We start from the raw sequence: 56,927 nt of genomic DNA on the forward strand, positions 1-56,927 counted from the left end.
GAAGTCTGTCGCTGATATTGTGCTCAGCATCCTGGTTGGTGCGGCGCTCGGCGCCGCCCTCGCCCTCACCGATCCCTACCGGCCGGAACTGCACTACATGCGCGGCCCCGGCCCGCGCTGGCACGCGCGGCATGCGGCGCGATAGCCGGTCGTCGGCCGAAGCCCCCTCGCGATCCGGGCGAGACCGGAGCCGTCGCGGCAGGGGCGGGCCGGACGGGAGCGGGGCGGTTCCGCTGATCGGGTAGCGCCCCCGTCGCCGGGTTTGCGGATTCACACTTCAGGTGGTGTGCATGCCCTCTCCCCGCGTGCGGCCACCGTGTGCGCACAGCATAGGAAGACATGTTCCCTATCAAAAGGATGATCGTTCCGGTCGATCAGACATCGAGCTGATCCTTCATCGCTCAGCCACACCCGCTGCGCGATCGCCAGCAGGGCATCGCAAGGCTCGATCGACGCCGATAGAGCCGAAGACGGGTCGATTTCATCCCGTCAGGTGATGGTGAGCCACAGCTTCGAACCCGGCTCATGGCAACAAACCCACCTCCTCATGCTGAGGTGCGACCGAAGGGAGCCTCTGGCGGGCCGCAGGCCCGCACGCACCCCAGAACGGCGGATCCAAGGCACGTTTCTCTTGGATAGACGGCCAGGGGTGCTTCGAGGCTCCCTTCGGTCGCACCTCAGCACGAGGCGTGTTGTGTTTTCCAGAAGCGCTCATCTGATGAGCCGGCTGCAAAGATGTGTGCACACGGTCCCCGCACGCGGGGAGAGGGCCTGCGCACGAACCGAAGCGGGAATCCGCAAGCCCGCGGGGCGGCCGGACGCGGTCAGCCCAGGGACCGGGCCGCCGCCGCGACCTTGTGGACGGCCCCGTCGACGTCGATCGCGGCCGCCGCGATCTCCTCCAGGCTCAGGCCCGTGTGCCGCACCCGGTCGGCCGCGTGCTGCATGTTCAGCGCCATGTCCTGGGTCACGGCGGCCTGCTCCGTCACCGCCGAGGAGACGCTGAGGGAGATCGCGCTGAGCTGCGTGATGGTGTCGGCGATCGCGCCGATCGCGCCCACGGCCCGCGAGGTCGCCCCCTGCACCGCCGCGATCTGCCGGCCGATCTCCTCGGTGGCGCGCGTGGAATGCCCCGCCAGCGCCTTCACCTCGGCGGCGACCACCGCGAAGCCGCGGCCCGCCTCGCCGGCCCGGGCCGCCTCGATCGTGGCGTTGAGGGCCAGCAGGTTGGTCTGGTCCGCGATGGAGCGGATCAGCGCCACCGCCTCGCCGATCGTGTCCGCCGCCGCGGTCAGGCCGGACACGATCTCCCCCGCCTCGCGGGCGCGCTGCACGGCGCCGTCGGAGGTCGCGCGCGCCTCGGTGGCGTGGCGGCTGAGCTCGTCGATGGAGGCGGCGAACTCCTCCGCACCGGCCGCGACCGCCTGCACGTTGCCCGACGCCCGGCCCGTCGCGTCGCTCACCGTTCGGACCTGCTCGCTCACCGCCGACATCGCCCGGCTGATGGTCTGGAGGTCGGTCGCGATCGCCTCCTGCCCCTCGGCGCGGCGCCTGCGCTCCTCCACCTGCCGGGTGATGTCGGTGGCGAACTTCACCACCGCGCAGGGACGGCCGTCCGCGTCGAGCACCGGGTTGTAGCTGCCGAAGATCCAGATCGGGCGGCCGCCCTTGCCGACGCGGCGGAACTCGCCCGCGCGGAACTCGCCCGAAGCCAGCGCCCGCCAGAACGCGGCGTATTCCGCCGATGCGGCCTCCGCCTCGGGCACGAACAGGCGGTGATGCCGCCCGACGATCTCCTCGCGGGCGTAGCCCATGGCGGCGAGGAAGTTCTCGTTGGCCTCCGTGACGGTGCCGTCGAGGGCGAAGTGGATGACCGCCTGCGCCCGGTGGAGCGCGCCGATCTGGCCGGCCTGGGCGGCGTCCTGCATCTTCCGGGCGGTGACGTCGGTGGCGAACTTCACCACCTTGGCGAGGCGGCCGCCCCGTCCCGCCACCGGGTTGTAGGAGGCCTGGATCCAGACCGGCCGGCCACCCTTGCCGACGCGGCGGAACTCGCGGGCCTGGAACTGCCCCTCGCGCAGGGCCTGCCAGAACTGCCGGTACGCGGGCGTGTCGCGCTCGGCCTCGGGCACGAACAGGCTGTGGTGCTGGCCGCGGACCTCCTCCAGGGTGTAGCCCAGCCACCCCAGGAACACCGCATTGGCCGAGAGGACGCGGCCCTCCATGTCGAATTCGATCCGGCCCTGCGACCGATCGAGGGCGTCGAGCACAGAGGCGGTCTTGCTGAACAGGAGCGACATGCCGAAGCCGGATCGGTGGGAGGATTATGTTCCCAATTTGGATGAAAATCATGAACCGCGTCTTAATTGCTTCTCGTCTCAAATGTTAAAGGAACAATTCGGAAGGCGGACCGTCCGAGATTTGTATCGGATTTGCTTCCCGGCCGGGGCGACCGAGACGCGGCGGCGATCGCGTCCCTTCCGCGGCCCTGCGGCGCGCGGCATGGTCGGGACCGGCCAATTCGAGCGCAAGGCCCGGGATGCGGGCGGGACCGCGCCCGGACATTGTGCCGGCATCGGCGGTCGCGGACCGCCCCAGGATCCAACGTCATGACCCAGCCCGAGCCCGACCCGATCCTCGCGCCGCGGGAGCCCCGCTACGCGGCCCTGGTCCGGCGCGACCCGGAGGCCGACGGCACCTTCGTGTACGCGGTGCGCACCACCGGCGTGTATTGCCGGCCGAGCTGCCCGGCCCGCACGCCGCTCGCCCGCAACGTCGCCTTTTACGCCACGCCGGCCGAGGCCGAGGCGGCGGGCTTCCGGGCGTGCCGGCGCTGCCGCCCGGACGGGCCCGCGCCGGCCGCCCGGCAGGCCGAGGCCGTCGCCCGCGCCTGCCGGATGATCGAGGAGGCCGAGACGCCGCCCGCCCTCGACGACCTCGCCCGCGGGGCCGGCTTGAGCCCCTGGCACTTCCACCGCGTGTTCAAGCGGGTCACCGGCGTGACCCCGAAAGCCTACGCGGCGGCGCGGCGCGGCGCCCGCCTGGCGGAGGGCCTGCGGGGCGAGGCCGGCACTGTCACGGCGGCGATCTACGAGGCCGGCTACGCCACCGCGAGCCGCGCCTACGCGGCGGCGCCGGGTCGGCTCGGCATGACCCCGACCGCCTACCGGGCGGGGGGCACGGGGGCGGCCATCCGCTTCGCGGTCGGGGAATGCTCGCTCGGCACCGTCCTGGTGGCGGCGACCGAGAAGGGGCTCTGCGCCATCCTGCTCGGCGACGACCCGGAGGCGCTGGTGCGCGACCTCCAGGACCGCTTCCCGAAGGCCGCGCTGATCGGCGGCGATCCGGATTTCGAGGCCACGGTGGCGCGCGTGGTCGGCCTCGTCGAGGCCCCGGGGACGGGGCGGTTCGACCTGCCCCTCGACATCACCGGCACCGCCTTCCAGCAGCGGGTCTGGCAGGCTCTGCGGGCGATCCCGCCCGGCCGCACGGCCACCTACACGGAGGTCGCCCGCGCGATCGGGGATCCGCGGGCGGTGCGCGCCGTGGCCCGGGCCTGCGGGGCGAACCCGATCGCCGTCGCGATCCCCTGCCACCGGGTGGTGCGCCACGACGGCGCGCTGTCGGGCTACCGCTGGGGCGTGGAGCGCAAGCGCACCCTCTTGGCCCGCGAAGCGGGCGCCGCGCCGGAGGGCGAGCGATGACCGGCGATCCCGTCGCCACCCTCGACTGGGAGCGGATCACGGCCGACCTCGACGCGCAGGGCTGCGCGGCCGCGGGCCGGCTCCTCGACCCCGAGACCTGCGCGGCGCTGCGGGCGCTCTACGACCGGGAGGCGCCGTTCCGCAGCCGGATCGTCATGGCCCGGCACGGCTTCGGGCGGGGCGAGTACAAGTACTTCGCCTACCCGCTGCCGGAGCCCCTCGGGCCCCTGCGGGCCGCGCTCTACGCGAGGCTCGCCCCGCTCGCCGACCGCTGGAACGAGGCCCTCGGCGCGCCGGTGCGCTACCCGCCGGACCACGCGTCCTTCCTGGCGCGCTGCCACGCGGCCGGGCAGGCGCGCCCGACGCCGCTCCTGCTGCGCTACGGCCCGGGCGACTACAATTGCCTCCACCAGGACCTCTACGGCGCCCACGTCTTCCCGCTGCAGGTGGCGATCCTGCTGTCGCAGCCCGGCCGCGACTTCGCGGGTGGCGAGTTCGTGCTCACCGAGCAGCGCCCGCGGATGCAGTCGCGGGCCGAGGTGGTGCCCCTCGCCGAGGGCGAGGCGGTGATCTTCGCGGTCCACCACCGGCCCGTGCGGGGCACGCGCGGCGCCTACCGGGTCGCGATGCGCCACGGCGTCAGCCGGGTGCGCGCGGGTGAGCGCTTCACCACCGGCCTCATCTTCCACGACGCTGCGTGAGGCTCAGCGCTTCTTCGGCGGGGGCGGCGGCGGCGCCTGATCGTCGCCGCCGCCGCCGAGCGACGACTTGATGGCGAAGGCGACGAGCGGGGGCGCCACGTCGACGATCTCCGCCTTGGTGAGCCCGGCCTTGGGATCGTAGGTGCCCACCACCATCACGACCTTCCCGGCGGTCTTCGCGAGGTCCGGGGCGTTGGGGCCGTCGCCCGCGACCGCCACGGGCCTGCCGGAGATCTCCTCGCCCTTGGGATCGTTGGTGAACAGGACCGTGAGCTTGCCGTCCTTCGGCACGCCGATGTAGCAGATCTCGGTCTCGGTCCGGCACGGATAGAGCAGTCCGGCCGTGGCGTCCGGCGGCGGGGGAGGAGGCGCCTCCTTCGGCGCGGGCGGCGGTGCCTTCGGCTTCGGTTGGGCCGCGGCGGGCGCCGCGAGGGCGATGAGGATCGTCACGGCGAAGAACGGGCGGTGGCTCACGGTCGGTCTCCTCCCAGGCCGAAGAAGACTGTCGCGAAACCGCGTGCCGTCAAGGTGAGGGGCCGCGAAGACTGCTGAGACACCGGCGAGAGACCACCCAGAGACCCTCACGGGGCCGCGCGTTGCCGGGGAACGACGGGGCGAGCTTGGCGTTGTGGACGCAACCTTGGTCCCGCGACCCGGAGATCTGCGTGCGCGTCCGTTCCCTGATGCTGGCCTTCGGCTTCCTGGTGGCGCTCTGCGGCTGGACGAGCGCCTCGCCGCTCATCCCGAGCGCCGCCGTGACCGTGGCCCTCGATCAGCCCTCGGGCGTGGAGATCGTGCGCTGGCGGCGCCACCACCGGCACTGGCATCGGCATCGGCACCACCGCCGGCACTGGCATCACCACCGTCACCGGCACCACTGGCATCACCGGCGGGGACACGGACACCATCCGGCCCCGCATCGCCGCGGCGGCGGGCTCCATTTCAGCCGGCCCGCCGGCCATTCCTGGATCGAACCCCGCCAGGCGGGCCGCTGAGCCGCCATGCCGCCCGGCCCGCCTCGGGAGCCCGGTCGGGGGCGCGACTGGCTCGACCTGAGCGGCGCGTCTCCCGGCGCCGCGCCGCCTTCGCCGGCCGCCGCGCCGTGGCGCGAGCGCGCCTTCGCGAGGGCCGTCCGCGCCCGTGAGCGGATGCGCGCGGCCCTGGCGGGGGCCCGGGCCGGCGGCGGCCGTACCGCCGCCCGGATCGCCGCGCACCCGGCCGCCGCGCGCGTCGCGTCCGGCCTCTCCCTCGTGCGGACCCGGGTCGCCGGCCCGCTCGGCCGGGTCGCGTCCCGCCTGCCCTGGCGGCGGCTGATCGCGGGCGGCCTCGCCCTCGTCCTGGCGGCTGTCCTGGGCACGGTCGCGTACGCGCTCGCCACCCTCCCGGTGAATGGCGGCCTGGTGATCGAGCCGACCGCCTCCGCCCTGGTGATGCGGGCCGAGAACGGGGACGCCTTCGCGACCCGCGGCGTGATCAAGGGCGCCAAGCTCGCGCCCCGCGAGGTGCCGCCGGTCCTGGCGAAGGCCATCGTGGCGATCGAGGACCGGCGCTTCTCCACCCATCACGGGGTCGATCTGCGCGGGCTCCTGCGCGCGGCCCTGCGCAACACCGCGGCCGGCGGCACCCGGGAGGGCGGCAGCACGCTCACCCAGCAGCTCGTGCGGATGAACTACCTCTCCCAGGACCGCACCCTGAAGCGGAAGGTGCAGGAGGCGATCCTCGCCCTCTGGCTCGAATCGCAGCTGCCCAAGGAGGAGATCCTCACCCGCTACCTCAACACCGCCTATTTCGGGGCCGGCGTCTACGGGGCGGACGCGGCGGCGCAGCGCTACTTCGGGAAGTCGGCCCGCGACCTCACCCTGCCGGAGGCCGCCATGCTGGCGGGGCTGGTGCGGGCGCCCTCGCAGCTCGCCCCGCACCGCAACCTCGACGGCGCCCGCGGCCGCGCCGCGCAGGTGCTGGAGGCGATGGTCGAGACCGGGGCGATCACCCCGGCCGAGGCCGAGGACGCCCGCAAGCATCCGGCGAGCGTGCAGGTCCCCACCGACACGCCGGTCGGCAGCAACTACTTCGTCGACTGGGCGGCCGATCAGGCGAAGGGGCTGATCGGGCTCGGGCCGGCGGACGCGACCCTGCGCACCACCCTCGACCTGAGCCTCCAGAACATCGCCGAGAGCGTGCTCGCCCGCCACCTCGACAAGGACGGCGAGCGCCGCAAGGTCTCGCAGGGGGCGATCGTCGCGATGGCGCCGGACGGGGCGGTGCTGGCGATGGTCGGCGGGCGCGACTACGCCGACAGCCAGTTCAACCGGGTCACGCAGGCGCGGCGCCAGCCCGGCTCGCTGTTCAAGCTCTTCGTCTACCTGACGGCGCTCAAGCAGGGCTACCGGCCGGATTCGGTGATGGTCGACCGCCCGACCCAGGTCGGCGAGTGGGAGCCGGAGAATTACGGCGGGCGCTACCGGGGCGCCGTCACCCTGCGCACCGCCTTCGCGCATTCCATCAACACGGTCGCGGTGCAGCTCGCCGAGGCGGTCGGGATCCCGGCGGTGATCGAGACCGCCAAGGGCCTCGGCATTCAGTCCGACCTGCCGAACCTGCCGAGCCTCGCGCTCGGCTCGGCGGAGACCACCCTCCTCGAACTCACCCGGGCCTACGCGGCGGTGGCGGCGGGCGCCGAGAGCGTCGAGCCCTACGCGATCCGGCAGATCGGAATCCGCGACCGCGTGCTCTACACCCGGCCCGGCACCGGCCCGGTCCCGGCCCGCGACCCGGCCGCCCGGGCCGGGATGGTCGACCTCCTCGCCGCGGTGGTGCGGGAGGGCTCGGGCAAGGGCGCGCGCGTCTCCGTGCCCTCCGGCGGCAAGACCGGCACCACGCAGGACAGCCGCGACGCGTGGTTCATCGGCTTCACGCAGGACCTCGTGGTCGGGGTCTGGCTCGGCAACGACGACAACAGCCCCATGGCGGGCGTGACCGGCGGCGAGATGCCGGCGGCGATCTGGAAGGACTTCGTCACCCAGGCGATCGCGGTGCGGGGGCGCGCCGCCAAGGCGGAGAAGGCGCAGGCGGAGAAGGCGGAGAAGGTTCAGGCCGAGAAGCCCGCACCGCGCCCCGACCAGCCCCGCCCCGAGATGGCGGCGGCGGATCCCGACGCGGACCCCGCGCCCGCCGGGAGCGCCCTGCGCGGGACGCCCGCGGTGATCGACACCGGCACCCTGGAGCTCGAGGGGCGGACGGTGCGTCTCCTCGGCGTCGAGGGCCTGTCGGGCCGCAACGCCCGCGAGCTCGGCCGCTACCTGCGGCGGCGCGACGTCGCCTGCACGCCCGCGGAAGCGGGCGCCTACCGGTGCAACCTCGACGGCCAGGACCTGTCGGAACTGGTCCTGTTCAACGGCGGCGGCCGCGCGGCCAACGACGCCACCCCCGACCTGCTCGCCGCCGAGGAGCAGGCCCGCGCGAACCGGATCGGGATCTGGCGGCGGTAGGCGGGCGTGGCGAGCGCCCTGAACCCTCCCCCCTCTGCGGGCTACCATGTGCACACATCTCGGTCGCTGGTTCATCGACTGAACGGGTCTGGAGGGCACACCACTCCTCATGCTGAGGTGCTGCGTCGCAGCCTCGAAGCACTCCTGACCATAGATCCAACACGAGACCGACTTGGACAGACTGTTCCGGGGTGCTTCGAGGCTGCTACGCAGCACCTCAGCATGAGGAGTTGGCTTGTTTGCCATCGGCCGGATCCGATGCTGCGGCTCGCCATCGCCTGGCTGGATGACATCTGCCGATTTTCAGCCTGATCGGGGTCGGTCGAGCCGTCCGAGGCGATGCAGGCACTCATGCCGCGCGTGCGGACGAGCGATGACGGGTCGGCCTGATGTCTGACCGATGTGATCGATCATCGTGTTCGGAGGGTCGCGGCCGCCATCGATCCGGCGGAGCCGCGCCGCCCCGCCACGTACACCCCCGCCGCCGCGACCTGCAGCACGGCCGCCGCGACGCAGATCCCCGCGTCCGGGCCGAGCCCCCGGATCAGCCCGAAGACCGCCGGCGCGAAGGCGTAGGCTGCCTGCGATCCCGCCACGATCAGCGCCACGATCCGGCCCACCGCCTCGCGGCGGAACTCGGCCTGGGCGATGAGCGGCGGCAGCGAGGTGGCGTTGCCGATGCCGAGCCCGATCAGGATCACGCCGCCGACGAGCAGGCCGGCCGTGCCGCCCGCCAGGGCCAGGACGACGCTGCCCGCGGCCTGCACCAGGAGGCTCAGCGCCGCGACGGCGCGCCGGTCCGCGCGGGCGGGCATGCACCAGCCGACCAGCAGCCGCCCGAGGATCGCCGCGGCGGTGGCGAGCCCGGCCGCGAGCCCCGCCCCCTGGACGCCGAGCGCCGGGGCGAGCAGCGAGACCAGCTGCGCCAGGAGGCCGATCTGGGCGAAGAGCGCGAGCGCCATGCCGAGGGCGAGGGTGACGAAGCGCCGGTCCCGCCACGGGGCCGGCGCCGGACCGGCCGGGGGCGCCGCGACCGCGGGCGGCGTCAGCGCGCCGTCGGGATGCTGCCCCACCGCCTCCGGGGTGCGGCGGAGGAGCGTCCCGGCCAGCGCGCCGACGCAGAGCACCATCGCGGTGCCGATCAGGAGGGCCGCCACGGGAAAGCCGACCGCGCCGATCAGCCAGACCCAGAGCGGCGAGAAGATCACCCCGCCGACGCTGGCGCCGTTATACGCCGTGGCGAGGGCGGCGGGCCGCCGCGCCACGAACCAGGGCGAGACGATCGCGTTCACCGCCGCCGCGCCGAGGGCGGGCCAGCCCGCCCCGGAGAGGAGCGTCGCCCCGTAGAGCTGCCAGGGCGTCCGGGCGAGGGACCAGCCGAGGATCCCGAGCGCCAGGACCACGGCCCCCGCGAGCGTCACCGCGGGCAGGCCGAAGCGCCGGTGGAGCCGCGGCAGGCCGGCGACGACCGCGACGCCCGCCAGGAAGTGCAGGGTCACGGCGCCCGAGACGAGGTCGACCGGCCAGCCCCGCAACCGGCGCACGGTCTCCAGATAGACCGGCGGGCCGTAGAAGCCGGTGCCCCAGCCGAACACCGCGACGGCGAAGGCGGCCGCCACGATCCTCCAGCCGTCGAATCGCGGGGTCGGGGACATGCGGGGATCTCCATCGGGGCGACACGGCGCGGGGACCGTTCTGCCGCTACGGGAGCCCGCGATGCTTCGGACGCGGCCGAAACGTCCGGGGAAGAGCGCGGAACACTCCCCCGGCTCCGGGCGATGGTCGAGGACCACGTTTCCGCTCCGCGAGGGTCCGGCATGGCGCAGCAGATCCCGATATCCCCCGAGGCCCGGGCGGACGGCCCGGCCGGTCCGGACGGCACCCACGCGATCGCGCCGGACGTCGCCTATCAGCGCCACACCCTCGTCAACGTGGTCTTCCTCGGGCCGCCCGGGGCGGGCGACCGGGGCTGGGTGCTGGTCGATGCCGGCATCCCGGGGTCGCGCCCGGGGATCGTGGCGGCGGCCGAGGCCCGGTTCGGGGCGGGCGCCCGGCCCGCCGCGATCCTGATGACCCACGGCCATTTCGACCATACCGGGGTGCTGGAGGATCTGGCGCAGGACTGGGACGTCCCGGTCTGGGCGCACCCGCTGGAGAGGCCCTATCTCGACGGCAGCGCCGCCTATCCGCCGCCGGATCCCAGCGTGGGCGGCGGCGTGTTCGCGCTGATCTCGCCGCTCTTCCCGACGAAGCCGGTCGATGTGAGCCGATCCCTGCGCCTGCTCCCCGAGGATGGCAGCGTGCCGCCCCTGCCGGGCTGGCGCTGGCTGCACACGCCCGGCCATGCGCCCGGCCACGTCTCCTTCTGGCGCCCGCAGGACCGGATGCTGGTGGCGGGCGACGCCTTCGTGACCACGGCGCAGGAATCGGTCTACGCGGTGGCCGTGCAGGAGATCGAGATCCACGGGCCCCCCCGGTACCTGACGGTGGATTGGGCGGCGGCGCGCGCCTCCGTGGAGGCGCTGGCGCGGCTGCGCCCGGAGACGGCGATCACCGGCCACGGCCGGCCGCTGCGGGGCGAGCCGCTGCGCCGGGGCCTCGACGACCTCGCCCGGGCCTTCGACGCGGTGGCGGTGCCGGCCGGGGGCCGCTACGTGGACCACCCGGCGCGGGCGCAGGACGGCTCGGCCTACCGGCCGGTGTGAGGGCAGGCATCGACCAACACGGCAGTGGCATCCCGCCCCCGCATCCCCTATCCGCACGGGGAGCGGCAGGGTGTGGGTGGTTCGGTGACGGAACTGGTGAGCGCGTGGTTCGGGCTGTTGAGCGCGATCCGGGTGGAGGGTCTGGCGACCCTCGGCTTGGTGCTGGCGCTCGCCGTCACCCTGCACGCCCTGCTGAACAAGCGGGAGGTCGCCGCCGCGATCGGCTGGATCGGCCTCGCCTGGCTGTCGCCCCTCGCCGGCAGCGCCCTCTATGCGCTGTTCGGCATCAACCGGGTGAACCGCCGGGCGCGGCGCCTCCCCGTCCTGCCGGTCCGCAAGCCCGGCGTGAAGCAGGCCGACCCCGTCACCGTGCCGCCGCCGTTCCGCGCCCTCGAGCGGGCCGGCGACCGGCTCACCCACCTGCCGCTCACCGGCGGCAACCGGATCGTTCTCCTGCGCCACGGCGACGAGGCCTATCCGGCGATGCTGGCGGCGATCGAGGCCGCGCGGGAGAGCGTCGGCCTCTCCAGCTACATCATGCGGGACGACGCGAGCGGCGAGGCCTTCGTGGCCGCGCTGGCGCGGGCCAAGGCCCGGGGCGTCGCGGTCTGCGTCCTGATCGACGGTATCGGCAGCGGCTACTTCTTCCCGGCGATCTACCGGCGCCTGCGCCAAGAGGGCATCCCGGCCGGCCTGTTCATGCACTCGGCGGTGCCCTGGCGGATGCCGTTCCTGAACCTGCGCACCCACAAGAAGGTGCTGGTGGTCGATGGCCGGGTCGGCTTCGCGGGCGGGGTCAATATCGGCGACGAGAACCGCGTCTCCCAGAACCCGCCCGAGCCGGTGCGCGACACCCATTTCCGCCTCGACGGGCCGGTGGTGGGCCAGCTCGCCCAGGCCTTCGCCCGCGACTGGTCCTTCGTGATGGGCGAGGACCTGGAGGGACCCGCCTGGTTCCCGGCGATCCCGCCGGCGGGCGACGTCCCGGCCCGGGTCGTCACCTCGGGACCCGACGCCGACATCGAGAAGATCGAGTACGTGGTGCTGGCCGCGCTCGCCGTCGCGCAGCACTCCGTGCGCCTCGTGACGCCCTACTTCCTGCCGAGCGAGATCCTGCTCACCGCGCTGGCGCTCGCCGCCATGCGGGGCATCGCGGTCGATGTCGTCATCCCGAACAAGAGCAACCACCGGTTGGTGGATTGGGCGACCCGCGCCCATGTCGGGCCGCTCCTGAAGTCGGGTGCCCGGATCTGGCTCGACCGGCCGCCCTTCGACCACTCGAAGCTGATGGTCGTCGACGACGCGTGGTGCTTCGTCGGCAGCGCCAACTGGGACACGCGCAGCTTCCGGCTGAACTTCGAGCTCAACGTCGAGGTCTACGACACGGCCTTCGCGGCGGAGCTGAACCGGCTGATCGAGGGCAAGATGCGGGTGCAGCTCACCCGCGAGGATCTGCGGGCGCGGGCGCTGCCGGCGCGCCTGCGCGACGCCGCCGTCCGATTGCTGCTGCCATACCTCTGAGGTCGATCCGGGCGCGCAGCGGCGCGATCCGGGTGCGCGCGGCGGGCTGGTTGGCCGGTTCCAGCTGGACCAGGATCGGCCGGTGGTCGGAGGCGCCCCGCGGCAGCACCGCCCGGTGGCGGCAGATGAGGCCGCGCACGAGGCAGCGGTCGAGGCGCAGCGGCACGAGCTCCACCATCGCGTGGGTGGGGACCCGCGGGCCGACGTCCCGGAAGCCCGGCAGCAGGGCGGGCCCCACGAGGTTGTAGTCGCCGAGCACCGCGGCGCGGGCCGGAAGATGCAGCTCGATGCGGCGCAGCTGGCGCCGGTTCAGCACCTGGCCGTGCGAGAGATGCACGTTGGCGATCCCGAAGGCGCCGCAATCGAGCACCTGGGCGACGCGGTCGATGAGCGCGCCGGACGGGATCGGGATGCTGCGCGGGGGCGTCGGAAAGGGCACCGGGCTCCACATCGCCAGCCCGTGGATGCGCCGCGGCAGCGGCGCCCAGGCGTAGTGGCCGCCGACGCGCTCGGTCAGCGCCGCGATCTCGGCGGTGGCCTCCTGCATCAGCAGCAGGTCGGGCCGCTCCTGCTCGATCAGGGCGGCGATCGCCTCGACCGTCGCGCCGGTCCGCCGCAGCAGGTTCCAGCTGATGATCTTGCGCGGCGTGACGGGCATCGGGACCTGGATCGGAGCGCCGCCCGCGGGCAGGAGGGGGGAGGGAATCGGCATGGCGCCATGCACGCCCGGAATGTGCCGGGAGGATGGCGGCGTGGCCGCTGCTCAGGCGCCCGTCGGCCGCAGCCCCGGCAGCGCCCGCACCAGGGCGCGGAACCGGTCGCCCCGGTCCTCGAAGCTGCGGAACTGGTCGTAGGAGGCGCAGGCCGGCGAGAGCAGCACCACCGCCTCGCCCCCTTGCGCCTCGCCCTCTCGCGCCGCGTCCTCGGCCGCCTGCGCCACCGCCCGGTCGAGGGTGCCGCAGAGGGCGTAGGGCGCGTGCCCGTCGAGCGTCGCCGCGAAGGCGTCGCTCGCCGCGCCGATCAGGTAGGCGCGGGCGATCCGCGGGAAATAGCCCCGCAGGCTCTCGATCCCGCCCTCCTTCGGCTTGCCGCCGAGGATCCAGTGCACCCGCGGGAAGGCCGCGAGGGCCTTCTCGGTCGAATCCGCGTTGGTGGCCTTGGAATCGTTGATGAACAGCACGCCGTCGCGGCGTCCGACCTCCTCCATCCGGTGCGGCAGGCCCGGGAAGCTGCGCAGCGCCTCCGCGAAGGCCCCCGCCCCGACACCGAGCGCCCGCGCCACCGCGTAGGCGATCCCGGCATTCTGCCAGTTGTGCGCGCCGCGCAGGGACGCGATCCCGGTGAGGTCCGCCACCGGCGCGGCGGGCTCCGCGAGCCCGTCGATCAGCACCCCGTGCCGGGCGAGGATGCCGGGCCCCTCCCCGCCCTCGCCGACATGGACCCGGGTGAGCGGACCGGCGCGCCGGCCCGCGATGGCCCTCGTGTAATCGTCGTCGACCCCGATCACCGCGTGGTCCGCCCGGGCGACCAGCCGCTCCTTGATGGCGGCGTAATGCGCCATGGTGCCGTGCCGGTCGAGGTGGTCGGGCGTGACGTTGAGGAGCACGCCGATGCTGGGCGCCAGGGTCGGCGTCAGGTCGATCTGGAAGGAGGACATCTCGACCACGTGCACCCGCTCCCGCGAGGGCGGCGCGAGGGACAGGAGGGCGGTGCCGATATTGCCGCCCATCTGCACGTCGTGGCCGGTCGCCCGCAGCACGTGGGCGATCAGCGCCGTGGTGGTCGACTTGCCGTTGGTGCCCGTGATGGCCACGAAGGGCGCGTCGGGCGCCGTGGCGGCGCGCTCGCGGCAGAACAGCTCGATGTCGCCGATCACCGGCACGCCCGCCCCGGCCGCGCGCTTCACGGTCCAGTGCGGCTCGGGATGCGTGAAGGGCACGCCCGGGGAGAGGAGCAGCGCCGAAAAGCCCGACCAGTCGGCCTCCCGCAGGTCGGCGGTGGCGATCCCCTCCGCGGCGGCGGCGGCCATCCGCTCCGGGTTGTCGTCGCAGGCGACCACCCGCGCCCCCCCGGCCGTCAGGCTGAGCGCGGTGGCGAGCCCCGAGCCGCCCAGGCCGAACAGGGCGAGGGTGCGGCCGGCGAAGGTGGTGCTGGGCGTCATCGGGCAACTCAATGGGACGGCGCGACCCTAGCCTATCCGTCCGGGCGGGGGAAACGGCGCAGGCCGCTCCCAACGCAGGGTGCAGCTTCGACGGACAAGCCCCCTTTTCCGGACGACTGAAGCGCCAGCGGAAGGAGATCCGGAAACCCGATGATGAAGTGACGCGAAGCGGCTCCGGATGCCAGCAACGGTGCTGCAAAGCGGACGCTTCGCGACGTCGTGTGCTGGTTCCCGGATCTCCTTCCGCTGACGCTTCAGTCGTCCGGGAAAGGGGGCGTTGAGCAAGCGTGACTCGCCCCCCTCACGCGGGGTCGAGGACCAGCCCCAGCCGGTCGCCCTGGCGCACCATCGCGCCGTCCGGCGGCTCGACCACGTCGAGGATGCTGCGGTGGACGCCGTTCACCGTGACCGGGCCGCCGATGAGTTCGTCGAGCCCGTTCGGGAAGTCCCGCGGCGCCCGCACCCAGATCAGGCCCTCGGCCGTCTCCGGTCCCTCGATCACCTCGGCTTCCCACACGGCGCGCTCCTCCTGGTCGGTCTCCCGCCTGTCGGGCAAAACCCGCCGGGACGCAACCGTCGCGCTCGGCCAGGAACTCACCCGGAGTACATGGGTTGGGCTGGCGGCCGGGACGGGATCCCGGCGCCGGGGCGGAGCCTGATGCGGATCGTCGTGTTCGGACTGACCGTCTCGTCCTCCTGGGGCAACGGCCACGCGACGCTCTGGCGCGGGTTGTGCCGGGCGCTGGCGGCGCAGGGCCACGCGGTCACCTTCTTCGAGCGCGACGTGCCCTACTACGCCGAGACCCGCGACCTGCACGAACTTCCGGGCGGCCGCCTCGTGCTCTACCCCGACTGGAGCCCCGACCTCGGGGCGGACGCGGCCCGCGCCGTGCGGGAGAGCGACGCGGCGATCGTCACCTCCTACTGCCCCGACGCGGGCCCGGCGACGGACCTTGCCCTCGAGGCGCCGGTGAGCGTCTTCTACGACCTCGACACGCCGGTGACGCTGGCGCGGCTCGACGCGGGCGAGGCGGTGCCGTATCTCGGGCCGCGGGGCCTGCGGGACTTCGATCTCGTCCTGAGCTACACGGGCGGCGGCGCGCTCACCGCCCTCAGCGAGCGGCTCGGCGCCCGGCGGGTCGCCCCCCTGTACGGCCACGTGGATCCCGACGCGCACCGGCCCTGCCGGCCCGCGCCCCACTACGCGAGCGACCTGTCCTATCTCGGCACCTACGCGGCGGACCGGCAGGCCGGGGTGGAGCGTCTCCTCGTCGCCCCCGCCCGGGAGCGGCCGGAGCAGCGCTTCCTGATCGGCGGGGCGCAGTACCCGGCGGATTTCCCCTGGGCGCCCAACATCTACTTCGTGCGCCACCTGCCCCCAGCCGAGCACCCGGCCTTCTTCTCCTCCTCGCGCTTCACGCTCAACGTCACCCGGCAGGCGATGGCCGCGATGGGCTGGTGCCCCTCCGGCCGGCTGTTCGAGGCGGCAGCCTGCGGCACGCCCCTGATCACCGACGCCTGGGAGGGGCTCGACGCCTTCTTCGCGCCCGGCCGCGAGATCGTGGTGGCGCGCACCACGCGGGACGTCGTCGACGCCCTCGCCATGGACGAGGCGGAGCGCGCGGCGCTGGCGGCGGCCGCCCGCGCCCGCACCCTCGACGAGCATTCCTCGGCCCGCCGGGCCGCGGACCTCGTCGCCCTTCTGGACCGGGCGGCCTCGCGCGAGGCCGCCGCCGCGGAGGCGTGAGCGCATGTGGGGCATCGTACCGGCGGCGGGACTCGGCAGCCGCATCCAGCCGCTCGCCTTCTCGAAGGAATTGCTGCCCGTGGGCAGCCGTCTCGACCAGGGTGCCGAGCGCCCCTGCGCGGTGAGCGAGTACCTCGTCGAGCGGATGATCCGCGGCGGGGCCGACAAGCTCCTGTTCGTGATCGCGCCGGGCAAGTCCGACATCCTCGACTATTACGGCGCGTCCTATGCCGGGGTGCCGATCGCCTACGTGGTCCAGCCCGGGGCGGCGGGCCTGTGCGACGCGATCTTCCGCGCCCTGCCCCTGGTCGGCGCGGACGAGCCGGTGATCGTCGGCCTGCCCGACACGGTCTGGTTCCCCGCCGACGGGCTCGCCGCCCTGCCCGACGACGTGCTCTCCTTCCTGCTCTTCCCGGTGGAGCGGCCGGACCTGTTCGACGCGGTGGTGCTCGACGGCGACGCGGTGCGCGAGATCCAGGTGAAGCGGGCCGACGCCGCCTCGCGCTGGATCTGGGGCGCCTTCAAGATGCCGGGTGCGACGCTGCGCGACCTGCACCGGCTCTGGCTGCAGCGGGGGCGCCGGGACGAGTATATCGGCACCCTCGTCAATGCGCATCTGGCGGAAGGCGGCCGGGCGCGGGGCCTGCGCGCGGGCACCGCCTACGTGGATGTCGGCACGCTCCACGGCTACCGGGCGGCGATCGCCCTCCTGGCCGAGGCGGCGAACCGGGAGGCGGATGCGGCGGGCGGCGCCCGCGTCGGCCTCGGCTGGCCGGGGGGCCGCGCCCCGCTCCACACCGCGTCGCGCGACTGAGGCGATGCCCCTCACCATCCTCCACGTCGCCTATCCGCTCGCCCCCGTCGGACCCGACGCGGCGGGGGGCGCCGAGCAGGTGCTGAGCGCCCTCGACGCGGCGCTCGTCGCGGCGGGCCACCGCTCCCTGGTGATCGCCTGCGCGGGCTCGCGGGTCGCGGGCCGACTCCTGGCGGTGCCCCGGACCGAGGGTGGGCTCGACGAGGCGGCGATCGCCGGCGCGCGGCTTGCCCACGCGGCGGCCGTCGCGGAGGCGGTCCGGGCGCATCCGGAGATCGACGTCGTGCACATGCACGGCATCGACTTCCACACCTGCCTGCCGCCGGCCGGCCCCCCGGTGCTGGCGACCCTGCACGCGCCCTTCTCCTGGTACGCGCCCGAGGCCCTCGCCCCGGCGCGCCCCCGGACCCACCTCCACTGCGTCTCGGCCGAGCAGCAGGCGACCGCGCCGTCCGGCCTGCGGCTCCTCCGGCCCATCCCGAACGGCGTCCCGGTGGAGGCGCTGCGCGGCGACGGTCCGCGCGGCCGCTTCGCCCTCTTCCTCGGGCGGATCGCCCCCGAGAAGGGCGTCGACCTCGCCCTCGACGCCGCGCACCGCGCCGGCTGCGCGCTCCTCGTCGCCGGCGAGGTCTTCCCCTACCCGGCGCACCGCGCCTACTTCCAGCGGGAGGTCGCCCCGCGCCTCGACAGCCGCCGCCGCTTCATCGGCCCGGTCGGCTTCCGGCAGAAGCGGCGCCTCCTCAACGCCGCGCACTGCCTCCTCCTCCCCGCCCGCGTGCCGGAGACGAGTTCGCTCGTGGCGCGCGAGGCGATGGCCTGCGGCACCCCGGTCGTCGCCGCTCCCGCCGGCGCCCTCGCCACTCTCGTCGCGCCCGCACGGACCGGCTTCCTCGCGGAGACACCCGAGGCGATGGCCGCGGCGATCCACGCCGTCGACACCATCGACCGGGAGGCCTGCCGCCGGATCGCTGCCGAGCGCTACGGGCTCGCCCCGATGATCGCGGGATACTTTGCCGCCTATGAGTGCCTCCGCCGCGATGACGCGCCGTCCTTCCGCCTCGCCGGCGCCGCCTGAGGCGTCGCCGGGCCTCGCCCTGTCGGTCCTTCGCGCGGAGGCGGATCTCGACCGGCTGGAGCCGGCCTGGTGGGCGCTGTTCAGGCGCTGCCCCTCGGCCACGCCCTTCCAGTCTCCCGCCTGGCTCATCCCGTGGTGGCGGCATTTCCGGCCGGGCGGCCTCCTGACCCTCGCGGTGCATGCGGGCCGGGATCTCGTCGCCCTCCTGCCGGCCTACCTGGAGGACGGGCCCCACGGCCGGCGCCTGCTGCCGCTCGGGATCGGGCCGAGCGACCACCTCGACATCCTCCTCGATCCGAACCGGGAGGGCGCCGCCGAGGCGTTGATGGCGGGCGTCGCCGCGCAGCGGGCGGACTTCGCGGTGCTGGACCTCGATGATCTCGCGCCGGACGCGGCGGCCTGGCGGCTGCCGCTGCCGCCGGGTGCCCGCGAGACGGTGGCCGACCAGGTCGCCTGCCCGGTCTTGCCGCTGCCGCGGCAGGTGGCGGGGCCGCAGGACCTGATCGCGTCGCGCCAGCGCCGCAAGTTGGCGCTGGCCCGCAACCGCGCCGAGCGCCGGGGCGGGGCGGCCGTGGCGACCGCGACCGATCCGGCCGCCTGCGCGGCCCTGTTCGAGCGCCTGCGCGTCCTCCACGCCGCCCGCTGGGAAGGGCGCGGCGAGGCCGGAATGCTCGCGGACCCGGCCGTTCTCGGCTTCCACCGCGAGGCGGTGCCGCGCCTCGCCCGCGCCGGCCTCGCCCGGTTCCACGCCGTGGCGATCGGCGGCGAGGGGGCCGCGGTGATCTACGCCCTGCACGACGGACGCCGGAGCTACGCCTATCTGAGCGGCTTCCACCCGGACTTCGCCTTCGAGAGCCCGGGCGTCATCGCGATGGCGGCGGCCCTGGAGAAGGCGCATGCCGACGGGGCGCGCTCCTTCCACTTCCTGCGCGGGCAGGAGCCCTACAAGTACGCCTGGGGGGCCGTCGACGTCTGGAACCGCCGCCGGAGCCTGCGATGGGATTGAGCCCGGAGGCCGAGGGCTGGCTCGCCGGGCTCGCCGCCGGCACGGTGCCGCCGCCGGTGGCCCTGATGCACCTCGCGGCGGAAGCGGCGCGGCCGGAGGCGGTCGAGGCGGCGCTGGCGGAGGCGGCCGGCCGGGCCGGCGAGCCCGCCCGCGGGCGGGTCGCGGCGGCCCTCGCCCTGTGGCGCGCCACCCCGGGGGCCTGGGAGACCGTGCGAGACGTGCTCGGCGGCATCGATCACGGCGCCTCGGCGGAGGGCGCGGACGGAGTGGCGCGGCTCGCCGCGGCCTTCGACCGCGCCGCCCGCCGCTCGCCCGAGGGGAGCGTCGCCCTCTACGCCCTCGGCAGCGCCGATCTCCTGCGCGCGGCGACGGACGAGGTCGTGGCGCAACTCGCGGCCTGGGACCTGCTCCCGCCCGACGCCCGAATCGTCGATCTCGGCTGCGGCATCGGCCGGTTCGCCGCTTCCCTGGCCCCCCACGTCGCCGCGGTGACCGGGCTCGACATCGCCCCGGCCATGATCGCGGCCTCCCGCGCGCGCTGCGCCGGCCACCCCAACGCGGTCTTCCACCTCGGCAGCGGGCGCGACCTCGCGCCGGTGCCGACCGGCGGGGCGGACCTCGTCCTCGCCGTCGATTCCTTCCCCTACCTCGTGCAGACGGGGCTCGCGGCGGACCACGTCCGCGAGGCGGCCCGGGTGCTTAGGCCCGGCGGCGACCTCGTGATCCTGAACTACTCCTATCGCGGCGACGCCGCCCGCGACCGGCGCGAGGTCGGCGGCCTCGCCCGGGCGCACGGTTTCCGGGTGCTGCGCGACGGCGTCGCGCCCTTCCGGACCTGGGACGGCGCCGCCTTCCACCTGCAGCGCATGGCCTGAGCGCCCCGGGGCCGTTCCCCTGTCCGAGTGGACAGAGTGCCCGGTTTCGGCCGATGGAGGCAGCTTGGCGGCGCCCGGCCGGGAGAGCCGCGTCCCACATCGAATCGAGGACGGATGATGCTCGCGACGCTGGTGGTGTTCCTCGGCGCCGGCCTTGGAGGGGCCCTCCGCCACGGCGTCAACCTGGCGGCCGCCCGGCTCGGGGGCAGCTTCCCGTCCGGAACCATGATCATCAACGTCGCCGGTTCGCTGGCCATGGGAGTGCTCACCGGCTGGTTCGCAGCGCGGGGCGGCGTGCCGCAGGCGGTGCGGCTCTTCCTCACCACCGGCATCCTGGGCGGGTTCACCACCTTCTCGACCTTCTCGCTCGAAGCCTTCCTGCTGATCGAGCGCGGCGCGCTCGCGGCGGCGGCCGTCTACATCGTCGGATCGGTGGCGGCCGGCATCGCGGGCGTGGCGCTCAGCCTGGCGGTGATCCGCCATTTCGGCTGAAAGGTTGACAAGCGGGCGCGAAGGGGCCGGAGTCGGCACGCCATGACCGACGCCATGACCGACGCCCCGCGCAAGCCCCGCGTCGCCATCACCTACTGCACGCAGTGCGGCTGGCTGCTCCGGGCGGCCTGGATGGCGCAGGAACTCCTCTCGACCTTCCGGGACGGGCTCTGCGAGGTCGCGCTGGTTCCCGGCACCGGGGGCGCCTTCGCGATCACCTGCGGCGAGGCGCTGATCTGGGAGCGGGTGCGCGACGGCGGCTTCCCGGACATGAAGACGTTGAAGCAGCGGGTCCGCGACGTGGTCGAGCCGGGCCGCGACCTCGGCCACGCGGACCGGGGCTGAGGCGGCGTGGGCGGGGTGCGGGAGCGGATCGCGGGCTGGCGCGAGCGCGGCCTGTCCACGCAGGTCTACCTCGTCGCCCTCGCCGTGGCGCTGATCGGGCCGGGGCTCCTGTTCACCGCCCTCCTGCTCGGCCGCTACGCCAACCTGGAGCGGGCGCGCTTCGAGCAGGACGCCCGCGAGACCGTGCGCGGCATCGCCCTCTCGGTCGACCGCGACACCGCCGGCCTGATCTCCGTGCTGCAGACGCTCGCCACCTCGCCGCGGCTGCGGGGCGAGGAGGTCGCGAGTTTCGAGGACCAGGCCCGGGCGGTGACCGGGGCGACGCAGCTCCTCCTGGCCCTGCGCCGGCCGGACGGCAGCCAGGTGGTCAACACCGCCCTGCCGCGGGGCGCCCCCCTGCCCCAGGGCGCCGAGCCCTACGACGCGGAGGTGCTGGCCAACCAGCGCCCCCTCGTGACCGGCGTCCGACCGGGTCCGCCCGGCCGCGCGCCGACCTACGCGGTGGCGGTGCCGGTGATGATCGACGGCGCCGCCGCCTTCGTGCTCAGCGCCACCGTCTCGGTCGAGCGCCTGCACCAGATCCTGCTGCGCGACCTCGCTCCGGGCTGGACCACCGGCCTCGTCGACCGCCGGGGGATGCTGCTTGCCCGCTCGCAGGACCACGAGGCCCTGGCCGGGCAGCCGATGCTCGCGGCCCTGCGCGGACGCGAGACCGACATGCCGGGCCTGTGGGAGGGCCTCGACCGGCAGCGCCGCCCCGTCCTGTTCGTGGAGACGCCGACCCGGGTCACCGGGTGGAGTGCCGCCGCCACCATCCCCAAGGCGGTGGTGGAGGCGTCCCTGCGGCGCTGGATGCTGGCCTTCGCGGGGTTCGGGCTCCTCGCCCTGGCGGTGTCGTCGGTTCTCGCCGTGCGCCTGTGGGCGCGGGTGGCCGAGCCGCTGCGGCAGCTCGCGGCGGCGGGCGGCGCGCTGGGCCGCGGCCAGCCGGTGCCTCGGGTCTCGACGCCGATCCGCGAGATCCGCCAGCTCGGCGACGCCCTCGCGGAGGCTTCGCAGACCCTGCGCCAGCGCATCGCCGAGCGCGACGCGGCCCTGGAGGAGCAGAGCCGCGGCCTCACCGCCCTGCGCGAGAGCGAGGCACGGTTCCGCCACATGGCGGATTCGGCCCCGGCGCTGATCTGGATGACCGACGAGGCCGGCGAGACGACCTTCGTCAACATGCATTTCGAGTACCTGTTCGGGCGCAAGGCCGCGACGCTGGTCGGGGGGCGCTTGCGGGAGATCGTGCATCCCGACGACGTCGCGCCGTTCGACGTGGCGTTCCAGGCCGCCTTCGCGGCCCGCCGCCCCTTCCGCGCCGAGACCCGGGTGATCGACAGGGAGGGCGCGGTGCGCTGGCTCCTCTGCGAGGGCGTGCCGCGCCTCGACGACCGGCAGCGCTTCCTCGGCTACACCGGCTGCAACGTCGACATCACGGAGGCGAAGCTCGCCGAGGCGGCCCTGCGCGAGAGCGAGGAGCGCCTGCGCCTCGCGCTGGCGGCGGGCCAGCTCGGCACCTGGGAGATCGACCTCGCCACTGGCCAGAACCGCCTCTCGGCCCGCTCGGCGGAGATCGTCGGGCTGCCGCCCTCCCGGGAGGGCTGGGTCGGCGTGGTGCATCCCGCCGACCGGCCGGCCCTGGAGGCGGCGCTGGCGGCGGTCGTCGCCGGCGAGGGGGAGTACAGCAGCGAGTTCCGGGTGCAGCCGGCCGAGGGGGAGATGCGCTGGGTCAGCGCCGCGGCGGTGGCGCAGCGGGACGCGGGCGGGCAGCCGCGGCGGGTGATCGGCATCCACCAGGACGTGACCGCGCGCAAGCGCGCGGAGGACCACCTGCGGCTCCTGCTCCACGAGCTGAACCACCGGGTGAAGAACACCCTCGCCACCGTGCAGTCGATCGCCATGCAGAGCCTGCGCCGGCTGCGCGGCCACGAGGCCGAGGCCGCCCGGGACGCCTTCGCGGCGCGGCTGATCGCGCTCGCCCGCGCCCACGACGTGCTCACCCGCGAGAGCTGGGAGGGGGCCGACCTCGCCGAGGTGGTGGCGGGCGCGGTGGCGCCCCTCGACGGGCCGCAGGGCCGGCACGCCCGCTTCGCCGTGGCCGGACCGCCCCTGCGGCTGCCGCCCCGCATGGCGCTCTCGGTCGCCATGGCCCTGCACGAACTCGGGACCAACGCGGTGAAGTACGGCGCCCTCTCGACCGCGGAGGGCCGGGTCTCGATCCGCTGGAGCGTCGCCGACGACGCGCTCACCCTGGTCTGGCGGGAGAGCGACGGCCCGCCGGTGACGCCGCCGGAGCGGAAGGGCTTCGGCTCGCGGTTGATCGGCCAGAGCCTCGCGCGGGAACTGGCCGGCGCCGTGACCCTCGATTACGCGCCGACCGGGGTCGTCTGCACGATCGAGGCGCCCCTCGGCGAGCCGGGGGCGCAGCGGGAGGCCCACCCTCCGGCCGCCCGCGCGGCGGCGCCCGCCGCCTCAGGGCCGGAGCGTCTGGAGGACCGCGCGCAGCGCGTCGGGTAGTGGCGCGGGCCGATTCGTCGCCCGGTCGACGTAGACGTGCACGAAGTGGCCCTGCGCGGCGGCCTCCTCCTCGTCCTCCCGGAAGAGGCCGACCTCGTAGCGCACGCTCGACCGGCCCTGATGCGCCACCCGGATCCCGGCCGTGAGCCGGTCCGGGAAGGCGACTGGACGGAAGTAGCGGCAGCCGGTCTCGACCACGAGGCCGATCACGGGGCTCTGCAGGATGTCGAGGGCGCCCTCCTCGATCAGCACCTGGTTCACGGCGGTGTCGAAGAAGGCGTAGTAGACCACGTTGTTGACGTGGCCGTAGACGTCGTTGTCGCCCCAGCGGGTGAGGATCGGGACGAAGCGCCGGTAGGCGGCGCGGGGCTCGGGGGGCGGTCGGTCGGTCATACGGTCCAGGATAGGGGAAGCCAGACCGGTGCGTCAGTACGCCTTGGCGCCGCCCGTCACCCGCACCTCGACGGGGTACTTCCCGTAGTGGTCGGGCAGTGCCTTAGCGGCAGCCGAGGACGTGGCGAACACCATCACGGCCCAGTCGTCACCGGTGCTGTTGACACCGAGACCGACCGAGAGGTCTTCGCGCCCCGCTGTGTACTCCGACGCGAACGCGTCTTTGGCCGCCTGGGCCTCCGGTTTCGACGCCAGGAGTTTGTCGCGCGAGTCAGCCATGGTCGCCTCCTTCACGTCTCAGTATGGATATCTAGGTCGAGGGCATCAAGAACGGGCTGGATCGGGTTGGCGAAGGTAACGCCGCGACCGTTTACGCCACCTTGCTCAGTTCCGGCGAAGAGGAGGGCCGCCGGGGACCCGTCGGCTGTCCAGACCAGCGAGCCGCTGTCGCCTGGCTTCGAGAAGGACGGGGTAGCCGCATCGCCTTCGATCGCGATCTGGCGGTCGAAGCGTGCCAGTTTCTCGCCCTGGCCCAAGATCATCGCGACGATAACGTTCTCAACGTCGATCGCGATGACTCGTCCACTGGTCCATCCCGTGGTTCGCCCGATCTTCTGAACAGCGTCGTCGGCGATGACGTCTGCGGGAGCGGATCGGATCTGCCATCGACGGCGCGGATCTGCGGGATCCTGCGCGACCGATCCATCGTAGAGGACGCCGCCCAGCATCGTGGCGAAGGCGCAATCGACGAAGTTTCGCGCGCCGACGTCGAACTGGATCGGGACGTACTCGTAGAGGGTCGCAACCTTGTCGCTCACATTCGTCCGCCGACCTCCGTCGGCGCGAGCTGGTTGGAGGATGATGTCTCCTCGCTGGGCGCCATTCGTATCGGCGAGGATGTGATTGTTGGATAGGAGCCCGATTCCGCCGCTGTCCCGATGGCGACAGATGCAGCCGAGTGTCCCGGCCGAGATGCGGTAATGGCCGATCGAGGAGCCGATCGACAGGGGGCGGTGCGGCCCGGAATTGACGGGCTGCGGCCGAGCCAACCGGCGGATCGGCCCCGTGTAGATCACGCGAGCCTGCCCGTGGGCAGCCGTTACGGCGGCTTGCACGATGGGATGCTGGTGCAGCTTGTGCTTCTGAATGAAGATCCCGAGCCGCATACTGTTCGGGTCCCGGTTGTGACCGTTGGGCGGCAGAACTCCGAGCGCCATCAGGTCACGGGGATCTCGATCCTTCTTCCGGCGACCCGACTCGATCGCCCGAAACGGCTCGCTGCCAGGAACGGGCGCGAACAGAGGAACGTTATGGCCGGCGGCGGCCGCGACGGGAAGCTCGCGGAACTGAAACTCGTTTCGGAAGATCTCCGCCTTCACGCTCTGTACGTCGTCCAGATTCATGTGCCGTCATCCCCAGTCGCGGACGCGGCACATTACACAGTTGCAAACCAGGTGAAAGCGTTTCGTGTCGATCGGAACTTTGGGAAACTCTTTTCCAAATTCTGACGCCAATGACGCCGTGAGGGGCCCGTCCCTGGCCGCTTCGGAGCAGGATAGATGCCCTATATTGCATGGAGCTGAGGCATAAAGTCCTCGAGGTGTCGATGCTCGATCATTCTCGGTCGGGCGTCGTCCTCACACCTCCACCCGCCGCCGCACCGCGTAAGGGAAACTGCGCCCCTGGTCGTCCGTGAGGTCCCCGTCGGGGCCGGCGCACCACACCACCTCGTCGGCGGGCACGGGGAAGCGCGTGAGCGTGAGGCCCCGCACCACCTGGACCTCGCCGGGATCGATCTCGGCGCAGCCCAGGCAGGTCTCCTCCTCGATCACGTGGTCGATGTCGTGACCGTCCGGCAGGCAGGCGTAGAGCACGTCGGCGAAGGCGAGCGTGTAGGTGCGCATTCCGGAAACCCCTCCCGTCAGCGGCGCGTGAAGGGCAGGAACGCGCGAGCGCCGAATCCGGTTGCCGAGGCCTCAGCCGAACGTCTCCGGGTCGGGGCCGATGCGCCCGTCCGGCGCGTCGAGCCCGGCGATCGCCGCGTGGTCCTCCGGCGTCAGGGCGAAACCGAACACGTCGAGGTTCTCGCGGATCCGTGCCGGGGTGGCGGATTTCGGGATCACCACGTGCCCGAGCTCGATCTGCCAGCGCAGGATCACCTGGGCGGGCGTGCGGCCGTGGCGCTCCGCGATGCCCCGGATCACCGGATCCGCCAGCGCGGCGCCGCGGCCCAGCGGGCTCCAGGCCTCGGTCAGGATCCCGGCCTCGCGGTGGACATCGCGCAAGGCCCGCTGCTGGAAGCGCGGATGCAGCTCGATCTGGTTCACGGCGGGCGTCGAGCCGGTCTCGTCGATCACGCGCCTGAGGTGCGCCACCGTGAAGTTCGACACGCCGATCGAGCGGGCGCGCCCGTCCTCGCGCAGGCGCATCAGCGCCCGCCAGGTGGGGATGAAGAGGTCGCGCTTCGGCACCGGCCAATGCACGAGATAGAGGTCGACGTAATCGAGGCCGAGGCGGCCCAGGGAGGCATCGAAGGCCCGCAGCGCCTCGTCGGTGCCGTGGGCGTCGTTCCAGAGCTTCGTGGTGACGAAGATCTCCTCGCGGGGGATGCCCGAGGCGGCGATCACCCGGCCCACCCCGGCCTCGTTGCCGTAGGCGGCCGCCGTGTCGATCGAGCGGTAGCCGACCTCCAGGGCGAGGCCGACGATCTCGGGCGCCGCCGCGTCGGGGAGCTGCCAGACGCCGAAGCCGAGCTGCGGGATGCGCTTCCCGTCGTTGAGCGTGAGGGTCGGCTGCGTCATGCGGGGGGATCCTTCGCGGAGGCGGCGCGTTGCGGCGCCGCCCCTCAGATGGGATCCCGCCGCCCCCTGTCGAGGCGGGCCTACTTCACGAGCGGGCAGCCACCCTCGCTCATCGGCCGGAAGGCCCGGTCGCCCGGCACGGTCGAGAGGAGCTTGTAGTAGTCGTACGGCCCCTTCGAGTCGGCCGGCGCCTTGACCTCGAACAGGAACACGTCGTGCACCGCCCGCCCGTCCTGGCGGACCGTGACGGGGCCGAACAGGGGATCGTTGATCGGCGTCTCGCGCATGGCGGCGACGACCTTCTCGCCCTCGATCGTCCCGGCGGCCCGCACGGCATGCAAGTAGGCGAGCGTCGAGGAGTAGACGCCCGCGTGGTTCTCGGTCGGCATCCGGCCGTTCATGCGCGCCGCGAAGCGCTGGGCGAAGGCGCGGGTGCCCTCGGTGCGGTCCCAGTAGAAGGCGCTGGCGAGCTGCAGGCCCTGCGCCGCCTTGAGGCCGAGCGCGTGGACGTCCGAGAGCTGGGTGAACAGGGCCGCCACCCGCATCTCGGGCATCAGGCCGAACTCGGCCGCCTGCTTGACCGCGTTGATCATGTCGGCGCCAGTATCGGCCAGCGCCAGAACCTGCGCGCCCGACCCCTGCGCGGCGAGCAGCGGCGAGGCGAAGTCGCCCGCGTTGAGCGGGTGCTTGGTCGCGCCCTTGACGGTCCCGCCCGCGGCCGTGAGGGCCGCCGTGGCGTCGCGCTCCAGCGCCTGGCCGAGCGCGTAGTCGACGGTGAGGAAGTACCAGGACTTGCCGCCGCGCTCGGCGATGGCCCGGGCCGTGGCCGAGCCCTGCGCCCAGGTGTCGGAGACCCACTGCACGGTGGTGGGCGCGCAGGCCTTGCCGGTGAGGTCGGAGGTGAGCGAGCTCGACGCCAGGGCGACCCGGTGGCGCTCGCGCATCAGGTTCGCCACCGCCAGCGCCACGGCGGAGTTCGGCAGGTCGACGATGGTCGAGACCTTCTCCTGGTCGAGCCACTTGCGGGCGATGGAGAGGCCGACATCGGGCTTGTTCTGGTGGTCGGCGGAGACGATCTCGACCTTGATGTCGCTCGTCTCCTTGGCGAAGTCCTCGGCGGCGAGTTCGGCGGCGACCACCGAGCCGGTGCCCGCCTGGTCGGCGAAGGGCCCGCTCATGTCGCTGAGGACGCCGACCTTCACCGGGGAGGCGGCCTCCTCGGCGGCGGCGGGCGCCGCGGCGGCGAGCAGGCCGGCGAGACCGGCCGCGAGGGCCTGGCGCAACGGACGGAACGACATCGAGACACTCCCACGGGCGCCGCTTCCCGGGCGCTGCAGCACCCTATGTCAGGCCGGGGCGAGGGCGTCGATGGGGTTTCGCGGGCTGCTGCCGCGACACTCCCTCGGCGGCCCTCCGAGAACCCCCGCCGGGAGGATGACATGGACGAGGATGCCTATCGCGACTGGGCGCACCGGGCCGCCGACTGGTCGGCGGACTACCTCGCGGGCGTCGCCGAGCGGCCGGTGCGGGCGCGAGGGCAGCCCGGCGACGTGTTCCGGCAGATCCCGGCGGCGGCCCCGGAGGCGGGCGAGCCGATGGAGGCGATCTTCGCCGATCTCGACCGGATCATTCTGCCGGGCATGACCCACTGGCAGCACCCGCGCTTCTTCGCCTATTTCCCGGCCAATGCGAGCCCGCCCTCGATGGTGGCCGAGACGGTCACGGCGGCGCTGGCGGCCCAGTGCATGCTCTGGCAGACCTCCCCGGCCGCCACCGAGCTGGAGAGCCGCGTCACCGACTGGCTGCGGGCGATGATCGGGCTGCCGCCCGCCTTCTCGGGCGTCATCCAGGACTCGGCCTCGGGCGCGACCCTCGCCGCGCTCCTGACCGCCCGCGAGCGGGCGCTCGGCCTCGCGGGCAACCGGGAGGGGCTGAGCGGACAGAAGCCGGTGCGGGTCTACGCCTCGGCGCAGGTGCATTCCTCGGTCGACAAGGCGGTGCGCATCGCCGGGATCGGCGACGCCAACCTGGTGCGGATCCCGGTTGCCGGCCCGCTCTTCGGCATGGATCCGGCGGCTTTGGAGGCGGCGATCCTGGCCGACCGGGCGGCGGGGTTCCTGCCGGCCGCGGTGGTGGCCTGTCTCGGGGGCACGAGCGTCGGCGCCTGCGACCCCCTCGACGCCGTGGCGGCGGTGGCGCGGCGCCACGGGCTCTTTCTGCACGTGGACGCGGCCTGGGCTGGCTCGGCGATGATCTGCCCGGAATTCCGCGACCTGATGCGGGGCGCGGAGGAGGCCGACAGCCTCGTGTTCAACCCGCACAAATGGCTGTTCACGCATTTCGACTGCTCGGCGCATTTCGTCCGGGATCCGCGGGCGCTCACCGACACGCTCGGCATCCGCCCGCCCTTCCTGCGCACCCTCGAGCGGGAGGGCATGGTCGATTACAGCGAGTGGTCGATCCCGCTCGGCCGCCGCTTCCGGGCGCTGAAGCTGTGGTTCGTGATCCGCTCCTACGGGGTCGAGGGCCTGCAGGCGATGATCCGCCAGCACGTCGGCTGGGCGCGGGACCTCGCCGGGCTGATCGCCGCCGAGCCGGATTTCGACCTCGTGACCGGGCCGATCCTGTCGCTCCTGAGCTTCCGCTACGCGCCGTCGGGCGCCGGGGATCTCGACGCCCTCAACGAGCGGCTGGTGGCGCGGATCAACGACGACGGCCGCACCTACCTGACCCAGACCCGCCACGACGGGCGGGTGGTGATCCGCTTCCAGATCGGCCAGACCACGACGACGTGGCGGGACGTGGCGATCGCCTGGGACGCGGTGCGGGAGATCGCGGCGGGGCTGCGAGGATAGGTCCGATCGGGCCATCCCGCCTCCCCCTCTCCCCTTTTCCGGACGACTGCAGCGTCAGCGGAAGGAGATCCGGAAAAGGGGGCGCAGAGGGAGAGGGGACCGTCCTATCACCCAACGAGGCGATTCCGACCGGCTTTCCCCCTCAATGCCGCAGCCCCGGCGCCTCCTGGCCGGTGCGCGCCACGTACTCGGTGTAGCCGCCCTCGTAGCGGTGGATGCCCTCGGGCGTCAGCTCCAGCACCCGGTTCGACAACGCGGCCAGGAAGTGCCGGTCGTGCGAGACGAACAGCATCGTGCCCTCGTAGTGCGAGAGCGCCGCGATCAGCATCTCCTTGGTGGCGATGTCGAGGTGGTTGGTGGGCTCGTCCAGCACCAGGAAGTTCGGCGGGTCGAACAGCATCGCCGCCATGGCGAGCCGCGCCTTCTCGCCCCCGGACAGCACCCGGCAGCGCTTTTCCACGTCGTCGCCCGAGAAGCCGAAGCAGCCCGCGAGCGCCCGCAGCGAGCCCTGGCCCGCCTGCGGGAAACGGTCCTCCAGGAAGCCGAAGATCGTGCGCTCGCCGTCGAGCACGTCCATGGCGTGCTGGGCGAAGTAGCCGAGCTTCACGTTGGCGCCGAGCGCCACGCTGCCGTCGTCGGGCCGCGCCGCCCCGGCGATCAGCTTGAGCAGCGTCGACTTGCCGGCGCCGTTGATGCCGAGCACGCACCAGCGCTCCTTGCGCCGCACCGCGAAGTCGAAGCCCTCGTAGATCGCCCGCGTCCCGTAGCTCTTGTGGACGTTGCGCAGGGCCGCGACGTCGTCGCCCGAGCGCGGCGCCGGCTGGAACTCGAACACCACCGTCTGGCGCCGCCGGGGCGGCTCGACGCGCTCGATCTTGTCGAGCTTCTTGACCCGGCTCTGCACCTGGGCGGCGTGCGAGGCCCGCGCCTTGAAGCGCTCGATGAACTTGATCTCCTTGGCGAGCATCGCCTGCTGGCGCTCGAACTGCGCCTGGGCCTGGGCCTCGTTCTGCGCCCGCTGCTGCTCGTAGAACTCGTAGTCGCCCGAATAGGTGGTGAGCGCGCCGCCGTCGATCTCGACGATCTTGCCGACGATCCGGTTCATGAAGGCCCGGTCGTGGGACGTGAGCATCAGGGCGCCCTCGAACCCCTTCAGGAAGGATTCGAGCCAGATCAGGCTCTCCAGGTCGAGGTGGTTGCTCGGCTCGTCGAGGAGCATCACGTCGGGGTTCATGAGCAGGATGCGGGCGAGCGCGACCCGCATCTTCCAGCCGCCCGAGAGGGCGCCGACATCGCCCTCCATCATCTCCTGGCTGAAGCTCAGGCCCGCCAGCACCTCCTGGGCGCGGCCCTCCAGGGCGTAGCCGTCGAGTTCCTCGAACCGCGCCTGGACGTCGCCGTAGCGCGCCACGAGTTCGTCGAGTTCGTCGGCCCGGTCCGGGTCGGCGAGCGCCGCCTCCAGCGCCTTCAGCTCGGCCGCGACCGCGCTCACCGGGCCCGCCCCGTCCATCACCTCGGCGACGACCGAGCGGCCGGCCATCTCGCCGACATCCTGGCTGAAATACCCGATGGTGATGCCGCGATCGGTCGAGACCTGGCCCTCGTCGGGCTGCTCGGAGCCGGTCATCATCCGGAACAGGGTGGTCTTGCCGGCGCCGTTCGGCCCCACCAGCCCGACCTTCTCGCCCTTCTGGAGCGCCGCCGAGGCCTCGATGAAGAGGAGCTGGTTGCCGTTCTGCTTGCTGATCTTGTCGAGGCGAATCATGGGTCCGGGGCACCGGGATCGGGTGCCGGCCCCTTACGCGATGGCGGCGCCGAGCGGAAGGGTGCCCCTACTGCACCAGCTGCCCGACGCTCAGGATCGCGTTCATCACCGAGATCACGAGGCCGCCGATCAGCCCGCCGATCCCCACCGTGACGAGGGGCGTGAACAGGGCGAGGAGCCGGTCGATTCGCTCCCGCGTCTGCGCCTCGTGCATGGCCGCGGCGTGGAGCAGCACCGTGCCGAGCCGGTTCACCTGCTCGCCGCTGGCGATCAGGTTGATGGTCGAGGGCGAGAGGGCGCGAAGCCCCGCAAGCCCCGAGGCGAGGCTGCCGCCCTCCGTGAGCCGCCGCGCCGCCTGGTCGAGGGCCTCGCGGAACACGGCGTTGGAGGGCAGCGGGCGGGCCGCCGCCACCGCCTCGGGAATCGGCACCTGCGCGGTGACGAGGGTGCCGAGCACCCGGCAGATCCGCCCGAGCTCGATCCCCACCACGATCCCGCCGATCACCGGCAGGCGCAGGGCGAGCCGGCTGCGCGCGGCCGCGAAGCCGGGCTCGGACCAGATCGCCGCCAGCGCCAGAACGAGGGTGAGGAGGGCGCCGAGCAGCACGGGCCACCAGCCGGCCAGGAGGGCGCCGAAGCCCGCCGCGAGGCGCAGCACCAGGGGCGGCGCCTGGCCGCTGCCCTCGAAGAGCGGCGCCAGGGCCGGGACCAGCACGAACACCACCATGGCGAGCGTGCCGATCCCCATCAGGATCAGCAGCGACGGGTAGATCATCGCCGAGGCGAGGTGGCGGCGCACCGCGTCGCGCCGTTCCAGGGAGGCGGTGAGCGTCGCCACCACCTCGCCGAGCGTGCCCGTCGCCTCCCCGGCCCGCAACCCGTCCACCACCTCCCGCGGGAAGGCCTGCGGGTGGGCCGCGAGCGCCTTCGACAGGGAGGCGCCGCCCAGCACCCGCTCGAGCACGTCGGCGAGGACCGGCCGCAGGGCCGCGGAGGCCTGCCGCTCCACGAGCCGCAGCGCCCGGTCGACGGTGAGGCCCGCCCCGAGCAGCGTGCCGAACTCCTTCAGGAAGCCGATGCGGGCGGCGTCCGAGACCCGGTCGCGGCCGAACAGGTCGCGCTGCCAGAACGGCTTGGCGCCGGAGGCGACGGACGTGATCGCGAAGACCTGGAGCCCGTCCGCGCGCAACTGCGCCAGGGCCCTCCCCTCTCCATCGGCCTCGATCCGGCCGCTGCGCTCGCGTCCGTCGGCCGCGTAGGCCCGGTAGGCGAAGACCGGCATCAGACCAGCCCCTCGAAGACGCGGCCGACCTCGTCGAGGGTCGTGCTGCCGTCCATGACCCGGGCGCAGGCATTCTCCGCGAGGCTGACGAGGCCCGCCTGCCGGGCGGCGCGGGTCAGGGCCTGCTCGTCCGCCCGCTCGGCCACCAGCCCGCGCAGGGTCGGGTCGAGGCTCATGATCTCCGACACCACCATGCGGCCGCGATAGCCGGTGCCGTTGCAGGAGGGGCAGCCCCGGGCGTGGCGCAGGGCCAGCGGGCGCTCCGCCGGGACGCCGAGGCGGATCCGCTCCTGCGGCGTCGCCGGGAGGGTCTCGGCGCAGGTCTCGCAGACCCGCCGCACGAGGCGCTGGGCCACCACCCCGTTCAGCACCGCGGCGATCAGGAAGGGCTCCACCCCCATGTCGACGAGGCGCGTCACGGTGGCGGGGGCCGAGTTGGTGTGGAGCGTCGAGAGAACGAGGTGGCCGGTGAGCGCCGCCTGCACGGCGATGCGGGCGGTCTCGCCGTCGCGGATCTCGCCCACCATCACCACGTCCGGGTCCTGGCGCAGGATCGAGCGGAGCGCGGCCGCGAAGTCGAGGCCGATGCCGGCATGCACCTGCACCTGGTTGACCCCCGCCATCCGGTACTCGACCGGGTCCTCGACGGTCACGACCTTGAGGTGCGGCCCGTTCACCCGCCGCAGGGCGCCGTAGAGCGTCGTCGTCTTGCCGCTGCCGGTCGGGCCGGTGACGAGGACGAGGCCGTTCGGGCGCCGGATCATCGCCTCGATCCCGGCGATCGCGCCTTCGTCGAAGCCGAGCCCGGCAAAATCGTCCACCCGCCGCGAGCCGTCGAGCACGCGCATCACCACGCTCTCGCCATGGGCGGTGGGCAGCGTCGAGACGCGGATGTCCACGTCCTGGCCGCGATCCGCGACCTTCATGCGCCCGTCCTGGGGCAGGCGCCGCTCGGCGATGTTGAGCCCCGCCAGGATCTTGATGCGCGTGGTGAGCGGCAGCTGCACGCTGCGCGCGAGACGCTCGGATTCGACCAGCACGCCGTCGATCCGGTAGCGCACGCGCACGTCCGCCTCCTCGGCCTCGACGTGGATGTCGGAGGCCGCGACCTCGAAGGCCTTGCGCACGAGGCGGGCGGCGAGGCGCACGATCGGCGCCTGGCTCGCCACGTCCTGGAGCCGGGCGAGGTCGTCGTCGAGCCCCTCGCCCGATTCGCCCTCGCCCGCGTCGCCGTAGACGGCGCGGTGCGCCCGCTCGAAGGCGTTGGGGCCGACGAGACGGCGCTCCACCGGCCGGTCGGCGAGGTGGGCCAGCGCCGCCGGGATCTCGGGATCGAGGGCATCGACCACCGCGACCGTGAGCCGGTCGGGTCCGGCCGCGACCGGCAGCACCCGCGAGCGGGCGCAGTACTCCGCGGTGATCAGGTCCGGCAGGACCGGCTCGGCCGGGACCTCCTCCTCGCGCAGGATCGGCAGGCCGGTCGCCTCGGCCAAGGCCGTCACCAGGGTGGCCTCGTGGACGAGGCCGAGTTCGGTCAGGAGCACCGGGAGCGGACGGCGGCCGGGGAGGTCGAGGGCGGCGCGCGCCCGCTCCAGGCCCGCCGCGTCGAGCACCTGCATGCGCGCGAGGTCGTCGAGCAGGCGCTCGGCCGGGGCGTCCCCGCCGCGCTCCGCCCCGCGCCGGTCGGGGCGCGGGTGGCGCGGGCGCGTCTTGCCGGTCCAGATCGTCAGCATGGCCCTGTCCGAGAGGAAGCGACGCCGGGCGCGCCGCAAGCAAATAGAAAGGCCGCGCCGGTTAAGGATTGGGTCAAGCGGGCGGCCCGTCCTGTGCCGCTCCGGAGGATGTGAGCGCGATGCGGCTCCCGCGGCTGACGGAAGGAACGGCCTGACCATGGGCGCCGCGCAGGCCCGCCGCGCGCTCGGCGACTCGCCCCTGGTCCAGCGCCTGCTGCCTCGCCTCGCGTGGTGGCTGGCGGAGGCCGCCGCCCTGTTCGGGGAGGAGGAGCGCCCGGACCGCGCCGCCTCCGCCCTGGTCCTGCGCCTGCCCCCGCCCGGGGAGGCGGACCTGCTCCTCCTCGACCGGCGCGGCGAGGCGCCGCGGAGCTACCGTTTCGCGGCCGGCCTGGACGATCTCGCGGAGCGGCTGGCGGCGGTGCGCGGCGCCGGGCGGGCGCCGGTCGGCGTCAAGCTCCTGGTCCCGCCCGCCGCCTGCTTCCAGCGCACGCTCACCCTGCCGGCCACCGTGCTGCCGCGGATGCGCGAGGTGCTCGACCGGGAGCTGGAGGCGGCGACGCCCTTCCGGGCGGCCTCCGTCCATGCGGATTGGTTCGTGGAGGGCGAGGACGCGGCCGGCCGGCTCGTCGTCCGCCACTGCGTCATCAAGCGGAGCGCCCTCGATCCGCTGCTCGCGACCCTTTCGGCCGCCGGGCTGCGGCCGGGGCCGGTGGCCGTCGGCACCGAGGAGGACCGCACGCTCCCGGTCGACCTGCTGAGCGGCGGACGCCGGGCGCTGCCGCGGCGGCTCGGCGCCCTGCGCGCCGGCGACCTGCTGCTCCTCGGCCTCGCGCTCTTCCTCCTCCTCGCCGCCGCCCTTCCCCTGTGGCGCGCCCACCAGGCCGCGACGCTCGACGCCCTCGACGCCGCCACGGCCGCCGCCCGCCGCACGGCGCCCGCCCGCCTGCCCCCCGCGGTCCTGGCCGCCGCCCTCGACCTCGCGGCGGCGCGCGCCGCCCGTCCGCCCGTCGCGGTGATCTGGGATTCGCTCGCCCGCGCCCTGCCGGATCCGGTCTCGGCGGAGAGCCTTCGGGTCGATGCGGCGGGGCTCACCCTGACCCTCAGGGCGCCCGATCCCGCGGCGGCCCTCGCCGCCCTGCCACGGCTCGACTCGTTCGGCCCGCCCCGCCGGGAGGCGGCGCCGGATCCCGAGCATGTCGTGGTCGTCCTTCCGCCCGGGAGGGCGCCGTGAGGGTCGACCTCGCCGCGGCCGGCCGCGCGCTGCCCCGGCGGGTCCGGGCCGCGCTCCTGGCGCTGGCAGCGCTCGCCGCCGCGGGCGGCCTCGGCGCGGCCGCCCTCCTGCCCCTGGTGGACACCGCCGCGGAGATCGACCAGGCCCGCACCCTGCTCGGCCGGGTGGTCGAGGCGGGCGAGCGCGCGGGTCCGCCCGCCCCGCTCTGGGCCGCCGATCCGGCCTCCCTGCAGGCCGCCTTCCGGTCCCGCCTGGACGGGCTCGCGGCGGGGCGGACCGTCCTCCTCGACGACGTCCGGCTCGACTTCGACCCGCGGCGGCCGACCCTGCCGGTGATGACGGCGATGCTGCGCGGCACCACGGAGGGCCTGCGCGGGCTCCTCCTGGCCCTGGAGACGCAGGCCCCGCTCGTAGTGGTCGAGAGCGCCGAGCTCGCCCTCCTGTCGCCGGCCGACGCGGCGGCGGCGCGCCCGACGGTCCTGCGGCTCACCCTGGCGGCCCGCGGCGTCCTCGTCCCGGCCGCGCCGGGACCGGGAGCGCCGCGATGACGCTCGCGGACCTGCGCCGCCTCGCGGCGGAGAGCGGCGCCATCGCGCGCCTGACCCTCGTCCTCGCCGTCGCGGCCTGCGCGGCGGCCGCCTGGCCGATCGACGCCGCTCCGCCGCCCCGGCCGCCCGCGGCGCCATCCCTCGACCTCGCCGGGCTCGCCGCGGGCGCGAGCGGGGCGGCCCTGGCGCGCCCGCTGTTCGACCCGGGCCGCCGCGACTGGACCGCCCTCGGCGGCCGCGAGGACGCGTTCGGGACGGCCCGTCCCTCGGCCTCGCTGATCCTGCGGGGCATCCTCCTCGACGGCCCGCGGCAGCGCGCCCTCGTCGATGACGGCGCGGGGCGGCCGGAATGGCGCGGGCTCGGCGAGGGGCCCGGCCCCTGGCGGATCGCCGCGATCGCGCCGGGCCGCGTCGAGGTCGCGGATGCGGTGGAGCGCCGCTACGTGCTGACGCTCCTCGGCCCGGCGGTGCCGCTGCCGCCGCCGCCGAAGGATCCGCGGCAATGGCTGCGGCCGGGATTGTGAGAGGCGGGGCCGCGGCGAACCGGCCGGGGCGGAACGCTTCCCCGCACGGGATACCGTGTGCACACAGCACAGGAAAACATGTTTTGTATCAGGAGGATGATCGTTCCGATCGATCAGACATCGAGCTGATCCTTCATCGCTCAGCCACGCCCGCTGCGCGATCGCTCGCAGGGCATCGCAAGGCTCGATCGACGCCGATAGAGCTTAAGACCGCTCGATGTCATCCCGTCAGGTGATGGTGAGCTACAGCTTCAAACCTGGCTCATGGCAACGAACCCACCTCCTCATGCTGAGGTGCGACCGAAGGGAGCCTCGAAGCACCCCTGGCCGTCTATCCAAGAGAAACGTGCCTTGGATCCGCTGTTGCGGGGCGCTTCGAGGCTCCCTTCGGTCGCACCTCAGCATGAGGAGTGTTGTGTTTTCCAGAAGCGTTCAGATGATGAGCCGGCTAGAAAGATGTGTGCACACGGTAGCCGCACGCGGGGAGAGGGGATGCGCACGACTCGACGTGTGACTCCGCAAGCCCCTACAGGGGTGAGGAATCGGGCCCGCCCGACCCGCCATGTGCGGGACCGCACAATCGATCCCCGGCTCCCGCGCCCGGCCGTTCCGTCCCCCCCGGGATGTGTTAGACGGCGCGCCGGTTCACACGGACCCGCCGGAGCGCGATGTCGCCGATCATCTCCATCGAGACCCTGTCGAAGACCTACGCCTCGGGGTTCCAGGCCCTCCGATCCGTCAGCCTCGACATCCACCGCGGCGAGATCTTCGCGCTGCTCGGGCCGAACGGGGCCGGCAAGACGACGCTGATCGGCATCGTCTGCGGCATCGTCAGCCCGACCGAGGGGCGCGTCACGGTGGGCGGCCACGACATCCGGGCCGATTACCGCCAGGCCCGCCGGATGATCGGCCTGGTGCCGCAGGAACTCACCACCGACGCCTTCGAGACCGTCTGGGCCACGGTCAGCTTCAGCCGCGGCCTGTTCGGGCTGAAGCCCGACCCGGGCCATATCGAGCGGGTGCTCAAGGATCTCTCGCTCTGGGAGAAGCGCGACAGCCGGATCATGACGCTGTCGGGGGGCATGAAGCGGCGGGTGCTGATCGCCAAGGCGCTCTCGCACGAGCCGCAGGTGCTGTTCCTCGACGAGCCCACCGCCGGCGTCGACGTGGCGCTGCGCCAGGACATGTGGCGCCTCGTGCGCCGCCTGCGCGACCAGGGCGTCACCGTCATCCTCACCACCCACTACATCGAGGAGGCCGAGGAGATGGCCGACCGGGTGGGCGTGATCCGCCGCGGCGAGATCATCCTGGTCGAGGACAAGGCCGAGCTGATGCGCAAGCTCGGGCGCAAGCAGCTGATCCTCCACCTCCAGGCGCCCCTCGCGGCTCTGCCGGACGCGCTCGGCGCCCACCGCCTCGACCTCGCGCCGGACGGTGCCAGCCTGACCTACACCTATGACAGCCAGGGCGAGCGCACCGGCATCACCGCCCTCCTCACGGATCTGCGCGCCGCCGGCATCCGCTTCCGCGACCTCGAAACGCGGCAGAGCTCGCTCGAGGACATCTTCGTCGGCCTCGTCAAGGATCCCGCATGAACTGGCCCGCGATCCGCGCCATCTACCTGTTCGAGATGGCGCGCACCTGGCGCACGCTCCTGCAGAGCATCGTCGCGCCGGTCATCTCGACCTCGCTCTACTTCGTGGTCTTCGGCGCCGCGATCGGCTCGCGGCTGAACGTGGTCGAGGGCGTGCCCTACGGCGCCTTCATCGTGCCGGGACTGATCATGCTGTCGCTGCTCACCCAGAGCATCGCCAACGCCTCCTTCGGCATCTACTTCCCGCGTTTCTCGGGCACGATCTACGAGATCCTCTCGGCCCCGATCTCGCCGATCGAGATCGTGGCGGGCTATGTCGGCGCGGCGGCCTCGAAGTCGATGCTGCTCGGGCTGATCATCCTGGCGACCGCCGCGCTGTTCGTGCCGGTCCGCATCGAGCACCCCGTCGTCATGGTGTTGTTCCTGGTCCTCACCGCCGTCACCTTCAGCCTGTTCGGCTTCGTGATCGGCCTGTGGGCGGACGGGTTCGAGAAGCTGCAGCTGGTGCCGCTCCTCATCGTCACGCCCCTGACCTTCCTGGGCGGGAGCTTCTACTCCATCGACATGCTGCCGCCGGTCTGGCGGGCGCTGAGCCTCGTCAACCCGGTCGTCTACCTGATCAGCGGCTTCCGCTGGAGCTTCTACGGCCGCGGGGACGTCAGCCTGGGGGTGAGCCTCGCCATGGCGCTGGCCTTCCTGGCGATCTGCCTCGGGCTGGTGACCTGGATGTTCCGCACCGGGTACCGCCTCAAGACCTGACTCGCCGCGCGCCGGGGGAGCGTCACGCGCTCGCCCGCGCCAGGGCCAGGGCCAGGGCCAGGAAGGCGTCGACCTCCGCCTCGGTGGTCGAGAAGGCGGTGATGAGCCGCACGAAGCGGTCGTCCTCGCCCACGGCGACATCCGGCGGCAGGGCGGCGGAGGTCCAGTCGTAGAACACCGCCCCGCCCTGCTTCAGCCCCCGCTCCAGCGGCGCGGGCAGGATCGGGAAGACCTCGTTCGCCTCGACCGGCCAGGCGAGTCGCACGCCCGGGATCGCGGCGAGGCCCTGCCCGAGGCGCGCCGCCATGCGGTTGGCCTGCCGGGCATTCGCCAGCCAGTGGTCGTCGTCGAGATAGGCGTGGAGCTGCGCCGCGAGCAGGCGCCCCTTCGACAGGACGTGCCCGGCCCGCTTGCAGCGATACGCGATCGTCTCGGCGAGGTCCGGGCGGAAGATCACGATCGCCTCGGCGGCGAGCGCCCCGTTCTTGCTCGCCCCGAAGGACAGGACGTCGACCCCCGCCCGCCACGTGATCTCGGCGGGGGTGCAGCCCAGCGCCGCCACCGCGTTCGCGAAGCGCGCGCCGTCCATGTGGACCGCGAGCCCGTGGGCGTGGGCGGTCCGCGCGAGCCGCGCCACCGCGTCGGGCGCGTAGACGAGGCCGCCCTCGGTGGCCTGCGACAGGCTGAGGGCCCGGGCCGGCATCTGCTTCACGTGCCGGGGCAGGCCCGCGAGCGTCGCCTCGAGGGCGTCCGGATCGATCCGGCCCCCCGTCCCGGGCAGCCCCTGGAGCTTGGCGCCGTGGGTGAAGAATTCCGGCGCGCCGCACTCGTCCGTCATCACGTGCGCCTCCGCGTGGCAGAGGCAGAGCCCGTAGGGCGGCACCATCGCGGCGAGCGCCAGGGCGTTCGCGGCCGTGCCCGTCGCCACCGGCACCACCACGAGGTCGGAATGCGCGAACAGGGCGCGGAAGCGCGCCGTGAGACCCGCGCTGAGCGGGTCGGCCCCGTAGGCCGGCATCGCCCCCGCATTGGCGCGCACCAGCGCGTCGAGGATCGGGGCGCTGGCGCCGGTGACGTTGTCGCTCGCGAAGTTCACGCGGTCCGCTCCTGCCGAATCACCCGGGCCACGATGCCGGGTGCGGGCGCCCGCCGCGACCGCGGCGGCATCATGGCGGGCATGCAGGGCCGCCCCGGCGTCCCGGCTTTCGCGACGATCGTGCGTCACCGGGAGCGGTTTTGTACGTTCGTTGCGGTGGCATGCCGCATAACGCAAGAAAATCACGCGGCAGGGCCGGGGCGGCCCTTGCTGGAGCCGTTGAAATCTGGCAACGTCCGCAAATAGGACAGGAGCACTGTCCCATTTCGTCCCGGGCCCCCGCGGTCCGGGTTCCGCGTGGCGTCGTCTTGGCGGGCTGGTCCATGGCTTGCACGGTGACCAAACGAGATCCGAAAGGCACCGCCCCGCGGGCGGTGCGGACGCGCGCCGGCTGACGAAGCCGCGAAGCGTCCGCGAGGTGCGGGCGCTCCCCTGACGCGAGACGCGGCCGAACCTCCAACAGAACGATGCGGTGGCCCCATGCGGAGGCCTCGCCGAGCGACACCGAGCGTGGCCCGGAAGGGTCCGCCGAGCGTGCCCCTTCCGCGGCCTCGACGGCCCGGGCGGGGCCTCCGGAACGATGCGCCGGCGCGCCGCCGGCCGTGTGGCAGCAGCTGCGCCCGGCCGGGCGCCGACGGGAGACGAGACGATGAGCGGCCTGGACCCCTCCCAGCACCCCACCCGCGCGCCGGCGGCGCGCGCCCTCGTCGTGCGCGACCCGGCCCTGCCGGCCGAGCAGGGGCTCTACGACCCCAAGCGCGAGAAGGATGCCTGCGGCGTCGGCTTCGTCGCCGACATGCACAACCGGCGCAGCCACGCCATCGTGCAGCAGGGCCTGCAGATCCTGGAGAACCTCGACCACCGGGGCGCGGTCGGCGCCGACCCGAAGATGGGCGACGGCTGCGGCATCCTGGTCCAGATCCCGCACGCCTTCTTCGCCGCGGAGGCCGAGCGCCTCGGCCTGACCCTGCCGGAGGCGGGCCAGTACGGCGTCGGCCAGCTCTACATGCCCCGCGACGAGGCGGGCTTCCAGCAGGTCGTCGGGATCGTCGAGAAGGCGGTCGCCGACGAGGGCCTGACGCTGATCGGCTGGCGCGACGTGCCGGTCGATTCGAGCGACCTCGGCGAGAGCGTGAAGGCGAGCGAGCCGCGCCACCGGCAGGTCTTCATCGGCCGCCCCGCCTCCAGCCCCGACCAGGACGCCTTCGAGCGGCGGCTGTACCTGTGCCGGAAGGTCATCTCGAACGCGGTCTACACCCTCAAGGACCCGGCGCTGAAGGAGTTCTACCCGGTCTCCCTGTCGTCGCGGACCATCGTGTACAAGGGCATGGTGCTGGTCCACCAGCTCGGCCGCTACTACCTCGACCTCACGGACGCGCGCTTCACCTCGGCCCTGGCCCTGGTGCACCAGCGCTTCGCCACCAACACCTTCCCGACCTGGCGCCTGTCGCACCCCTACCGGATGGTGGCGCATAACGGCGAGATCAACACGCTGCGCGGCAACGTCAACTGGATGGCGGCGCGCCAGGCGAGCGTGGATTCCGAGCTGTTCGGGAACGACATCTCGAAGCTGTGGCCGATCTCCTACGAGGGCCAGTCCGACACCGCCTGCTTCGACAACGCCCTCGAGTTCCTCGTGCAGGGCGGCTACTCGCTCGCCCACGCGATGATGATGCTGATCCCGGAGGCCTGGGCCGGCAACCCGCTGATGAGCGAGGAGCGGCGCGCCTTCTACGAGTATCACGGCGCGCTCATGGAGCCCTGGGACGGGCCGGCCGCGGTCGCCTTCACGGATGGCCGCCAGATCGGCGCCACCCTCGACCGCAACGGGTTGCGCCCGGCGCGCTACGTCGTGACCGAGGACGGGCTCGTGGTCCTCGCCTCCGAGATGGGCGTGCTGCCGATCCCGGACGACAAGATCGTCGAATCCTGGCGCCTGCAGCCGGGCCGCATGCTGCTGATCGACCTCGACAAGGGCCGGATCGTCTCCGACGAGGAGATCAAGCGCGACCTCGCCGCCGCCCATCCCTACAAGGAGTGGCTGAAGCGCACCCAGATCGTGCTGGAGGACCTGCGCCCGGTGCAGCCGCGCGAGTCGCGCACCGACGTCTCGCTCCTCGATCGCCAGCAGGCCTTCGGCTACACGCAGGAGGACCTGCGGCTGCTGATGCAGCCCATGGCGGTGACCGGCCAGGAGGCGGTGGGCTCGATGGGCTCGGACACGCCGCTCTCGGCGCTCTCCGACAAGCCGAAGCTCCTCTACACCTACTTCAAGCAGAACTTCGCGCAGGTGACGAACCCGCCGATCGACCCGATCCGCGAGGAGGCCGTGATGAGCCTCGTCTCGTTCATCGGGCCGCGGCCGAACATCCTCGACCTGGAGGGCACCTCCCGCAAGAAGCGGCTGGAGGTGCGCCAGCCGATCCTGACCAACGCGGACCTGGAGAAGATCCGCTGCATCGGCCATTTCGAGGACCGGTTCGACACCAAGACGCTCGACATCACCTACCCGGCCGAGCTCGGCGCGGCCGGCATGGACGGCGCCGTCGACCGGCTCTGCGACCGGGCCGAGGCGGCGGTGCGCGGCGGCTACAACATCATCGTGCTCTCCGACCGGGCGACCGGGCCGGACCGGATCCCGATCCCCGCGCTGCTGGCCACCGCGTCGGTGCACAACTACCTGATCCGCAAGGGGCTTCGCACCTCGGTCGGGCTCGTGGTCGAGTCCGGCGAGCCGCGCGAGGTGCACCATTTCGCGTGTCTCGCCGGCTACGGCGCCGAGGCGATCAACCCCTACCTCGCCTTCGAGACCCTGCTCGCCATGAAGGACGAGCTGCCGCCCGACATCTCCGACGACGAGATCGTCTACCGCTACATCAAGTCGATCGATAAGGGCCTGCTCAAGGTGATGTCCAAGATGGGCATCTCGACCTACCAGTCCTATTGCGGCGCGCAGATCTTCGACGCGGTCGGGTTGAACTCGTCCTTCGTGGAGCGGGACTTCTTCGGCACGGCGACGACGATCGAGGGCATCGGCATGGCCGAGGTCGCCGAGGAGACGCTGCGGCGCCACCGCGACGCCTTCGGGGACGCGCCCGTCTACCGCAACGCCCTCGACGTCGGCGGCGAGTACGCCTACCGGCTGCGCGGCGAGGCCCATACCTGGACGCCCGACACGGTGGCGACGCTCCAGCACGCCGTGCGCATGCGCCTGCCCGAGCGCTACCGGGAATTCGCCCGGCTGGTGAACCAGCAGGAGAACCACCTCAAGACCCTGCGCGGCCTCTTCCGCATCAAGAGCGCGGCGGAGATCGGGCGCACTCCCGTCGACATCGACGCCGTCGAGCCGGCGGCGGAGATCGTGAAGCGCTTCGCCACGGGCGCCATGTCCTACGGGTCGATCTCCAAGGAGGCGCACGAGACCCTCGCCATCGCGCTGAACTCCTTCGGCGGGCGCTCGAACTCGGGCGAGGGCGGCGAGGAGCGCGAGCGCTACCGGCCGCTGCCGGACGGGCGCTCGCGGCGCTCGGCGATCAAGCAGGTGGCCTCCGGCCGCTTCGGCGTGACCACCGAGTACCTCGTCAACGCCGACATGATGCAGATCAAGGTGGCGCAGGGCGCCAAGCCCGGCGAGGGCGGCCAGCTTCCCGGCCACAAGGTCGACGCCAAGATCGCCAAGGTCCGTCACTCGACGCCGGGCGTCGGCCTGATCTCGCCGCCGCCCCACCACGACATCTACTCGATCGAGGACCTCGCCCAGCTGATCTTCGACCTCAAGAACGTCAACCCGGCGGCCGAGGTCTCGGTGAAGCTCGTCTCCGAGGTCGGGGTCGGGACGGTGGCGGCCGGCGTCGCCAAGGCGCGCGCCGACCACATCACCGTCTCGGGCTACGACGGCGGCACCGGTGCGGCGCCGCTCACCTCGATCAAGCACGCGGGCGGTCCCTGGGAGATCGGGCTCGCCGAGACCCAGCAGACGCTGGTCCTCAACCACCTGCGCGGCCGCGTCGCCCTGCAGGCGGACGGGGGCATCCGCACCGGGCGCGACGTGCTGATCGCGGCCCTGCTCGGGGCCGACCAGTTCGGCTTCTCGACCGCGCCGCTGATCGCGGCGGGCTGCATCATGATGCGCAAGTGCCACCTCAACACCTGCCCGGTCGGTGTCGCGACCCAGGACCCGGTGCTGCGCAAGCGCTTCAAGGGCACGCCCGAGCACGTCATCAACTACTTCTTCTTCGTCGCCGAGGAGGTGCGCGAGCTGATGGCCTCGCTGGGCGTGACGACGCTCGACGAGCTGATCGGGCGTTCGGACTACCTCGACAAGCTCGCGGCGATCTCGCACTGGAAGGCGAAGGGCCTCGACTTCACCCGGCTGTTCCACAAGCCGGAGGTGCCGGACCACGTCGCGATCCGTCACGTCGAGGCGCAGAAGCACCCGATCGACCACGTGCTCGACCGCCGGCTGATCGCGGCGCTGGGGGACGCGATCGAGACGGGCGAGCCGGCCAGCGTCGAGGACGTGATCCGCAACTCGGACCGCGCTGCCGGGGCGATGCTCTCCGGGCTCGTCGCCAAGGCGCACGGCCACGAGGGGCTGCCGGACGACACCCTCACCGTGCGGCTCACCGGCACGGCCGGCCAGAGCTTCGGCGCCTGGCTGGCGGCGGGCGTGACGCTGATCCTCACCGGCCACGGGAACGACTACGTCGGCAAGGGCCTGTCGGGCGGCAAGCTGATCCTGCGCCCCTCCGACGCCCTCAAGGCGCCGGCCGAGCGCACCATCATGGTGGGCAACACCGTCCTGTACGGGGCGATCGCGGGCGAGGCCTATATCCGGGGCGCGGCCGGCGAGCGCTTCGCGGTGCGCAACTCGGGCGCCATCGCGGTGGTCGAGGGCATGGGCGACCACGGCTGCGAGTACATGACGGGCGGGGTGGTCGTGTCGATCGGCGAGACCGGGCGCAACTTCGCGGCCGGCATGTCGGGCGGCATCGCCTACGTGCTCGACGAGGACGGGACCTTCGCCAAGCGCTGCAACCTCTCGATGGTCGACCTGGAGCCGGTCGAGGAGGAGGACGAGTTCATGCGCCGCTTCCACCAGGACGGCGACCTGGAGACCAAGGGGCGCATCGACATCCTGGCGGATATGTCGGGCCACGACGAGGCGCGCCTCGTCGGGCTCATCAACAACCACCTGAAGTACACCGGCTCGGTGCGCGCCAAGGCGATCATCGACAACTGGGACACGTACCGCACCAAGTTCGTGAAGGTGATGCCGGTCGAGTACCGGCGCGCGCTTCGCGAGATGGAGCGGGCCCGGATGCCGGTGGCGGCGGAGTAGCGCGGGCACGAGAGGACGGGCGCGGCCGTGGGCGAACCCTCCCCCCTCTGCGGGGAGGGTGGCCTGCGGCGCAGGCCGGGAGAGGGGCCGGCGCGACGCTGCTGGGTCCGGCGCCCTTCACCCCGGTCTCGATCTAACCTGAAGCGTGGTTCCCCTCTCCCGCCCGGCTGCGCCGGGCACCCTCCCCCGCAGAGGGGGGAGGGATGAGGTGCGACCCTGGTGAGCGGCGATGGGAGAGGGGGAGAGGAAGCGGTGAAGCTCTACGGCGACTTGATGTCGGGCAACTGCCTGAAGGTGACCTACGTGGCCGACGTCCTCGGCCTGCCCTACACCCTGGTGCCCATCGATATCATGCGGGGAGAGACCCGCACCCCGGAGTTCCTGGCCCGCTTCCCGATGGGGCAGGTGCCGGGCGTGGTGTTCGACGACGGGCGCACGCTCGCGCAGTCGAACGCCATCCTGCGGTTCCTCGCCCGGGGCAGCCGCCTGCTGCCGGAGGATCCGTGGATCCAGGCCGAGATCGACCAGTGGCTGTTCTGGGAGCAGTACAGCCACGAGCCGACGATCGCGGTCTGCCGCTTCCACATGCGCTACCGCGGCGAGCCGGCCGAGACCCGCGACCCGAAGAAGGTCGCGGGCGGCGAGGCGGCCCTCGATCTGATGGAGCGACGCTTGGTCGCCGCCCCGTGGTTCGCAGGGGAAGCCTTCACGATCGCGGACATCGCCCTCTTCGCCTATACGCAATTCGCCGACGAGGGCGGATTCAGCTTGAGCGCGAGGCCGGCCGTGCGCGATTGGCTCGCCCGTTGCACGCGGGACCTCGGCCTGCCGCGCGACACCTGACATCCCTGCCGCTCGCGCCCGAGCCGCAGGTCCGATCCGTCCTCTCTTCCAGACGTCGAGTTTTCCCGATGGGCAAGGTCACAGGCTTCCTCGAATACGACCGCCAGGAGCAGAAGTACCAGCTCGCCGGCGACCGCGTGCGGCACTTCCTCGAATTCACCCTGCCGCTCGACGAGCACGACCTGAAGAAGCAGGCGGCCCGCTGCATGGATTGCGGCATTCCGTTCTGCCACGGCCCGACGGGGTGCCCGGTCCACAACCAGATCCCGGACTGGAACGACCTCGTCTTCAACGCCGACTGGGAGGAGGCGTCGCGCAACCTCCACTCGACGAACAACTTCCCCGAATTTACCGGCCGCATCTGCCCGGCGCCCTGCGAGGAGGCCTGCACCCTCAACCTCGAGGACCAGCCGGTCACGATCAAGACCATCGAGCAGGCGATCGCCGACAAGGCCTGGAGCATGGGCTGGGTCGTGCCCGAGCCGCCGCAGGTCAAGACCGGCAAGCGGGTGGCGATCATCGGCTCGGGCCCGGCCGGCCTCGCGGCGGCCCAGCAGCTCGCCCGCGTCGGCCACGACGTCCACGTCTTCGAGCGCGAGCCGAAGGCCGGCGGCCTGCTGCGCTACGGCATCCCCGACTTCAAGATGGAGAAGCGCCACATCGACCGCCGCGTGCGCCAGATGGAGGCCGAGGGCGTGCAGTTCCACTACGGCGTGAACGTGGGCGTGACCCGCTCCTTCGCGAGCCTGCACAACGAGTTCGACGCGGTGCTGTTCGCCGGCGGCGCCGAGGACCCGCGCAACCCGCTTCTGCCCGGCCAGGACCTGGAGGGCGTGCACTTCGCCATGCCCTACCTCGTGCAGTCGAACCGCCGGGTCGGGTCCGAGGAGGCGGTGGCGGGCGAGACCCCGATCCTCGCCTCGGGCAAGAACGTGGTGGTGATCGGCGGCGGCGACACCGCCTCGGACTGCGTCGGCACCGCCTTCCGCCAGGGCGCCCTGTCGGTGACGCAGCTCGACATCCGGCCCCGTCCTCCGGAGAAGGAGGACAAGCTCGCGGTATGGCCCTACTGGGCGACGAAGCTGCGGGTCTCGTCGAGCCAGGCCGAGGGCGCCGAGCGCGAGTTCCAGGCCGCGACCCTGCGCATCGAGGGCAAGAAGGGCCGGGTGAAGGGCGTGGTCTGCGCCCGCGTCGACGAGAAGCGCCAGCCCATCGCGGGCAGCGAGTTCCTGCTGCCCGCCGACCTCGTCTTCCTGGCGATCGGCTTCGCCGGCCCGCTGGCGAAGGGGCTGCTGGAGGAATCGGGCGTCGAGCGCGACCGGCGCGGCAACGTCAAGGCCGACGAGACCAGCTACCGGACCTCGAACGAGAAGGTCTGGGCGGCGGGCGACATGCGCCGCGGCCAGTCCCTGGTGGTCTGGGCGATCCGCGAGGGACGCCAGGCCGCGCGGGCCATCGACGCGGCGCTGATGGGCGAGACGACCCTGCCGCTGTGAGGCGGGGAGCGAACCCTCCCCTCTCCGCATGGCTGTCCGGAAAACTGTGAGGCACGTCTCCCCTCTCCCGAGTGGGAGAGGGGCCGGGGGATCGAAGATCCCGCGTGAGGGTGGCTCGGCCTTCGCTAGAAATGTGAACCGTGCAGCTCGCAGCTCGACGGTTCAGACTTCTTGCTGAAGCGTCCGCCCCTCACCCCTACCCCTCTCCCACTCGGGAGAGGGGATCCCGCGCGTACTGGAGCGGCGTCGTTCGTTGTTCAATTCGCCTTTTTCGAAGACCAAAGCCCACGAAAAGGCGCCTCCAGTCTTCCCCGGACGGCCGTGCGCAGAAGGCGGGAGTTCGGCGCGAGCCGCCCCTCAGCCCCGCGGCCACCGGAAATCATCCGCCCGCCCCGGCTGCGGGCTCGGCGGGGCGCCGCGGGTGAGCGCCCGCTCCACCACGTAGCCGGCATCGCCCTCCACCCGCGGCCGCCCGGTCACCAGCTGCCCGCCGGGCGAGACCTCGTTGCGGGTGAGCGGCACCACCGGGCCAGCGCTCGGCTTGACCGGCAGCGCCGGAATGCCGGGCGGCTCGGGCAGGCTCGGCAGCATCGTGGCGATGCGCCGGTCGATCGCCGCGTCGTCGTCGTCGGTCTTGGCGCTCGGGGCCGTCTCGGCCGGGGCGGCCGGGCCCGGGGCCGCCACCGCGTCCGGCACGGCCGGGCCGCCGCCGCGGCTCTCCATCAGCCGCTTGATCTCCACGTCGGCGAAGTGGGCCGCCTTCCGGGCGCCGGCCTGGGTGAAGTGCACGCCGTCCGTGGTGCGCAGCTTGGCGGACTGGCCCTCGACGTCCGGGCCGGTCACCGCGTAGCGGTTCTGGTCGTCCACGAAGGCCGGCCAGATGTCGACGTAGACGCCCCCCGCCCGCTGCACCCGGTCGCGGTCGATCTCGTTGATCGAGATCAGGTCCGCCGAGAGCGCCTCGTTCTTCATCGGCGGCTCGCCGACCCAGACCACCGGCACCTTGGCGTCCGCGAACACCTTCAGCAGGGCGTCGACCCGGTCGCGGTAGAGCGTCCGCCAGCGGTCGCTGAGCGGATCGAGGCTGGCATCGCCCTCGCGCAGGCTCTGGCGGTCGTTGGCGCCCACCATCACCACCGCGTAGGTCAGCTTCGGGTTGGACTTGAGGTACTCCTCGGCGGCCTTCGGCCAGTCGACCACGTCCTTGCGCACGAGGCCGCTGTCGCCCCGCGCCTTGCGGATCACGAGGATGTCGGGATTCGCCTCGTAGGCGGCCTCCAGGCCCTTGCCGAGGAGATCGGCGAGGGAATCGCCGAACACCGCGATCTGCACCGACGGGTTGGCCTTCGGCTTCGGGGCGGGCGCCGCCGCCACGGCGGGCGCGGGCCGGGGCTTGGGCCGGTGCTGCACCGAGCGGCCCTCGCGGCTGCGCCGCGTCTCGCGGGAGATGGAGGTGTCCCGCGGCGCGTCGCGGTAGCGGGGCCGGGGCGTCCGGTAGCCGCCGTAGCTGCGCTCCTGGGGCGGCGGCGCGGCCTGGGGCGGCGGCTCGGGCTCCCAGAACCAGCGCTGCGGCTGGGGCTGGGGCTGCGGGGCTGGCGCGCGGCGGTAATAGCCCTGGCGCCCGCCATAGCCGTCATCGGAGCCGCGGGACCGGGCGCCGTAGGGGTCCGGCCGCGGCGCCTGGTAGGCGTCGTCGTTGCCGCCCCACCACTGCGCCCGCGCCGGCACGGCCGTCGCCAGGAGGCCGGCACAGACCAGACCCCGCAGCGCGTCACCGGCGATCCTCCGCCACCTCATGCGTCCCCCGCCTCGTCCCTTCGGGAAACCCGGACGATAACGCATGACGGCCGCGATCGCACCCGCGGGGGCGCGGCGCCTTCGCCGGGTCAGGGCGCGCGGCGCAGATGCGCCAGCAGCGCCGGCGTGGCGTAGCCGTCCGCGGGCAGGCCGGCGGCGATCTGGTAGCGGCGCACCGCCTCGCGCAGCCTCGGCCCGGCGCGCCCGTCGAGGGGGCCCGCGTAGAGGCCGCGGGCCGCGAGCCCCTGCTGCAGCGCCGTGAGGCCGGCCCCGTCGAGGCGCGGCGCCGTCGTCGGCCAGGCTGCGGCAAGGGGCCCGGCCCCGCCGATGCGCTCGGCGAGGAGCCCGACCGCCAGCGCGTAGGAATCCGAGGTGTTGTACGCCCGGAAGGCCTCGAAATTGTCGGTGATCAGGAAGACCGGCCCACCGATCCCGCCCGGCAGGAACAGGCTCGCCTCGCCGGATCCCGGCACCGCCGACCCGTCCGCCCGCACCACGCCGCGGGCGGCGAAATCCGACAGGGGGCCGCGATAGCGCGCGAGGTCGAAGCCGGCGGGGAGCCGCACCTCCAGCCCCCAGGGCAGGTCCCGGCGCCAGCCGGCCTGTGCGAGGAAGTTCGCGATCGACGCGAGGGCGTCGGGCGCCGAGGTCCAGATGTCGCGCCGCCCGTCGCCGTCGAAATCGACCGCCGCCCGCAGGTAGACGGAGGGCAGGAACTGCGTCTGACCCATGGCGCCGGCCCAGGATCCCTTGAGCCCCTCCGGCGCGACGTCGCGGTGCTCCAGGATCTCCAGGGCGGAGAGGAGTTCGTCCCGGAACAGGTCGCCGCGCTGGCCGGATTCCGCCAGGGTGGCCAGCGCCCGCAGAGTCGGCACGCTGCCGGTGCCGGCGCCGAAATCCGATTCCATGCCCCAGACCGCCAGCAGGACCGGCGCCGGGACGCCGTAGCGCGCCGCGATCCGCCCGAGGAGGTCCGCCCGCCGCGCCGCCTCGCTGCGCCCGCGGGCCACGCGCGTCGCCGAGACCGCGCCGGCGAGGTACTCCCAGATCGGGCGGCCGAACTCGCCCTGGCGCTGAAGCCGGGCGAGCACCGAGGGGTCGGGCGCCGTGACGGTCCGGAACGCGGCGTCGAAGGTCGCCCGCGACACGCCGCGCGCCTCGGCGAGGGGCCACAGGGCCTCGATCCAGGCCCTGAAATCCCCCGCCGCGGCGGCGACCGGCGCCAGGACGAGGCCCGCGAGGAGACTCCGGCGGAGCACGCGGAGCGGCTCCTAGCGCTGGTTGCGCCGGGCGAGCGACGCCTCCCAGGAGAGGGCCTGCTCGACGATGCCGCGCAGGTCGTCGTGCTTCGGCTGCCAGCCCAGGCGCTCGCGGATGCGGTCGGCCCCCGCGATGATCTGGGACGGATCGCCCGGCCGGCGCGGCGACAGCCGCACCTCGAAGTCCTTGCCCGACACCTCCTTGACTACCTGGATCACCTCCAGGACCGAGTAGCCGCGCCCGTAGCCGCAGTTCAGGGTCAGGCTCTCGCCGCCCCCGCGCAGGTGGTTGAGCGCCACGAGGTGCGCGTCGGCGAGGTCCGAGACCTGGATGTAGTCGCGCAGGCAGGAGCCGTCCGGCGTCGGGTAGTCGGTGCCGAACACCTCCAGGTGGCTGCGCGTCCCCAGCGCCGCCTGGGTGGCGACCTTGATCAGGTGCGTGGCGTTCGGGGTCGACTGGCCCGAGCGCCCGCGCGGGTCGGCGCCCGCCACGTTGAAATAGCGCAGGGCGACGGAGGTGAGCCCGTGCGCCTTGGCGGCGTCGGCGAGCATCCACTCGGTCATCAGCTTCGAGCGGCCGTAGGGGTTGATCGGGTTCGTGGGCAGGTCCTCGGGCACCGGCACCACGGCCGGCTCGCCGTAGACCGCCGCCGTCGAGGAGAAGATCACGTGGCGCACGCCCTCGCGGACCGCCGCCTCGATCAGGGCCCGCGACTTCACCGTGTTGTTGAGGTAGTAGCCGAGCGGGTCGGAGACCGAATCCGGCACCACGATCTTGGCGGCGAAATGCGCGATGGCGTCGACCTTGTGGCGGCGGATCGTCTCCGCGACCAGGGCCTGGTCGCCCATGTCGCCCTGCACAAGAGTCACCTCCGGCGGCAGCGCCCAGGCGAAGCCCGTGGACAGGTCGTCGATCACCACGACCTCGTCCTGACCGGCATCGAGGAGCGCCAGGACCATGTGGCTGCCGATATAACCGGCGCCGCCCGTGACCAGAACCGCCATCTGCCCGCTCTCCACTCCGTTGCGGTCCGATCACTACCGGCGGATGCTGGCGCGTCAATGATCTGTGCGGCGGCGCCGTCCCGCGCTATGCCTGGGCCGCGCCGGGCCCGGTCCCGACCCGTACCAAAATGAGCGGATCACCCACGATGAAGCCCATTCGCAAAGCCGTCCTGCCCGTCGCGGGTCTCGGCACCCGCTTCCTGCCGGCGACCAAGGCGGTGCCCAAGGAGATGCTGACGGTCGTGGACCGGCCCGTCGTGCAGCACGTGGTCGACGAGGCCCGGGAGGCGGGGATCGAGCACTTCGTCTTCGTGACCGGCCGCGGCAAGGCGGTGATCGAGGACCATTTCGACATCGCCTTCGAGCTCGACCGCACCCTCCAGGAGCGCGGCAAGCAGGCCGCCTACGAGGAATTGCAGCGCGACCTGCCGAAGGCCGGGCAGACCAGCTTCACCCGCCAGCAGGCGCCGCTCGGCCTCGGCCACGCGGTCTGGTGCGCCCGCGAGATCGTCGGCGACGAGCCCTTCGCGGTGATCCTGCCCGACATGCTGAGCCGCGGCTCGATGAAGCAGATGCTCACCGCCTACGAGCGCCACGGCGGCAACATCATCGCGGTGGAGGAGGTCGCCCCCGACCAGACCCACCAGTACGGCATCGTCAGCGTCGGCGAGGAGTACGGCGACACCTTCCAGATCACCGGGATGGTCGAGAAGCCGCCGAAGGGCACGGCGCCGTCGAACTTCATCATCTCGGGCCGCTACATCCTGCAGCCGGAGATCTTCGACATCCTCGGCAAGGGCGAGAAGGGCGCGGGCGGCGAGATCCAGCTCACCGACGGCATGAAGCGCCTCGCCGAGAGCCAGGCCTTCTACGGCATGCGCTACCGCGGCCGGACCTACGACACCGGCTCGAAGCTCGGCTTCCTGGTGGCGAACCTCGCCTACGCCCTCGAGCGCGAGGACCTGCGCGACGACCTCAAGCGGGAAATGGCCGAGCTTCTGCGCGGGGCGTGAGGCGGCCATGCGCCCGCAGCGGGGTGCGGCATTCAATTCCCCTTGCGGATTGTGCGCCGCGCCTTAAATGTTGCGTTGCGGGATCGCGATGGCGTCGCGGTCCGGCAGCCCTCTTTGGGCGTTTCCTCCCTAGACTTCGGGCCGCTCGCGAGAGCGGCCTTTTTTCTGCGCGCACGCCGCCCGTTCACAGGCAGCCTGCGCGTCCGGGTTGTGTCGTTCCTGCCCCGCGTCCACTCTCGCGGCGCCCGCGCCGGGCGCGGAGGAGACGATGGCCGAGAGCGACCGCCCGCAGACGCCCGATCCGGGGCGGTTCGACCTCATCGCGGAGGCGCTGGGCCTGCCGGACGCGGCCGGGGCGGAAGGGGCCGTCTCCGTCCTGATCGACCGTGCGGCGGCCTGCCTGCGCGTCCAGCGCCTGGACCGGCCGGTCCCGCCCCATCGTCACCGCACCTGCGACGAGTACCTCTACGTGCTGTCGGGGCGGGGCACCTGCTGGAGCGGCGATCCCGCGCGCGAGGCGGCGTTCGGTCCCGGGGAGCTGCTGGTCTTTCCCCGCGGCGCCGCGCACGCGCTGCCGCGCATCCTGGCCGAGCCCCTCGTGGTCCTGGCGATCGACGCGCCGCGGCGGCCTCCGGAGGACGAGATCCCTCTCGAAGCGGAGACGGCTGCGGCCGAGAGCGGTGCGGCGCCCGACGCGCGCCCGACCGGAAACCGTCCATGACGGACAGGCCCCGCATCGCCCTCGTCACCGGCGCCGCCCCCTGTCGCTAAGCGTCTCTCACAAAACTCCCGATCCCCGTCGTCGCTCGCTGTGGCACCTCCAGCGCAGCGGGAGTTTTGTGAGGTGCACCAAGTCGGGCTCAGGCCGCAGAAGGGGCTGTCCGCCCTCGGTCTCATGCTTTGTTCGCGACGGGACATCCGAAGCGGGTGGCGAGAAGCGGATCTTGCTCCCGCACGGGTCCAAGCCCCGGCGAATCCGAAGCCCTTGCGCAGCCAGAGCATCGCCTCGAAACAGGGATTGGATTGAGCAACTCGGGGCAATCCGAGCCGCCTGGGCCGTCGTCCAGGCGGACGCGTGCATCGCCGCGGTGCGAGCGACGATCCTTCCACGATGACGATCCCCTGCCGGGCCGTCACGCCGATCGGCCTCGCCCCGCCGGGCCCGGCCTACTTCGCCTTCAGGAGATCCGGGACGTCGAGCAGCACGAACTCGTTGTCGTCGGCTACGTTCGGATCGCGGCTCGCCGAGAAGGGCAGGTTGTTGTCGTTGCCCACGATGATGTGGCGCTCGTCGACGCGGTCGACGTTCTCGATCGTCAGGAACGGCAAGGCCAGGACCCCGCCGGTGAGCGGCTTGCGGGCCCGCTTGTGCGGATCGGCGATGGCGAGGAGGTCGACATAGCCGATCTTGCGCACCGGGCCGCCCTGGTTCGCCTCCGTCATCTCGATCTTGTAGACGCGCTTGAACCGCGCCGGCACCGAGAAGCAGTCGGTGCGCTTCTCCCCGCCCGGAGGGCAGGCCTTGTCGGGAGTGCCCTCGCCGTCGTCGCGCTCGATGATCAGGCCGGTGGTCCCGTCGATCAGGTTGAAGTCGCCGATGGCGTTGCCGTTCTGCTCCAGGGGATAGGTCCAGAACCGCCCCGTCCAGGCCGTCGCGCCCACGTCGAATTCGAGGATGCGCAGGTATTCCCGACCATCCCGCTTCTCCCAGTCCTTGGCATCGGCGTCCCAGAGCGGGCCTTCCAGGAGCGCGTAGAGAAAGCGCCCGTCGGGCGAGACCGCCATGCCCTCGAAGCCCTTCGAGCGCCTGAGGTTGAACGCCACCGGGGCGGTCGGGACCGCCGGGGTCGTCACCGCGTAGTGGTCGGGGGAGCGCACCGTCTTGCCGGAGGCGGTGGTCTCGAACACCGCCTTCACGTGCCCGCTGCGGTCGGCGCGGATCAGGTAGGGTCCGAATTCCTCCCCGATCCAGAGGTCGTCGCCGACGAACTGGAAGCTCTCGGGATCGAAGTCGCTGCCCGTCAGGTAGCGGGTCTCGGTGCCCTCGTTGGCGATCCGGAACGGCACGCGCCGGTCGGGGTCGCTCAGGAAGATCGTCTCGAGCCGCGCGACGCTGCCCTGGTCGAAGTCGATCCGGTAGCGGTTGAGGTAGAGCATGGCGTCGGGCGAGTTCGCCTTCGAGCCGTAGCCGTTGTCGGTGAGAACCCAGTACGTCCCGTCCGCCATGCGCCGGATGCCGGAATGGCCCTGCAGCGGCTGGCCCCGGAAGGGCAGCTTCACGCCGGTGGGGCGGCCCATCGACAGGCCCTCGACCGTGCCGGCCGCGTCGACGCGGCGGCCGGTGGTGAACTTGCCGGCGACGGTCAGGTCGCGCGGCGCGTCGGCGGGCGCCTCGATGAAGCTCTGCGCCGGAAGGATCGCGTGGCCGGCGAGCAGGGCCGGGAAGGCCTGGGGCTCGGCCCGGGCGGCCGAGGCGAGGCCGAGGATGAGCGCGATGGCCTTGGCGGCCGGACGGGAGAATCGCATCGAAGCCTCACCGAGGGTCAGGGCGGGGCCCTTCTGCGCGCAGCCGATGTCACGGCCGTGACATTCCGGCCGGGCTGCGACGCCGCCTCGGCCCGGGCGCGATCAACGCGCGATCGCGGGCGCGTCTCGGACGGCCGCGGCGGCCGCGACGGCGCGGGCGAGGGTCGCCTGGTCGAAGGGCTTGGCGAGCCGCGCCACGGCGGGGCTGACGCCGCTCGGGATCTCGCCGTAGCCGGAGGCCAGGACGTCCAAACCGTCGTTGCGAAGGACGTTGGTCTCGTTGTCCTCGATGAGATCCTGGCCGTCGCCCCTGTTGAACAGGTACAGATCGCCGTCGCCGCCGCCCCGGAGTGTATCGTTCCCCTTTCCGCCGTTGATCACGTCGGGTGCGTCCGTCCCGGTGACGACGGTCGAGGCATCGTCGGGATGCGTGGCGGCGGCCCACGAGAGATCGAACCGCGACCAGACGGTGCCGTCGGCGAACACGACCTGCGTCACGCCGCCGTCCGGACCGAAATTGCCGCCGAAGATGCCGGGAATGCGGGGCTCGAACTCGTTCTTGATTCTCAGGGTCTGCCCGGTCGCCGTGACCGTCATCACGATGTCGATGCCCTCCCGCGTGACCGTCACGTCGGCCGGCTTGAGGCTCGTGAAGCGCAGGATGTCGTCGCTCGACGACTTGCCCGCCTCCTCCATGTCGTCGATCACGGCGTGATCGAACGAGCGCCCGACGATGTAGTTGTCGAGACCGAGGCCACCGCTGGCGGTCTGGTTGTCCTGATCGAGGTAGAAGATGTCCGCCTCGTCGGTTCCTGTCATCTGCGCCGAGGGAGCAACGAAGATACCCCGCGGCACGTCGATCCTTTCAAGGACGTCGAGCGCCGAGAACGGTTAGGTCTTCTCCTCGAACGCCGTTAGGATCTGCTGGGCGAGGAAGCCGTAGTTCTTCTCGCCGTGGTTGTCGCGGGCGAAATCGCCGACGATCACGTCCATGAACGGTTTCCAGCCCGACAAGGTCGCAAGGGGCGCGTCGGTCGCCGCGACGCGATCGAGCAGCGCCTCGTAGACGGGAACGAGCTGCCGATCCGTCGTGGCATGGAACTGGTCGTCTGCGGGGTCGTAGCGAAGCCCGGTGAAAAGCGAGGCCAGCGGTCCGCCCTGGATCGCGATGCGCACCGCGATCAGATGCAGGCCCTCGTCGATGGTTTTCAGTGCGAGTTCGACGGCCTCGAGCCCGGCCTTCATGTTGTCGGGCTTCACCAGCAACGTCTCGCCGAGGTAGCGCTCGAAGAAGCGGAGGTCGATCCCCGGAATCGCTGACAACACCGCCGCGTTGTCATTCGCGAACAGGTGCTGGGAGACCGAAGCGGTTTCGTTCGAGGGAACGAGCACGACGAGGGTGGCGCCGTCGGCGAAGCTGCGTGTTGTGCGGGAGTAGGTCCGGTCCTCGAACGAGAATTGATCCTCGACCGTGGCCGTGGGAACCGACCCTCGGGTGATCGCCACCAGATCCGGGTCGGCGGTCGAGCCGAGATGCGTGTAGGACAGGATCGTGCCCGACGCGAACCACCAGGTTCGCGTCGGACGTTGGTCGTCGCTCGTCAGAGCTTTGTCTGCAACGTCGTAGGCGTAGTCGAGTAGCTTATTGTCAGACGATCGTAGAACCGAGATGTCGGGATACGCCTTTCCGTCCGGAAGAGCCTCGGCCATGGTTCCATCTGCGAGCCGCAGCGGCGAGCCCTCGACCCAGGCGGTCAGAACGGGACGGATCGCCTGAACGAGGGGCTTAAGGTCTGGCCCGGTGATCGTCGCCAGCGCCGCCTGCACCTCTCCGATGCCGGCCGTCCGGTGGCTCAACGCCTCGCGCAGCGAGACG

47 protein-coding genes and 1 pseudogene (1 of these 48 running past the window's edge) are annotated in these 56,927 nt (G+C 72.8%); 25 read left to right on the forward strand and 23 right to left on the reverse strand.

What is annotated here, in order from left to right:
* Positions 1–824: 824 nt before the first annotated feature.
* Complete coding sequence (locus tag ACW9J6_RS22505) at positions 825–2,300, reverse strand: methyl-accepting chemotaxis protein (RefSeq protein WP_457118750.1); 1,476 nt, start codon at positions 2,298–2,300, stop codon at positions 825–827.
* 309 nt (positions 2,301–2,609) lie between these two features.
* Between ACW9J6_RS22505 and ada the strand changes: the two genes are divergently transcribed.
* Both ada and ACW9J6_RS22515 read left to right on the forward strand, forming a co-directional pair.
* Positions 2,610–3,704 (forward strand): bifunctional DNA-binding transcriptional regulator/O6-methylguanine-DNA methyltransferase Ada, encoded by a 1,095-nt coding sequence (gene ada / locus ACW9J6_RS22510; RefSeq protein WP_457118751.1) that lies wholly within the window; start codon positions 2,610–2,612, stop codon positions 3,702–3,704.
* Positions 3,701–4,405, forward strand: a complete 705-nt coding sequence (locus tag ACW9J6_RS22515) for a 2OG-Fe(II) oxygenase (RefSeq protein WP_457118752.1) — start codon at positions 3,701–3,703, stop codon at positions 4,403–4,405. The genes ada and ACW9J6_RS22515 overlap by 4 nt, the downstream gene beginning before the upstream one ends.
* Positions 4,406–4,408: 3 nt before the next feature.
* Here ACW9J6_RS22515 and ACW9J6_RS22520 read toward each other — a convergent pair whose 3' ends face one another.
* The gene (locus ACW9J6_RS22520; RefSeq protein WP_457118753.1) at positions 4,409–4,879 is read right to left on the reverse strand and encodes a hypothetical protein; all 471 of its coding nucleotides are present in this window, start codon (positions 4,877–4,879) and stop codon (positions 4,409–4,411) included.
* Between the two features lie 191 nt (positions 4,880–5,070).
* Here ACW9J6_RS22520 and ACW9J6_RS22525 point away from each other — a divergent pair, with 191 nt between their 5' ends.
* Positions 5,071–5,400 (forward strand): hypothetical protein, encoded by a 330-nt coding sequence (locus ACW9J6_RS22525; protein ID WP_457118754.1) that lies wholly within the window; start codon positions 5,071–5,073, stop codon positions 5,398–5,400.
* A 153-nt stretch (positions 5,401–5,553) separates the two neighbouring features.
* Positions 5,554–7,893, forward strand: a complete 2,340-nt coding sequence (locus ACW9J6_RS22530; protein WP_457118755.1) for a PBP1A family penicillin-binding protein — start codon at positions 5,554–5,556, stop codon at positions 7,891–7,893.
* A 410-nt stretch (positions 7,894–8,303) separates the two neighbouring features.
* Here the strand turns inward: ACW9J6_RS22530 and ACW9J6_RS22535 are convergent, their stop codons facing one another.
* On the reverse strand, positions 8,304–9,548 hold the full coding sequence (locus tag ACW9J6_RS22535; RefSeq protein WP_457118756.1) for an MFS transporter: 1,245 nt from the start codon (positions 9,546–9,548) through the stop codon (positions 8,304–8,306).
* Between the two features lie 162 nt (positions 9,549–9,710).
* Here ACW9J6_RS22535 and ACW9J6_RS22540 point away from each other — a divergent pair, with 162 nt between their 5' ends.
* The gene (locus ACW9J6_RS22540) at positions 9,711–10,598 is read left to right on the forward strand and encodes an MBL fold metallo-hydrolase (protein ID WP_457118757.1); all 888 of its coding nucleotides are present in this window, start codon (positions 9,711–9,713) and stop codon (positions 10,596–10,598) included.
* Between the two features lie 84 nt (positions 10,599–10,682).
* On the forward strand, positions 10,683–12,119 hold the full coding sequence (locus tag ACW9J6_RS22545; protein WP_457118848.1) for a phospholipase D-like domain-containing protein: 1,437 nt from the start codon (positions 10,683–10,685) through the stop codon (positions 12,117–12,119).
* Here the strand turns inward: ACW9J6_RS22545 and ACW9J6_RS22550 are convergent.
* From ACW9J6_RS22550 to ACW9J6_RS22560, 3 genes are all read right to left on the reverse strand, one after another.
* Complete coding sequence (locus ACW9J6_RS22550) at positions 12,037–12,831, reverse strand: endonuclease/exonuclease/phosphatase family protein (protein WP_457118758.1); 795 nt, start codon at positions 12,829–12,831, stop codon at positions 12,037–12,039. The two genes, ACW9J6_RS22545 and ACW9J6_RS22550, sit on opposite strands and share 83 nt — an antisense overlap.
* Before the next feature lie 51 nt (positions 12,832–12,882).
* Positions 12,883–14,280, reverse strand: coding sequence for a UDP-N-acetylmuramoyl-L-alanine--D-glutamate ligase (gene murD / locus ACW9J6_RS22555; protein WP_457118759.1), 1,398 nt, complete (start codon positions 14,278–14,280; stop codon positions 12,883–12,885).
* Positions 14,281–14,581: 301 nt separating this feature from the next.
* Positions 14,582–14,797 (reverse strand): hypothetical protein, encoded by a 216-nt coding sequence (locus ACW9J6_RS22560; protein ID WP_457118760.1) that lies wholly within the window; start codon positions 14,795–14,797, stop codon positions 14,582–14,584.
* A 141-nt stretch (positions 14,798–14,938) separates the two neighbouring features.
* On the opposite strand from ACW9J6_RS22560, the gene ACW9J6_RS22565 reads away from it, so the two are divergent.
* The 8 genes from ACW9J6_RS22565 (at position 14,939) to ACW9J6_RS22600 (ending at position 23,190) form a co-directional block, all read left to right on the forward strand.
* The gene (locus tag ACW9J6_RS22565; protein WP_457118849.1) at positions 14,939–16,027 is read left to right on the forward strand and encodes a CgeB family protein; all 1,089 of its coding nucleotides are present in this window, start codon (positions 14,939–14,941) and stop codon (positions 16,025–16,027) included.
* A 4-nt stretch (positions 16,028–16,031) separates the two neighbouring features.
* On the forward strand, positions 16,032–16,841 hold the full coding sequence (locus ACW9J6_RS22570; protein ID WP_457118761.1) for a nucleotidyltransferase family protein: 810 nt from the start codon (positions 16,032–16,034) through the stop codon (positions 16,839–16,841).
* Between the two features lie 4 nt (positions 16,842–16,845).
* Complete coding sequence (locus ACW9J6_RS22575; protein ID WP_457118762.1) at positions 16,846–17,916, forward strand: glycosyltransferase; 1,071 nt, start codon at positions 16,846–16,848, stop codon at positions 17,914–17,916.
* On the forward strand, positions 17,879–18,922 hold the full coding sequence (locus tag ACW9J6_RS22580; protein ID WP_457118763.1) for a GNAT family N-acetyltransferase: 1,044 nt from the start codon (positions 17,879–17,881) through the stop codon (positions 18,920–18,922). The genes ACW9J6_RS22575 and ACW9J6_RS22580 overlap by 38 nt, the downstream gene beginning before the upstream one ends.
* Complete coding sequence (locus tag ACW9J6_RS22585; protein WP_457118764.1) at positions 18,913–19,797, forward strand: class I SAM-dependent methyltransferase; 885 nt, start codon at positions 18,913–18,915, stop codon at positions 19,795–19,797. The genes ACW9J6_RS22580 and ACW9J6_RS22585 overlap by 10 nt, the downstream gene beginning before the upstream one ends.
* A gap of 117 nt (positions 19,798–19,914) precedes the next feature.
* On the forward strand, positions 19,915–20,289 hold the full coding sequence (gene crcB / locus ACW9J6_RS22590) for a fluoride efflux transporter CrcB (protein WP_457118850.1): 375 nt from the start codon (positions 19,915–19,917) through the stop codon (positions 20,287–20,289).
* A gap of 42 nt (positions 20,290–20,331) precedes the next feature.
* Positions 20,332–20,634: a SelT/SelW/SelH family protein gene (locus tag ACW9J6_RS22595; protein WP_457118765.1), complete on the forward strand. Its 303-nt coding sequence runs from the start codon at positions 20,332–20,334 to the stop codon at positions 20,632–20,634.
* Between the two features lie 6 nt (positions 20,635–20,640).
* Positions 20,641–23,190, forward strand: coding sequence for a sensor histidine kinase (locus tag ACW9J6_RS22600; protein WP_457118766.1), 2,550 nt, complete (start codon positions 20,641–20,643; stop codon positions 23,188–23,190).
* Here ACW9J6_RS22600 and ACW9J6_RS22605 read toward each other — a convergent pair.
* The 6 genes from ACW9J6_RS22605 to ACW9J6_RS22630 form a co-directional block, all read right to left on the reverse strand.
* Positions 23,146–23,583: an acyl-CoA thioesterase gene (locus ACW9J6_RS22605; protein ID WP_457118767.1), complete on the reverse strand. Its 438-nt coding sequence runs from the start codon at positions 23,581–23,583 to the stop codon at positions 23,146–23,148. The two genes, ACW9J6_RS22600 and ACW9J6_RS22605, sit on opposite strands and share 45 nt — an antisense overlap.
* Before the next feature lie 33 nt (positions 23,584–23,616).
* Positions 23,617–23,862 (reverse strand): hypothetical protein, encoded by a 246-nt coding sequence (locus ACW9J6_RS22610; RefSeq protein WP_457118768.1) that lies wholly within the window; start codon positions 23,860–23,862, stop codon positions 23,617–23,619.
* Between the two features lie 11 nt (positions 23,863–23,873).
* A complete protein-coding gene (locus tag ACW9J6_RS22615) occupies positions 23,874–24,986 on the reverse strand; it encodes a hypothetical protein (RefSeq protein WP_457118769.1) in 1,113 nt (370 codons plus the stop codon).
* A gap of 234 nt (positions 24,987–25,220) precedes the next feature.
* Complete coding sequence (locus tag ACW9J6_RS22620) at positions 25,221–25,487, reverse strand: hypothetical protein (protein WP_457118770.1); 267 nt, start codon at positions 25,485–25,487, stop codon at positions 25,221–25,223.
* Between the two features lie 72 nt (positions 25,488–25,559).
* Positions 25,560–26,384, reverse strand: a complete 825-nt coding sequence (locus ACW9J6_RS22625) for an aldo/keto reductase (RefSeq protein WP_457118771.1) — start codon at positions 26,382–26,384, stop codon at positions 25,560–25,562.
* Positions 26,385–26,464: 80 nt separating this feature from the next.
* Positions 26,465–27,682 carry an ABC transporter substrate-binding protein gene (locus ACW9J6_RS22630; protein ID WP_457118772.1) on the reverse strand — a complete coding sequence of 406 codons (1,218 nt, stop codon included), beginning with the start codon at positions 27,680–27,682 and terminating at the stop codon, positions 26,465–26,467.
* A gap of 141 nt (positions 27,683–27,823) precedes the next feature.
* On the opposite strand from ACW9J6_RS22630, the gene ACW9J6_RS22635 reads away from it, so the two are divergent.
* A complete protein-coding gene (locus ACW9J6_RS22635) occupies positions 27,824–29,239 on the forward strand; it encodes a pyridoxal phosphate-dependent decarboxylase family protein (protein WP_457118773.1) in 1,416 nt (471 codons plus the stop codon).
* A 142-nt stretch (positions 29,240–29,381) separates the two neighbouring features.
* Here the strand turns inward: ACW9J6_RS22635 and ACW9J6_RS22640 are convergent, their stop codons facing one another.
* From ACW9J6_RS22640 to ACW9J6_RS22650, 3 genes are all read right to left on the reverse strand, one after another.
* The gene (locus tag ACW9J6_RS22640) at positions 29,382–31,004 is read right to left on the reverse strand and encodes an ABC-F family ATP-binding cassette domain-containing protein (protein ID WP_457118774.1); all 1,623 of its coding nucleotides are present in this window, start codon (positions 31,002–31,004) and stop codon (positions 29,382–29,384) included.
* Between the two features lie 67 nt (positions 31,005–31,071).
* Positions 31,072–32,286 (reverse strand): type II secretion system F family protein, encoded by a 1,215-nt coding sequence (locus ACW9J6_RS22645; protein ID WP_457118775.1) that lies wholly within the window; start codon positions 32,284–32,286, stop codon positions 31,072–31,074.
* Entirely contained in the window at positions 32,286–34,019 is a 1,734-nt protein-coding gene (locus tag ACW9J6_RS22650; RefSeq protein ID WP_457118776.1) for a GspE/PulE family protein, read from the reverse strand. The genes ACW9J6_RS22645 and ACW9J6_RS22650 overlap by 1 nt, the downstream gene beginning before the upstream one ends.
* A 157-nt stretch (positions 34,020–34,176) precedes the next feature.
* On the opposite strand from ACW9J6_RS22650, the gene ACW9J6_RS22655 reads away from it, so the two are divergent.
* The 5 genes from ACW9J6_RS22655 (at position 34,177) to ACW9J6_RS22675 (ending at position 38,675) form a co-directional block, all read left to right on the forward strand.
* Positions 34,177–35,250, forward strand: a complete 1,074-nt coding sequence (locus tag ACW9J6_RS22655) for a hypothetical protein (RefSeq protein WP_457118777.1) — start codon at positions 34,177–34,179, stop codon at positions 35,248–35,250.
* A complete protein-coding gene (locus ACW9J6_RS22660; protein ID WP_457118778.1) occupies positions 35,247–35,798 on the forward strand; it encodes a hypothetical protein in 552 nt (183 codons plus the stop codon). The genes ACW9J6_RS22655 and ACW9J6_RS22660 overlap by 4 nt, the downstream gene beginning before the upstream one ends.
* On the forward strand, positions 35,795–36,322 hold the full coding sequence (locus tag ACW9J6_RS22665; protein WP_457118779.1) for a hypothetical protein: 528 nt from the start codon (positions 35,795–35,797) through the stop codon (positions 36,320–36,322). The genes ACW9J6_RS22660 and ACW9J6_RS22665 overlap by 4 nt, the downstream gene beginning before the upstream one ends.
* A 668-nt stretch (positions 36,323–36,990) precedes the next feature.
* A complete protein-coding gene (locus ACW9J6_RS22670; RefSeq protein WP_457118780.1) occupies positions 36,991–37,917 on the forward strand; it encodes an ABC transporter ATP-binding protein in 927 nt (308 codons plus the stop codon).
* The gene (locus ACW9J6_RS22675; protein WP_457118781.1) at positions 37,914–38,675 is read left to right on the forward strand and encodes an ABC transporter permease; all 762 of its coding nucleotides are present in this window, start codon (positions 37,914–37,916) and stop codon (positions 38,673–38,675) included. Before ACW9J6_RS22670 ends, ACW9J6_RS22675 begins: the two co-directional genes overlap by 4 nt.
* A gap of 22 nt (positions 38,676–38,697) precedes the next feature.
* On the opposite strand, the gene ACW9J6_RS22680 is transcribed toward ACW9J6_RS22675, so the two are convergent.
* Complete coding sequence (locus ACW9J6_RS22680; RefSeq protein ID WP_457118782.1) at positions 38,698–39,771, reverse strand: threonine aldolase family protein; 1,074 nt, start codon at positions 39,769–39,771, stop codon at positions 38,698–38,700.
* Positions 39,772–40,420: 649 nt separating this feature from the next.
* Between ACW9J6_RS22680 and gltB the strand changes: the two genes are divergently transcribed.
* From gltB to ACW9J6_RS22695, 3 genes are all read left to right on the forward strand, one after another.
* Complete coding sequence (gene gltB / locus ACW9J6_RS22685) at positions 40,421–45,112, forward strand: glutamate synthase large subunit (RefSeq protein WP_457118783.1); 4,692 nt, start codon at positions 40,421–40,423, stop codon at positions 45,110–45,112.
* Between the two features lie 252 nt (positions 45,113–45,364).
* Positions 45,365–45,955: a glutathione S-transferase family protein gene (locus tag ACW9J6_RS22690; protein ID WP_457118784.1), complete on the forward strand. Its 591-nt coding sequence runs from the start codon at positions 45,365–45,367 to the stop codon at positions 45,953–45,955.
* A gap of 68 nt (positions 45,956–46,023) precedes the next feature.
* Positions 46,024–47,451 (forward strand): glutamate synthase subunit beta, encoded by a 1,428-nt coding sequence (locus ACW9J6_RS22695; protein WP_457118785.1) that lies wholly within the window; start codon positions 46,024–46,026, stop codon positions 47,449–47,451.
* A gap of 357 nt (positions 47,452–47,808) precedes the next feature.
* Here the strand turns inward: ACW9J6_RS22695 and ACW9J6_RS22700 are convergent, their stop codons facing one another.
* The 3 genes from ACW9J6_RS22700 to galE all read right to left on the reverse strand — a co-directional run bounded on the left by ACW9J6_RS22700 (position 47,809) and on the right by galE (position 51,512).
* Positions 47,809–49,248, reverse strand: coding sequence for an SGNH/GDSL hydrolase family protein (locus ACW9J6_RS22700; RefSeq protein ID WP_457118786.1), 1,440 nt, complete (start codon positions 49,246–49,248; stop codon positions 47,809–47,811).
* Positions 49,249–49,337: 89 nt separating this feature from the next.
* Positions 49,338–50,507 (reverse strand): lytic murein transglycosylase, encoded by a 1,170-nt coding sequence (locus tag ACW9J6_RS22705; RefSeq protein ID WP_457118787.1) that lies wholly within the window; start codon positions 50,505–50,507, stop codon positions 49,338–49,340.
* A gap of 12 nt (positions 50,508–50,519) precedes the next feature.
* Positions 50,520–51,512 carry a UDP-glucose 4-epimerase GalE gene (galE, locus tag ACW9J6_RS22710; RefSeq protein WP_457118788.1) on the reverse strand — a complete coding sequence of 331 codons (993 nt, stop codon included), beginning with the start codon at positions 51,510–51,512 and terminating at the stop codon, positions 50,520–50,522.
* A 146-nt stretch (positions 51,513–51,658) separates the two neighbouring features.
* Between galE and ACW9J6_RS22715 the strand changes: the two genes are divergently transcribed.
* Positions 51,659–52,525, forward strand: a complete 867-nt coding sequence (locus ACW9J6_RS22715; protein WP_457118789.1) for a UTP--glucose-1-phosphate uridylyltransferase — start codon at positions 51,659–51,661, stop codon at positions 52,523–52,525.
* A 268-nt stretch (positions 52,526–52,793) separates the two neighbouring features.
* Positions 52,794–53,246, forward strand: a complete 453-nt coding sequence (locus tag ACW9J6_RS22720) for a cupin domain-containing protein (protein ID WP_457118790.1) — start codon at positions 52,794–52,796, stop codon at positions 53,244–53,246.
* 172 nt (positions 53,247–53,418) lie between these two features.
* Here ACW9J6_RS22720 and ACW9J6_RS22725 read toward each other — a convergent pair.
* The 4 genes and pseudogenes from ACW9J6_RS22725 to ACW9J6_RS22740 all read right to left on the reverse strand — a co-directional run.
* Positions 53,419–53,536, reverse strand: a pseudogene (locus ACW9J6_RS22725) (IS6 family transposase); the annotation flags it as partial.
* 156 nt (positions 53,537–53,692) lie between these two features.
* A complete protein-coding gene (locus tag ACW9J6_RS22730) occupies positions 53,693–55,051 on the reverse strand; it encodes an esterase-like activity of phytase family protein (protein WP_457118791.1) in 1,359 nt (452 codons plus the stop codon).
* Between the two features lie 102 nt (positions 55,052–55,153).
* Positions 55,154–55,870 carry a calcium-binding protein gene (locus ACW9J6_RS22735; RefSeq protein WP_457118792.1) on the reverse strand — a complete coding sequence of 239 codons (717 nt, stop codon included), beginning with the start codon at positions 55,868–55,870 and terminating at the stop codon, positions 55,154–55,156.
* A gap of 72 nt (positions 55,871–55,942) precedes the next feature.
* On the reverse strand, positions 55,943–56,927 hold the 3' portion of the coding sequence (locus tag ACW9J6_RS22740; RefSeq protein ID WP_457118793.1) for a hypothetical protein. It continues 188 nt past the right edge of the window; the window shows 985 of its 1,173 coding nt (coding positions 189–1,173); the start codon falls outside the window, past its right edge — the gene reads right to left on this strand; its stop codon occupies positions 55,943–55,945.

It is taken from the genome of Methylobacterium sp. JK268 (assembly GCF_054052225.1).

Bases quoted from the DNA above. Each gene is read 5' to 3' on its own strand.
- ACW9J6_RS22580 (WP_457118763.1), top strand. From the start codon at position 17,879: ATGACGCGCCGTCCTTCCGCCTCGCCGGCGCCGCCTGAGGCGTCGCCG.
- ACW9J6_RS22675 (WP_457118781.1), top strand. From the start codon at position 37,914: ATGAACTGGCCCGCGATCCGCGCCATCTACCTGTTCGAGATGGCGCGC.
- ACW9J6_RS22610 (WP_457118768.1), bottom strand. From the start codon at position 23,862: ATGGCTGACTCGCGCGACAAACTCCTGGCGTCGAAACCGGAGGCCCAG.
- ACW9J6_RS22615 (WP_457118769.1), bottom strand. From the start codon at position 24,986: ATGAATCTGGACGACGTACAGAGCGTGAAGGCGGAGATCTTCCGAAAC.
- ACW9J6_RS22540 (WP_457118757.1), top strand. From the start codon at position 9,711: ATGGCGCAGCAGATCCCGATATCCCCCGAGGCCCGGGCGGACGGCCCG.
- ACW9J6_RS22650 (WP_457118776.1), bottom strand. From the start codon at position 34,019: ATGCTGACGATCTGGACCGGCAAGACGCGCCCGCGCCACCCGCGCCCC.
- ACW9J6_RS22575 (WP_457118762.1), top strand. From the start codon at position 16,846: ATGCCCCTCACCATCCTCCACGTCGCCTATCCGCTCGCCCCCGTCGGA.
- ACW9J6_RS22595 (WP_457118765.1), top strand. From the start codon at position 20,332: ATGACCGACGCCATGACCGACGCCCCGCGCAAGCCCCGCGTCGCCATC.
- ACW9J6_RS22630 (WP_457118772.1), bottom strand. From the start codon at position 27,682: ATGTCGTTCCGTCCGTTGCGCCAGGCCCTCGCGGCCGGTCTCGCCGGC.
- ACW9J6_RS22700 (WP_457118786.1), bottom strand. From the start codon at position 49,248: ATGAGGTGGCGGAGGATCGCCGGTGACGCGCTGCGGGGTCTGGTCTGT.
- ACW9J6_RS22515 (WP_457118752.1), top strand. From the start codon at position 3,701: ATGACCGGCGATCCCGTCGCCACCCTCGACTGGGAGCGGATCACGGCC.
- ACW9J6_RS22655 (WP_457118777.1), top strand. From the start codon at position 34,177: ATGGGCGCCGCGCAGGCCCGCCGCGCGCTCGGCGACTCGCCCCTGGTC.
- ACW9J6_RS22505 (WP_457118750.1), bottom strand. From the start codon at position 2,300: ATGTCGCTCCTGTTCAGCAAGACCGCCTCTGTGCTCGACGCCCTCGAT.
- ACW9J6_RS22620 (WP_457118770.1), bottom strand. From the start codon at position 25,487: ATGCGCACCTACACGCTCGCCTTCGCCGACGTGCTCTACGCCTGCCTG.
- ACW9J6_RS22565 (WP_457118849.1), top strand. From the start codon at position 14,939: ATGCGGATCGTCGTGTTCGGACTGACCGTCTCGTCCTCCTGGGGCAAC.
- galE (WP_457118788.1), bottom strand. From the start codon at position 51,512: ATGGCGGTTCTGGTCACGGGCGGCGCCGGTTATATCGGCAGCCACATG.
- ACW9J6_RS22670 (WP_457118780.1), top strand. From the start codon at position 36,991: ATGTCGCCGATCATCTCCATCGAGACCCTGTCGAAGACCTACGCCTCG.
- ACW9J6_RS22550 (WP_457118758.1), bottom strand. From the start codon at position 12,831: ATGCCGATTCCCTCCCCCCTCCTGCCCGCGGGCGGCGCTCCGATCCAG.
- ACW9J6_RS22735 (WP_457118792.1), bottom strand. From the start codon at position 55,870: ATGACAGGAACCGACGAGGCGGACATCTTCTACCTCGATCAGGACAAC.
- ACW9J6_RS22715 (WP_457118789.1), top strand. From the start codon at position 51,659: ATGAAGCCCATTCGCAAAGCCGTCCTGCCCGTCGCGGGTCTCGGCACC.
- ACW9J6_RS22730 (WP_457118791.1), bottom strand. From the start codon at position 55,051: ATGCGATTCTCCCGTCCGGCCGCCAAGGCCATCGCGCTCATCCTCGGC.
- ACW9J6_RS22695 (WP_457118785.1), top strand. From the start codon at position 46,024: ATGGGCAAGGTCACAGGCTTCCTCGAATACGACCGCCAGGAGCAGAAG.
- ACW9J6_RS22665 (WP_457118779.1), top strand. From the start codon at position 35,795: ATGACGCTCGCGGACCTGCGCCGCCTCGCGGCGGAGAGCGGCGCCATC.
- ACW9J6_RS22605 (WP_457118767.1), bottom strand. From the start codon at position 23,583: ATGACCGACCGACCGCCCCCCGAGCCCCGCGCCGCCTACCGGCGCTTC.
- ACW9J6_RS22625 (WP_457118771.1), bottom strand. From the start codon at position 26,384: ATGACGCAGCCGACCCTCACGCTCAACGACGGGAAGCGCATCCCGCAG.
- ACW9J6_RS22635 (WP_457118773.1), top strand. From the start codon at position 27,824: ATGGACGAGGATGCCTATCGCGACTGGGCGCACCGGGCCGCCGACTGG.
- murD (WP_457118759.1), bottom strand. From the start codon at position 14,280: ATGACGCCCAGCACCACCTTCGCCGGCCGCACCCTCGCCCTGTTCGGC.
- crcB (WP_457118850.1), top strand. From the start codon at position 19,915: ATGCTCGCGACGCTGGTGGTGTTCCTCGGCGCCGGCCTTGGAGGGGCC.
- ada (WP_457118751.1), top strand. From the start codon at position 2,610: ATGACCCAGCCCGAGCCCGACCCGATCCTCGCGCCGCGGGAGCCCCGC.
- ACW9J6_RS22530 (WP_457118755.1), top strand. From the start codon at position 5,554: ATGCGCGCGGCCCTGGCGGGGGCCCGGGCCGGCGGCGGCCGTACCGCC.
- ACW9J6_RS22645 (WP_457118775.1), bottom strand. From the start codon at position 32,286: ATGCCGGTCTTCGCCTACCGGGCCTACGCGGCCGACGGACGCGAGCGC.
- ACW9J6_RS22570 (WP_457118761.1), top strand. From the start codon at position 16,032: ATGTGGGGCATCGTACCGGCGGCGGGACTCGGCAGCCGCATCCAGCCG.
- ACW9J6_RS22720 (WP_457118790.1), top strand. From the start codon at position 52,794: ATGGCCGAGAGCGACCGCCCGCAGACGCCCGATCCGGGGCGGTTCGAC.
- ACW9J6_RS22640 (WP_457118774.1), bottom strand. From the start codon at position 31,004: ATGATTCGCCTCGACAAGATCAGCAAGCAGAACGGCAACCAGCTCCTC.
- ACW9J6_RS22535 (WP_457118756.1), bottom strand. From the start codon at position 9,548: ATGTCCCCGACCCCGCGATTCGACGGCTGGAGGATCGTGGCGGCCGCC.
- ACW9J6_RS22585 (WP_457118764.1), top strand. From the start codon at position 18,913: ATGGGATTGAGCCCGGAGGCCGAGGGCTGGCTCGCCGGGCTCGCCGCC.
- gltB (WP_457118783.1), top strand. From the start codon at position 40,421: ATGAGCGGCCTGGACCCCTCCCAGCACCCCACCCGCGCGCCGGCGGCG.